This is a genomic window from Pseudomyxococcus flavus, from assembly GCF_050038885.1.
Taxonomy (GTDB): domain Bacteria; phylum Myxococcota; class Myxococcia; order Myxococcales; family Myxococcaceae; genus Myxococcus; species Myxococcus flavus.
Genome location: NZ_CP143624.1, coordinates 6,785,126 through 6,841,127 on the forward strand (window position 1 = coordinate 6,785,126; position 56,002 = coordinate 6,841,127).

The window sequence follows — 56,002 nt, forward strand, 5'->3', positions numbered from 1 at the left end:
GCTGGAGCGGGCCAAGGCGCAGATTGCGAACTCCTTCCTATACGGTGTCCTCACGGGCGCCCAGGCAGCGGAGGTGTCCGAATGGAAGCCGGAGAAGTCCGCTACGAAGTCCAAGGCCCCCAAGCGCTCCTGACCATCGACCGGCCCAAGGCCCGCAACGCCCTGTCTCCGGGCGTGGTGCGCGAGCTGATGGCGTCGCTGGAGCGCGCCGAGTCCGACGCCTCGGTCCGGGTGGTGGTGCTCACCGGCGCGGGCGAGAAGGTCTTCTGCGCGGGCGGGGACCTGGGGACCCTGGCCGGGGACGAGGGCTTCCTGTCCACGCATGAGGGGCGCCGCTCGTACGGGCGGCTGCTGGCCCGCTTCCAGGAGCTGCGCAAGCCCACGGTGGCGCGCGTCAACGGGCACGCACTGGCAGGAGGCCTGGGCCTGGTGCTCGCATGCGACCTGGCCGTCGCCGTGGAGACCGCGGACCTGGGCACGCCCGAAATCGACGTGGGCCTCTTCCCCATGATGATGATGGCGCTGCTGCAGCGGCACCTGGGCCGCAAGCGGGCGCTGGAGCTGGTGCTCACCGGTGACCGGCTGCCCGCGCGCGAGGCGCTCGCGTTGGGGCTGCTCAACCGCGTGGTGCCCGCCGCGGAGCTGGATGCTGCCGTCTCCGCGCTCGCCGGGAAGCTGGCCGGAAAGAGCCAGGCCGTGCTGGCGCTGGGGCGCCGCGCCTTCTTCACCGCGGAGGACCTGCCGCTGCCCGCCGCCCTCGAGTACCTGGCCTCGCAGCTGTCGCTGAACGTGCTGGCGGACGACGCAGGGGAGGGCATCTCCGCCTTCCTGGAGAAGCGCCCGCCGAAGTGGCACGACCGCTGACGGCGGCTACGGCGTGTCCAGCCGGGTGGTGGTACCGCCCCGGGCCACGCTTTCCGGCAGGTGCGGGAAGAAGTCCATCTTCAGCAGGCTCTCTCCGTCCACCCACAGCCCGTCCACCTTCACGCCCCAGTGGAGGTGCGGTCCGGTGACGCGGCCGGTGCTGCCCACCCGGCCCAGCTCCTGGCCCTGCTTCACCGTCTCACCCAGCTTCACGCCGATGCGGGACAGGTGGAAGTACGCCGTGTAGAGGCCCGCGCCGTGGTGCACCAGCACCGTGTTGCCCGCCGCATAGTTGTTGCGCGCCATCACCACCGTGCCGTCATTGGCGGCCTGCACCGGCGTGCCCGGGTCTCCGTCGATGTCCACGCCGAAGTGCTGGCTGGACAGCTTGCCGTTGAAGGTGCGGCGGTCGCCGAAGGGCGCGGTGATGCGGTCCTGCCGGGGCCACGCGAAGTTCTGCGCGAAGTGCGGCGGGGTGAACGGCTGCGCGAAGGCCTCGGCGAAGGCGCGCCGGTCCGCGGCCATGCGCTTGCGCACCGCCGCTGGCGGCTTCACGTACTTGCCGGCCACGCGCAGCTCGCGCGACGGGTAGCCGGGCTCCACGACGTCCAGCGTGCCCGTCAGCTCCACCTGCGGAGCCCCGGGCGTGACGGGGCCCATGGCCGTCACCTGCGCGGCGCCGGGCGTCAGCTCCACCGGCAGGCCCGTCACCGCCAGATAGCCGTCACCCCACGGGAAGAAGCGCAGCGCGCGCCCCGCCAGCGTCCCGGTGGGAGGCGCCGTCACGCCGCGCACTGTCACCAGCACCGGGTCCCCGGGCTTGGCCGTGCTGGGCTGGAGCGTCAGCTGCGGCGAGGTCTCGACGGCGGCCCGCCCGGTCTCCGTGGGGGCGGGGATGGCCGCGTTTTCGGCCGCTCCCGCCTTCGCTCCGAGGACGAGCAGGGCGAGCAGCAGGAAGGAGGACTTGGAATCAATCCGGCCAGGAGCGAGCGAAGGCATGGGCCGTTTTTACACCACGTCTCGCGCAACTCTTCCCGGGGTATGGCGCTGATCCGCCGCACGCTTGCTCCAATGCCCGAAAGCGCTCGTCTCGCCGCCTGGGTGGGATGAGGGTTGCTCGCGACCTGACGGTGGCGCGGAGCCCAGAGTTTGTCGGCACTTGGACGTGGCATCCGGGCTTCACCGTGGCTGCCCGGTCGAAGGGCAGGCGTCCAGGCAGGGCCAATCGCGTCAAGGCGTACCCGAGGGACTGGGGGCTTCCTAGCTTCTGAACGGACTCGATGAATGGGAGATTTGCGGATGCCTCGTCCCTATAGCTTTGACCACTACCAGGTCCCAAAGACGCTGCCGGCGCAAAAACGAAGTCTGCGTCGGCAGGACAAGGCGCGGCTGGCCGGTTCCCGGGCCCATCCCGAGGCCATGGAGAGCCATGAGGGCGTGCACTACGGCAAGCGCTTCGCGGAGACGGAAGAGCTCTACGTCGCGCATCAGATGGAGGCGCAGCTCGAGGAGCTGGCGCGCCCCGAGCCGGATGCCAAGTTCTCGCACGGGCCTGGCTTCACGGGCCCCAAGCCTGGCGCGCGCACGGCGAAGAAGCGGGAGGCGGCGCCCGTTGTCGGGGGCACGACGCCGATTGGCGCGCTGCCGCCCACGCGCGAGCAGCCTCCTCAGCGCGCGCGGATGCCGGAGATTCGCGATGAGGCGCAGCATCAGCTCCAGGCGCTGCGCGGCGGCCTGGGGGACGCCATCAAGGCCGTGTCCCGGCTCATCCGGCTGCCTGTCACCGTCGTCCGCATGGCCGCGGGCCGCATCCTGCCGTTGTCCTGAGGTCCTGAGGTCCTGAAGGGATGGACGACACGCGTGGAGCTGAGGCTCGTTTCGTACAACATCCATAGCGGCATCGGGACGGACGGCCGCTTCGACCTGGGCCGCGTGGGCGAGGTGCTCCGCGAGGTGGACGCGGACATCATCGCCCTTCAGGAGGTGGGGGACTTCCGCGCCGTGACGCCGCGGGAGGACCAGCCCGAGCACCTGGCGGACATGCTCGGGCTGCACATGGCCTTCGGGCCCAACGTCGTGCGCAACGGCCGTCGCTACGGCAACGCCATCCTCTCCCGGCTGCCCATCCTCAAGTCGAAGAACTACGACTTGAGCGTGAGGCGCCGGGAGCCTCGTGGGGCGCTGCGGTGCGACCTGGACCTGGGCGGTGGACTGCAGCTCCACGTCTTCTCGCTCCACCTGGGCCTGTGGTGGGGCGAGCGGCGCAGGCAGGAGGCGCTGCTCCTGTCGTCGGACATCCTCCGCGATGCGGCGCGCAAGGCCCCCTTGGTGGTGTGTGGCGATTTCAACTATTGGGGGAATGGTCCGGTGCCGTCGCTGGTGCGACAGGCCATCCATGACGCGGCGCTGGAGCTCGGCGAGCCCGCGCGGACATACCCGACGCGCCTGCCCATGCTGCGCCTGGACCGTATCTTCGTGGACGCGGGCGTGCGTCCCCTGGCCATCCATCCGCACCGCACGCCCCTGAGCCGGCTGGCATCTGACCACCTGCCGCTCGTGCTGCGCTTCGAGGCGCCCATCGCCGTGGCGCCTCTGGTCTCTCCTCCGGTGCAGCTCATCGGCTAGACTGGACGGATGAGCTGGCGCGCGTTCACTGGCCGACGCTTACGCGTGCCGGACAAAAACACCGTGACGTGGTTGTCGCGGAGCAGGTGCATGCCTAGGTTGGCCCGCACCTGTGAGGCCGTACGCGTCGGCCGGAGAGCGCATGCACGTGGGGAGTGAACAGACCGAGCGCGGTATCTCCGCGCTCGTCGGGCGCATGGCCGATGGCTTCAGCCGGCTGGTGACGCAGCACCTGCAGCTGGCGCGCATGGAGCTGGCCGAGGACGTGAAGGCCACGGGCCTGGACGTGGCGATGATTGCGGCCTTCGTGCCCTTCATCCTCGTGGGCTACGGCTTCGTGTGCGCGGCGCTGGCGGCGTGGTTGTCCACGTGGCTGGGGTGGTCCGGCGCGCTGGCCGGCATCGGCGTGTTGAACCTCGCGGGCGGCGTGGGCGGTGCGCTCTGGGCGGTGAACCGGCTGAAGGCGCGCCGGATGATGGACGACACTTCGCAGCAGCTTTCGCTCAGCGTGGCCGCGCTCACCAGCGCCGCTCCCAGCGCGCCCGTGAATGGGCTGCAGGGCGCGAGCCGTGAACTCTTCAAGGAGCCCCAGAATGGCCGGTAGCAATGGACAGTCCAAGGCCTACAGCCCCCGCAGCAGCGCGGAGCTGCGCGCCGAAATCGAGCGCACGCGCGCCGAGCTGGCCACCTCCGTGAGCGCCCTGCGCGAAGAAGTGGCGGTGGCCACCGACTGGCGCCAGTGGGTGCATCGCCACCCCTACGTGAGCCTGGGCGCCGCGTTCGCCGTGGGCTTGTGGCTGGGCTCGCGCGACTGACGACTTTCGTAGCACCCCCCAATCAGGAGATGGCGTCGATGGAGATGAATCCGCAGCAGATGGCCGACAGGGCTCGTCAGTTCCAGGACCGCGTGGTCCCGCAAATCGGCGAGGCTCGCCAGAACCTCGTGGACCTGAACGAGCGCGTGGTGAGCTTCATCCGCGCCAACCCGGGCACGTGCCTGCTGGGCGCGGTGGCCGTGGGCTTCCTCGTCGGACGCATTGCCTCGCGCCGCTGAGCGGACGCGCTGGAACCACACGAGAGGGTGAACGCATGACGACGTTTCCAGGTGCATCGGGCAACGGCTCGCCGCAGGACCCGCAGGGCGGCGGTTTCGGGCAGCGCGTGGACCACATTGGCAGTGAGGCACAACAGCTCTGGTCCGACGCGCGCGGCGCGGTGGAGGACTTGGGGCAGACCCTGGACCTGCGGGGGCGCGTGCAGCGCAACCCGTATGGGATGATGGCGGCGGCGGTGGGCGTCGGCTATCTGCTGGGGGGCGGACTCTTCACGCCGCTGACGGCGCGTATCCTCCGCCTGGGCGTGCGCCTGGCGGCGCTGCCCCTGGTCAAGGACGAGCTGTTGGGCATGGCGGAAGCGGCCTTCCAGGGATATCAGACAGGTCGTGGCATCGCCGGCGCGGGGTCCGAGGGCGCTGCCTCGGCGAACGCGACCTCCGCAGGCACTCCTCGCCCGCCGACGTACTAGGCCGGGCATTCCTCCACCCCCAAACCCCTGGAGTCGCAAATCGTGAACTTCAACAACCTCAAGAAGCTGGACAAGGACGACCTGCTGCACCTGGTGGGCCTGGAGACGCGCCGGGACGCGGTGGACACGCTGCTGCCCGTCGTGGGCGCCTTCGCCGCCGGCATCCTGGTGGGCGCGGGCCTGGGCCTGCTGCTGGCGCCCAAGCCGGGCAACCAGCTGCGTGACGACCTCCGTCAGCGGCTGCAGAGCGGCCAGGAGTACCTGTCCAACGCCGTGGGCCGCTCCAGCGAGGGCTCCCAGGCGCAGACCGGGCCGCAGGGCACCGTGTCGCGCACCGCCTGATTCGCGGCGCCTGCCGCGCAGGGCAGAGGGCCTCCATTCGCGCCGGTGACGGTCGCGGGTGGGGGCCTTCTCGTTTCCGGGCGGGTAGACTCATGGCCCGTGAGTGACACGACGCAGGGTGGGTTGGTGAAGCGCCCCGGTGAGGCCGGGGGCCCGGACGCGGCGCTGGCGCGGCTGCGCGCGCTGGAGACGCTGGAGTCGGGCTACGAGGCGTGGCTGGAGCTGAAGCTGGAACTGGCCGCGTCGCGCCTGCGCTTCCGGGAGGAGCGCGAGCGGCTGGAGCAGCAGGGCTCCTTCCTGCTGGGCGCGGTGCGCGCCGCGGGGTTGGCGCCGCCGGCGGGCTCGGAGCCGGGGCTGGTGGCCGGGGCGGCTCCCGCGGATGACTTCCTGCGCGACGCGGAAGCGAAGCTCACCCAGGCGCGCGAGGCGCTGGCCCAGCGGGAAGCGGAGAGCGAGGCGCGGCATGCGGAGGCCTTCGCGGAGATTCGCGCCACGCTGAAGGACCGCGTCCAGCGCTACCTGGGCGCGAGCCGGCCGGCGTTGACGCTGATGCTGCGCCGGTTGGGGGCGGAGCGCTCCATCCTGCACCTGTCACGCGTGTCCGGGGACACGCCGGTGCTGCTGTGCTTCCTGCTCACCGGGCGGATTCCGTCGCGGCACGGCTTCCTGCTGGATGACTCCACCGAGGACGTGTCTCTGCCCCCCGCGCCGCTCTATGCGGACGAGGACGTGGCGCCGGAGGCGGTGCGCCCGGACGCGGCGGCGCTGGAGGCGCGGGTGCGCGGGGCAGGGGAGGTGCTGCCGTTGAAGGGCTTCCTGCCCGTGTTCGTGCCGAAGCCGTCCGGGGGCGAGGACTTCTTCCGCCTGCTTCAGCGCGGTGCGGTGCTGGAGGTGGAGGTCGCGGATGGCTCAACCTTCCGCAACATCCTCTCCCGCGACGAGTCGGAGCGCTTCGCGGGCTACCTGCTGCGTCTCAAGCTGGAGGGGCGCATCGGGCTGGACATCGAAGTGGGCTGAGCCGCGCGTCAGCGGCGCCGCGAACGGGAGGGGCGTTGGAAGTGGTGGATTCCGCCCGGCCGCGCCGAGGCCCACCGCGTCGCGGGGGCGCTGCGGTGCGGCGGGTCGGGCTCCGTCATGTCCGGCATCGGAGCGGACCGCTCGGCTCGTGGAGCTGCGGCCGGCCCGTAGGTGGGCGCGCGGCGCATCGCACGGAACACTGAGTCCGTGCCTCAAGCCACGGAGTGGGCGACCCGCGCCTCCGGCGGACGGGGACGGGCCCGCCGGAGCGCGGAGCCTTAGCGCGTGCGCACCACGCCCACTTCGGCGGTGCCCGCGAGCAGCGCGCTTCCCAGGAACAGGTTGTCGGACTCGGCGCCGCCCATGCGCACGGCGTGGAACATGACGAGGTAGGTCTGCTCGCGCTCAGGGAAGGCGTCCCCCGGAATCGTCACCCGTGCCTCGCGGTACGGCCCCGGCAGCCCCACCAACTGGAGGAGCTGGAGCGGCGTCGACGGGAGGTTGGTGTACGTCGGCTCGCCCTGCGCGCCCTCCGCGCTCAGCGGCACCACCGTGACGAAGCCCAGCGTGCGGTCCGCGTTCGCCGGGGGCGCGGGCCGGTCGAAGGACAGGGGCGTGCGCGCGTCGATGCGGAGGAAGCCCTCGGGCGGATGGAGCGCGGCGATGGTCTCCCGCATCGGCGCGTTGTCCACTTGGCCCACGTAGCGCTTGCCTCCCCGGGTGGCGATGAACTGGTACGTGGCGCCGGGCTGGTACTCGAAGTCGGACGCGCCCACGCTGGAGCGGCCATAGTTGCCGGAGCCCTCGTCGGTGAGCGTCGTGGCCTGGCCGCCCACCGGCTGCACCGTGACGGTGGCGCCCGACAGGCCCGAGGGCTGCGAGTTCTCCCCCGTCCGGCTGCCGAAGAAGATGACGGCGGCCGTCTGGGCGGGCAGGGCGAGGACATCACCTCCGTCGGGGAAGGTGCCCGCGTCGAAGCCCGCCAGCGCGGAGGCGGAGACCTCGACCTCCGGCGTCGAGAGCAAGGTGCCCACCATGACGTGGTCGGCGGTGAGCTGCTCCAGGTCGCAGGCCTGGAGGGCGAGAGAGGAGGCGGCGACCGCCGCGGACACCAGGAGGCGTTTCATGGGGCCGCGAGCATAACAGGCATGCGCGGAAGGACGCCCTCGCGCGGGCCTGTCTCGGGGTATCCTCCGGTCCACCCGTGCAAGGTCACCGCGTTCACTCCGCAGGCCGGCGCTTCCTGAAGCGGCTTGGCGTCTCCCTGTTGATGGCCCTCCTCTTCGGCGGAGTGCTGGGGCTGCTCGTGTACCTGCGCCCCTCGGGCATCGTGGTGCCCAGGGACGCGACGGCGGCGTGGGTTCCCTCGGCGGCGGTGGATGCCGTGCAGGGCTGGCTGGAAGGCTGGGAACGCGTCACCTACGACTGGCGCGTGCAGGTGCTCGGGGAGCGCTCCGAGCGTCCGGACGAGGCCGTGGTCATCGCCATCGACGATGAGACGCTCGCCGAGGCGCGGCAGGACGTCCGGCCCGGCGTGGCGACGCAGCCCTGGCCCCGCCAGCTCGTGGGGCGGCTGGTGCACCGGCTGGTGCAGGAGGGCGCGCTGCTGGTCCTCGTGGACCTGCCCTTCACGGACCTCAGCCCCAATGCCTGCGCCGGGGCGTCCCCGTCGCCCCAGGTGCCGTCCTGTGACGACGCCGCCTTCGCCGCGCTGTTGCAGCAGGACCCGGGGCGCGCGCTGCTTGCGTTCACCTGGGAGTCGCATGGCCCGCGCGTTTTGCCGCCAGCCAGCCGGCTCTGGCCCTACCGCGTGCGGCTGGGCGTCTATGACACGCCCGAGGACGCCTATGCCCGGGCGCAGGCCGTGCTCGCGGCGCAGCGTCCCGCCTTCATCCTCCCCGCCGGTAGCCAGGTGGAGGTGTGGGGTGGGGTGTCGGACGACGCGGACGGCAAGGCGCTGGGGGCGCGCCTGGGGGCCACGGCGCCCATCCTCGAGGAGCGCCGCGCCGCGGATGACAGCCACCGCGTGGGGCCCACCGAGCTCTTCGTCGCGCTGGCGGCGGTGGAGGTGGAGGGGCTGGACGCGGCGGAGCTCATCGAGCTGCGCCAGCTCCAGCACCCCGTGGTGCCGCTGCTGGGCGCGGGCAGTGGCTTCGGTGCGTCCACGCTCCTGGCGGACCCGGACGGACAGGTGCGCGCCATTCCCCACCTCGTGAGCTACACCGTGCGCGGCAAGCGCTACATCCTGCCGTCGTTGCCGCTGGCCGCGGCCATGCGGCTGGCCGGGACGCGCACCCTCCGCTATGCGGACGGCAAGTTGCATGTGGGCGACCAGTACGCCTTTCCCATGAGCGCCTCGGGCCTCAGCCTCCTGCGCTGGGACGCGCCCAATGCGGGCCGGGGCTCGCGTGGCTCCCTGGCCCGCTCCATCCGCGCGTGGAACGTGCTCCTCAACGTCTTCGACGTCGCGGATGAGCGCCCCGCGCGCTTCGAGAACGACCTGGAGGGCCGCACCGTCGTCCTCACGCGGACGTCGGGAGAGTCCGGGCACGTGCGCGCCACGCCCATTGGCGCGGAGACGCCGGGGGGCGCAATCCTGGGCCAGGCGCTGGCCAACATCCTCCGCTCGGATGGCATCACCCGCGCCTCGCCGGACCTGGACCTGCTGCTCACCGTGGGCCTGGCCTTCGTGGGTGCCTTCCTCGCGCTGTCGCTCAGCTTCCTGCTGCGCTCGGTGCGCGGGGCCGTGCTCTACGTGGGGTTCCTGGTGGCCGCGGGCACGGCCTACACCTTCGGGGCGGCCTACGTCTTCGTGGAGCAACGCCTCTGGGTCGCCATGGCGGGGCCGCTGCTGGCCATGGTGGGCGCCTTCGTCGTCACCATCCGGTACGCCTATGGCACGGAGCGGCAGATTCGCGACTTCGTCCACAACGCGCTCGGCCGCTACGTCAGCCCGGACGTGGCGCGGCTGGTGGCGCGGGATTTGAGCCTGATGCGCCCCGAGCGCAGGCAGATGTCCGTGTACATCTGCGACATCGAGGGCTTCACGCGCCTGTCGGAGGGCCTGCCGCCCGAGCAGCTCGTGGCCCTCTTCAACGAGTACCTCACGGAAATCTCCGCGGTGGTGCGCGCCACGGCGGGGCAGGTGGACAAGTACATCGGCGACTCGGTGATGGCCTTCTGGGGCGCGCCGGTGCGCACGGACCGCCACGCGCACCTGGCCTGCGAGGCCGCGCTGAAGATGCGCGAGGTGCTGGCCGAGCGTCAGGCCGCCTGGGAGAAGAAGTACGGCCACCGCCTGACCTTCCGCGCCGCGGTGGACACCGGCGAGCTGGTGGTGGGCGACCTGGGCGGCGACATGAAGTCCAACTACACCGTGCTCGGAGACGCGGTGGGGCTGGCGGCGCGCCTGGAGGCCATCAACAAGGTGTACGGCACCTACGTGCTGGCGGGTGACACCACCGCGCAGCTCGCGAGCGGCAGCTACGTCTTCCGCGTGGTGGACCACGTGCGCTTCAAGGGGCGCGCGCAGCCGGTGCGCGTGCATGAGCTGGTGGCGCGCCGCGGAGAGCTCACCCCGCGCATGCAGGAGCAGCTCGCGCTCCACGAGCAGGCCTTCACGGCCTATCACCAGCGGCGCTTCGCGGAGGCGCACGCGCTCTTCGAGCGGGCCTCGCACGAGTTCCAGGACGCCGTCGCGGCGCTCTACGTGGGACGCTGCGCCCGCTTCCTCGTCACGCCGCCGCCGGCGGATTGGGACGGCGCGCACGGCGTGGAGGAGGGCGGGCCCTCGGCCGAGGCGGCGTGAGTCACTCCTCGCCGGCGTCCGAGTCCGGCTGGCCGAAGAGCTCCTTCACGGGGGCGTCCTTCGCGATGTGCTCCGCCACCACGCGGCGCATCTTCTCTGGCGTCATCGCCGAGTAGTACACCTCACCCGGCCACCCCATGAGCTGGTAGTCCTCCGGGGAGAGCGGATCTCTCTTTCGGCCCGTGTCCTCGCGCACGACGACATTGGGCCCCATGTGGCAGAAGCCGTAGCAGCCGCCGCGGTACAGCTCACAGCGAGGCACCAGCCCCTGGCCCGACAGCGCATCCCTGGCCTCGGCGTAGACGGCGTCCGCGCCGCCCGCCTTGCAGCTGGAGCCCTTGCACACCGACAGGCGGTAGCGCTTCAAGGCGGCGTCCCCTGGCCATCAAGCGTATTGAAGAGCTTCATCCTCACCACCAGCCCCCTGAAAAAGCGCCGGCCCGCCTTCCGCGAATCAACGCGGGAGGGCGGGCCGGGAATCCTGGTGGGGCCCCTACGGCCCTCACAGGGAATCTGGATTCACTTGATGAACTTGGTCACCTGGATGGGGCCTTGCTGCGTGACGACCGCCTGGTGGCCGCCGTGGGCGGTCGCGGGAAGGGCCTTGTCATGGCCGTGGTCGCCGTGAGGCAGCTTCAGCTCCACGAGGCCCTCGCCGATGCGCGTGTGGGCCTCCTTGTGGACGTGGTGCGGCTCCGCGGAGCTCTCGCGCTTGTTCCACGGGTCCGACGGGTGGGACACCGGCGCGCCCTTGAGCAGCTTCGGGATGTCGTAGACGAAGTTCTGCCGCGTGTACTCGGGCGGCGTGTGCATGTAGGTGTCCATGCGGATGGCGTCCTTGGGGCACGCGTCCACGCAGAGACCGCACACGATGCACCGCAGCTCGTCGATGACGAACTGGGTGGGGTACTTCTCGATGACGCGGTCCTCGGCGTCACCGCCGTCCTCCCCGTACTCGCCCGCCTCGATGTAGATGCACTGCGCCGGGCAGATGGTGGCGCACATGTAGCAGGCCACGCAGCGCGGCTTGCCGTCCTCGCGCGGAACCAGGCGGTGCAGCCCGCGGTAGCCCTCGGGGTAGATGGGCTTCTCCTCGGGGTACGCCACCGTCGTCATCAGGCTGGTGCCGGTGCGGTCCACCACCTGCGTGTTGGTGTCACGCGTCCCGAAGAGGTTGCGGAGGAAGTGCTTCGCGGTGATGCCCAAGCCGCGCAGCAGGTTGGGCACATAGGTCCGCTCGCGGATGTCCGTGCGAGGGTCCTTGCTTACCTTGTAGGCCATGATGGTTCTCGATTCCCGGATGCTGGGGCCGAAAGGTGCGGCCTAGTGGGTGGAGGCCGGGGCTACGCTGTGGGCGTGCGTCGGCAGGTCATGGGCACCGTGCCCGGCGTGTCCGTGTCCGTGGTCATGACCATGGCCGCCGTGCGCCCCATGCGCCACGACGTCCGCTGAGGCTTTCTGGGTCGTGGTCAGCACCAGGAGCAAGCCAATCTCCAGCAGGCCCAGGACGGCCAGCGCCCGCAGGGAGGGATCCCAGAGGACCAGCGCACCGGTCGCGAACACGTTCACCAGGCCGATGGGGAGGAGAATCTTCCAGCCCAGGGACTGAATCTGGTCGTAGCGGAAGCGGGGGAAGGTCCAGCGGATGAGCAGCTGCACCCAGATGAGGAACAGCACCTTCAGCCAGAACACCGTGCCCAGGATGGTGCCCAGCAGCCAGCCGTGCTCCTGCATGATGGGCAGGTTGGCCAGCCACTCGTTGCCGAAGGGCAGGTGGTAGCCGCCGAAGAACAGCGCCGTCGTCACGCCGGCGAGCACCACGACCTCCACGAACTCGGAGATCATGAAGAGGCCGAACTTCATGCCGGAGTACTCGACGAAGTAGCCGATGATTTCGGACTCGCCTTCCGGAAGGTCGAACGGGGCGCGCTTGGTCTCCGCGAAGGACGCGGCGAAGAAGAGCAGGAAGCCCAGCGGCTGGATGATGATGCCCCACGCGGGCAGGCCCAGGTCGAAGGCGCCGTCGGTGCGCCACAGGTACTGCGCCTGGCCGGTGCCGCCGACCAGCGCGTTGCCGATGTCACCGATGATGGCGGGGAACTGCACCGAGGAGAAGGTCAGGAACAGGCCGACCAGGGACAGGCCGAGCGCGACCTCGTAGGAGATCATCTGCGAGGTGGCGCGCACGCCGCCCAGCAGCGCGAACTTGTTGTTGGAGGCCCAGCCGGCCAGCGCGGTGCCATAGACGGCCAGCGAGGCGATGGCGAGCACGTAGAGGATGCCGAAGTCCGGCGTGGCCACCACCATGTCCACCTTGTGGCCGAACACGCTCACCGACGGGCCCGCGGGCACCACGGCGAACAGCGCGAAGGTCGGCGCGAAGGCGAGGATGGGGCCCAGGTTGAACATGAACCGGTTGGCCGCGGCCGGAATCACGTCCTCCTTGGTCAGCATCTTCAGCACGTCCGTGAGGATGTGCGGGAGGCCGCCCAGCGAGCGGTTCTTCAGGCCAGGAAGGGCGATGCGCGCGCGGTTGGGACCCATGCGGTCCTGGATGAACGCGCTCCACTTGCGCTCCGCCATGGTCAGCAGCGTGGCGATGACCATCACGAAGATGAGCACGAGGAACACCACGTTGGTCAGCCGGCTCGCGCCGGTGAACCAGTGCTCCTCCACCAGCCCACCCACGAGGTAGGCGGACGCCATGCCACCCGCCATCAGGACGACGATGGTGACCATGGCGACGAGAATCGTCAGTACGCGGCTCATGACTAGATACCCCTCACCCGAGGCGTGCCGAACTCACGGTACCCGGCGGGGCGACCGTCGGCACCTGCCGGCAGCGGATTGATGCCCGGCTTCTCCCGGTCCGCCGGAGACGCCTTGTCCCAATTGAACTCCGCGAACTCGGCCACCTTGCCAGCCAGCTCGCGCCACACATCGCGCGCGTACTTCCAGGCAGGGGCCTCGCCGCCCAGCTCACGCGTCAGCTCCCGGATCCACTCCCAGCCGGGGACGACGTCGCCCTTGGGCGGGTACGCCTTGCGGAAGCGCTGGATGATGCCGTCCTGCTGGACGAACGAGCCTTCGTCCTCGACGTGCACGGAGGCCGGCAGCAGCACCGTGGCCTGCGCGGTGACGGCGGACTCGGTGAAGGCCTGCGCCACGAAGACCTCGAGCCGGCCGGCGGCCTCCGCGAAGGCGTCCACGTTGCCCGGCACCTCGGTGCCGATGGCGTAGAGCGCCTTCACCGTGCCCGCCTTCAGCGCGGTGGTGAGCGCGTCGAAGGTCTCCAGCTTCAGGCCCAGCCCCTTCGCGATGAGCTCCAGGCCCTTGCGGTTGGGGTTCTTGTCCGCCGTCATCAGGAAGTGGTCGGCGGCGCCCGGAGCGCGGCCGCCCACGTACACGGTGGACACGCCCAGCGTGGCCTTGGCGAAGCTCAGGCCCGCCAGCAGGTCCTCGTTGGAGGCCAGGGGCGAGGCCAGCACGGCGAGCTGCTTGCTGCCCACCAGCGGGCGGAGCGCCTTGGCGGCGGCCTGCACCGCCTCCTTGCGGGTGGTGACGGGCTCGGCCTCACCGGCGCGGCCCGCGCGGCGGCCCACCTGCGGCAGCAGCACGCGGCCCAGGTTCAGGTACTTGTAGGAGAGCCGGCCCTCGTCGCACATCCAGCTCTTGTTGATGGCCTCGTTCTCCCGCGGGCGGTAGCGGTACGAGTCCTGCGACATCCAGTCCACGTAGGTGGTGCAGCCGCGCGAGCAGCCGGTGCACACCGACGGGGTGGCGGACAGGAACCACGCGCGCGCCTTGAAGCGGAAGTCGCGGCTGAGCAGCGCGCCCACCGGGCACACGTCCACGGTGTTGAGCGAGTAGTTGCTGCTCAGCTCGCTGCCCGGGAACACGTCGATGCGCTCGTGGCTGCCGCGGCCGAACACGCCGAGCTGCGGCTCCTTGGCCACCTCGTTCATCACGCGCACGCAGCGGGTGCACATGATGCAGCGCTCCTGGTCCAGCACGACGCGGGGCCCCAGCACCTTGCGCTTGTTCTTGAGGGCCTTGGTGCCCTCCAGGCGCGAGGGCCGGTAGTCGTACTTCATGTAGTAGTCCTGCAGCTTGCACTCACCGGCCTGGTCGCAGATGGAGCAGTCGACCGGGTGGTTCAGCAGCAGGAACTCCATCACCGCGCGCTGCTGCTCCTTCACCTTCGGCGTGGTGGTCTTGATGGCCACGCCCTCGGCGAGCGGCGTCTGGCACGCGGGCACCAGCTTGGGCGCGTTCGACGCCTCGATGAGGCAGATGCGGCAGTTGGCCGCGATGGAGAGGCGCGGGTGGTAGCAGTAGTACGGAATCTCCGAGCCGACCGTCTTGGCCGCCTCGATCATGTTCGTCCCCGGCTTCACCACGACTTCCTTGCCGTCGATGGTGGCGGTGATGAACCCCGGGTTCTTGGGCGCCGGCTTGGGCGGAGGGCCCGCGGGCGGCTTGGGCGGAGGCGTCCCCGTCGGGCCGCTGGCGGCGGCGGGCGGGTTGTCCAGCTTCGCGCCGGCGGGCGGGTTGGACGGCTCGGGGCCAATCTTGGCCGCGGGCGTGTCCGTGGGCGCCCCCTTCGGAGGCGGCTGCGCATCACCGGTGGGCTTCTTCGTGTCGTTGTCGCTCACTGCTCGACCTCGCCGCCGATCATGTTGATGGTGTCAAACGTAGGGATGAGGTCCGCGAGCATCTTGCCTTCGATGATGTGCGGGACCGCCGCGAGCACCGGGAAGCCCGGCGCGCGCACGTGGACCTTGTAGGGACGGCCGCGGCCGTCGCTCACCAGGTACCAGCCCAGCTCGCCGTTGGAGGCCTCGGTGGCGTCGTACACCTCGCCGGCGGGCACCTGGATGCCCTCCATCACCAGCTTGAAGTGGGACATCACGCCTTCGATGGTGCCGTAGACCTCGGGCTTGGGCGGCAGCGCGATGCGCCAGTCATCCACAATGATGGGGCCCGCGGGGATGGTGTCCATGGCCTGGCGGAGGATGCGGATGGACTGGCGCATCTCCTCGAGCCGGACGAGGTAGCGGTCGTAGTTGTCACCGTGCTCGCCCAGCGGGATGTCGAAGTCGAACCGGTCGTAGACCCAGTACGGCTTCACCTTGCGGATGTCGTAGTCCACGCCGCACGCGCGCAGGGCGGGGCCGGTGTAGCCGAAGTCGATGGCGTCCTCGGCGCTGATGACACCCGTGCCCTTCGTGCGGTCCACGAAGATGCGGTTGTTCGTCAGCAGGCCTTCCATCTCGTCGAGCAGCGCGAGGCCCTGGTCCAGCGTCTTGTGGACGCGCGGAATCCAGCCCTCGGGCAGGTCGCGGTTGCTGCCACCCACGCGGCCGAAGCTGGTGGTGAGGCGCGCGCCCGTCAGCTCGGCGGTGCGGTCATGGATGAGCTCGCGGAACTCCATGGCGAGGAGGAACGGCGCGAAGCCGCCCATCTCCAGGCCGGTGGCGCCCACGCACGTCAGGTGGTCCGTCAGGCGGTGGAGCTCGGAGCCGATGACGCGGATGTACTGGGCGCGCTCGGGAATCTCCAGGCCGATGAGCTTCTCCACGGCGTTGAGGAACCCGAAGTTGTTCATCATCGCGGACAGGTAGTTGAGCCGGTCCGTGTAGGGCAGGCACTGCGTCCACGTGACGTTCTCGCAGCTCTTCTGGAAGCCGCGGTGCAGGAAGCCAATCTCGGGGTCGATCTTGACGATGGTCTCACCCTCGAGCTCCACCTTCAGGCGCACGGTGCCGTGCGTGGCGGGGTGCGAGGGGCCCATGTTGATGACCATCCGCTTGGTCTGGAGGTGGGCCTCCAGCTCCGACTCGTGGGCGTACGCGTCGGTGTCGGGGTTCGGCGCTTCGGGCTTGAGGGTGTCAGCCATGGATGTCCTCGCTCAGGAGAGCCCGCTGGTGCCGGGACCGCGGAAGATGTCCTTGATGGGGCGCTCGGGGATGAGCGGCTGCCGGGCGCGCAGGGCGTAGTCCTTGCGGAGCGGGTGCCCCTCGAACTCCTCGTAGAGGAGGATGCGGCGCAGGTCCGGGTGCCCGTCGAAGCGGATGCCGTAGAAGTCGAAGGTCAGGCGCTCCCACCAGTTGGCGCCCTTGAAGAGCGGCACCAGGCTGGGCACCACGGGATTGGCCTCGCTCACGCGCACCTTCAGCCGCACGTGCTCGTGCCGCTTGAGCGAGTAGAGGAAGTAGACGACCTCGAAGCGAGGGTCGTTCTCCGCCAGGTGCAGTCGATCCACGGCGTCGATGGAGCCGAACAGCTTGAACTCCAGCTCCGGGTCGTTCTTCAGGAACGCGGCGACCTTCGGGAGCGAGTCCGCATGGATGACGGCCCAGGCGCCTCCGGTCCGGTCCACGTAGCGATCCGCCACCGCCTCTGGGAGCTGGGCGGAGACCCTGTCCAACGCGAAAGTGCTCAAGGGGGCCCCAATGACTAAGGGAGAAGAATCCGCGGCTTTATAAGGAGCCCTCGGCGGGTGCGTCAACGTAAACCCTCAACCATGTAGCCCACTTAGGAGGCCCAGAAGCGGGCGTTGCGCCAGGCCCGCCGCAAGGGAGGGCGTTGACCCGGACAGGGGGTGGATCAGCCGGCCGCACGCACGGCCTGGGGCTGTCCCACACCTGGGGCAAAGGTAGCCACCGGCCGCCGCTCACCGGCACCAGGCGGGGTTCACCGGGGCCCCGGCGATGGCCTCGGCGCCGTGGTCGCGGTGGGCCCGGGAGGTGGGCCCGGGAGGTGGGCCCGGGAGGTGGGTATCGTGCGCTGGCTTCGTTCGGGCGTTGATCGAGCCACGAGGGAGCGAGGGCTGCCGTCGCAGTTGGTCTACTACTGATGGCGAGAAGTATCACCGAGGTGGGGGCGCCCATGATGGCCAGCATGGACCGGGTCCAGCAGACGCCGTGGCGCCAGCGGGCAGCCACCGCCATCCGTCCCAGGAGGATGCGGCGCCAGTGTCGGCACCTGCGCCCCAGGGTTGCCTCCCAGTCCGGTGATGCTCCCGGTCAGGCCGCGGATGGAGGTCCATGCCCGGCAGTCGCGTGCCAGTCGCCCCGAGGTCGCGCCAACCCACTTCCGGCCCTGGTGGCAACACCGGGCATCCACCGCTGGGCTCACCATGCGCCTGGGGCGTCGGGGAAGTGTCAGCGCACGCCAAGGGGCATCCCCGGAAGGCGGTGCACGTCCTACGTGCGGGAGCGCCCGCCGATACGCGTCTGTTGCAATCGGGTATAGAAGAACAGGTCATGCCCGTTTTCCCTCCGTCCGGCATCCTCCGCTCGTGGTTGCTGCGCCTGCTTGCCGGCGCCGCGCTGGGTTTGTTGCTGTTCGCGGGCGAGTCGTGGCTGCTGTTGCGCTCGGGCGTGGTGGGCATGGGCATCCCGGTGGACGGGCCCTACGCGGCGCTGATGGCCGCCGTGCGGCCCGTCGTTCCCGGCCTGCTGCTGCGCGTGGCCAGCGTGTACGCAGTGGCGGGCGCGGTGCTCGCGGCGGCGGCGACGCTGCTGGCGCGTGCCTCGGGGCGGGGGGGCGCCCTGGTGACGCTGGGACAGGGACTGGTGCTCTTCGCACTGCTGGCCTGGGACAGGGCCATTGCGCGGCCGGCGCTCTTCGATGACCTGCCCGCGCTGCGGCCGCTGCTGGCGTGGCTGGTGGACCACGGCGAGCCCTGGCATCCGCGTGCCATCGCGGTGGCGTGGCTGGTAGGGCATGCCGCTGTCTGGGTCTGGCGGACGCGCTGCTGGCGCCGGGCCCTCTGGCTGGGCGCCGTGGCGGCGGGACTGGCGGCGGTGCTGGTGGTGGGGCAGGGCACGGCGGGACGGGGCGGGCAGGCCCATCCGCTGGTGGTCGTCATTGGCATCGACGCCTTCCGGCCAGACCGGCTGAAGTCGCAGGGCGGGTCGGGGGTGGTGGCGCCGAACGTGGAGCGTCTGCTGGAGGACGCCACGCTCTTCACCCACGCATACACGCCCATCGCCCAGACGGAGCCCGCGTGGCGTTCGCTGCTCACCGCGCGGTGGCCTCACGCAACGGGGGTCCGCTATTCGCTGACGTCGGACTCGCGGATGCAACTGCAGCGCACCTTCGCCGAGTCCTTCGCCCAGGCGGGATGGCGCACGGTGTTCGCCACCGACTGCTCTCGCTTCCACGCCGAGGGGCCCGCATCCGGTTTCGAGACGCGCCTGCAGCCGCCTCGCGGGGCGGTGAACTTCCTCCTGGAGAAGCTGCGCTACCGCGCGCTCGGATTCTTCGCGGACCATGCCCTGGGCGCTGCCTGGGTGCCCGAGTTCATCGACAACCGCGCGCTGGCCGGCATCCATGACCCGATGGGGTACTCGCGGCGGCTGGCGTCTCGGCTGGTGGACGAGGCGAGCCAGGGGCCCACGCTGTTCGCCTTCCACGCGACGGCGGCGCACTTTCCGGGCGACCCGGTGCATCCCTTCTACCGGCGCTTCGTGTCGCCGTCGGAGCCCCTGGAGCGCCGGCTGCGCATGCACTTCGCGCCGGTGTCGCCGGGCGCGAAGGGGGGATGGCACCGCGCGGGGGCCGAGGCGCTCTACGACGAGCTCATCGCACAGGCAGACGCGCAGGTGGGGACCCTGCTGGACGCGCTCCGCCGGGCCGGGCGCTATGACGACGCGCTCATCGTCCTGCTGTCGGACCATGGCGAGAGCTTCCACGCGGACCGGGAGGACCTCGCGGGGGCCACGCCCGTGCATGGCGCGCGGTTGTCGGAGGAGGAGAACCGCATCCTGCTGGCGGTGAAGCCGCCCCGGGGGCGGGGGACCATGCCCGCGTCCGTGGACGCGCTGGTGCGGCTGGTGGACGTGGGGCCCACGCTGCTGGAGCTGTCCGGCCTGCCGCGCCTGCCTGACGACGTGGACGGCGTGTCCCTGGCGCCGCTGCTCCGTGGCGAGCCGCTGGCCCCGCTGGCGCTGTACGCCGAGACGGGCTTCACGCACGTGCTGCCCGAGGTGTTCGACCCCGGGCACTGGCCGGGCGCGCCCCGGGCCTTCGACGCGTACCGCATCCGTCCCGACGGCGTGGTGGAGATGGGCCCCGAGGCCCACGAGGGCATCCTCCAGGAGAAGGACGTGGGCGCCTTCGACGGGAAGCGCTGGTGGGTGGACCGGCCCCGGGCGGATGGGCGGGTGCTGCGCTCGTGCACGGGTGACTGTGAAGGGCCGGACGCCCTCGCGCTGGAGACGTGGCTGGACGGCGTGCAGGGCCGCACGGAGCGCGGCGGCTGGCGTAAGGTGGCCGGCCATGTCGACGACTCCGGAAGCCCCCAGTCTCCAGGAACGCTACGCCCCCCAGAACAGCTGCTTCGGCTGCGGCCCGGCCAACCTTCAGGGGCTGCGCATCCGCAGCCGCGTGGAGGGTGACCTCGTCGTTGCTGACTGGACGCCGCAGGCGCACCACCACGCCTTCGATGGCGTTCTCAGCGGTGGCATCGTCGGCACGCTGCTGGACTGCCACTGCAACTGGACGGCCGCCTATCACCTGATGCGGGCACAGGGCGCGGACGCGCCGCCCTGCACCGTCACCGCCGAGTACGCCATCACCCTCAAGCGTCCCACGCCCATGGCGGGGCCGCTGCGCCTGGAGGCGAAGCCGGTGGAAATCCAGGGGGACCGCGCCGTCATCGAAGGCACGCTCAGCGCGGGCGGGAAGGTGACGGCCACCTGCCGGGGCACCTTCGTCGCCGTGAAGCCGGGCCACCCCGCGTACCACCGCTGGTAGGCGCCGGAAATACCAAGGCCCCGGCGCTTCCGCCGACGAAGCGGGAAGCGGGCGGGGCCCTGGCGGTACCGCGCGTGGGGCGCGTTACTTGTTCATCGACAGCAGCAGGTCGTGCCGCGCGGCGGTGGGGTTCGCCTGCTCGCGGTCCGCGATGCGGTGGACCTGGTTGCCAATCTTGTCCTGGAGCAGCATCAGGCCGTCGAGCACCTGCTCCGGGCGCGGCGGGCAGCCGGGGATGTACACGTCCACCGGGATGATGCGGTCGATGCCCTGGAGCACCGCGTAGTTGTCGTAGAAGCCGCCCGAGGACGCGCACACGCCGAAGGCCACGACCCACTTGGGCTCGGCCATCTGCTCGTAGACGCGCTTGAGGATGGGGGCCTGCTTCAGGTTGATGGTGCCCACCACCATCAGCAGGTCCGCCTGGCGGGGCGAGAAGCGGGGGAACTCGGCGCCGAAGCGGGAGATGTCGTGCCGGCTGGCGGCCACGGACATGTACTCCATGCCGCAGCAGGCCGTGGCGTACGGATAGGTGAAGAGCGAGTACTTGCGCGCCCAACCCAGGCCCTTGGAGACGATGGACTGGAGCCAGCCCATGGACTCTTCGCGGCGCGTGGTAACGATGTTTCCGAGGTCAGCGTCAGCCATGATGTCTCAGCTCTCCCAGTCCAGGGCGCCCTTCTTCCAGATGTAGATAAGGCCGACCACCAGCGTCGCCGCGAAAACGAGCATCTCCACGTACCCGAACCACGCGAGCGCCTGGAAGTTCACCGCCCAGGGGTACAGGAACACCGCCTCCACGTCGAACACGATGAAGAGCAGGGCCACGACGTAGAACTTCACCGCGAAGCGCTGCCGCGCCGGGCCGCTCGACTCGGAGCCGGCCTCGAAGCTGGTGGCCTTGATGGCGCTCGGACGGCGGGGACCCAGCCGCGTGGTGATCTGGGGAATCAGCATCGCCATGCCACCCGCCAGCAGCAGGACCACGGCCAGCGGCAGGTAGGGCGTGAGGGGAGTCGGAGTCATCGCGCGCGGAACCTAATGACACCGCGCGCGGCATGTCAAAGGGAAAGTCCAGGGGGCGGCGCGCCAACCCCTCAGAATGACGGCGAAAAGCGGCGTTCATGCCACCCTATGCCGCCGCCGCGGTGGATCAGCCGCCCGCCCGCCGCTCCCCCGGGCGGCCAGTTTGACGCTCCGCGAAGGGACGCCTACCGTCCGAGAACGCCCGGCCTCCGTCCGGCGTGGAACTTTCGCACCTGGGAGACGACAAGGCATGTGGGGCCGGCTCGGCTTGCGGACGCAGGTGGCCATCGCGGTGCTCGTGCCCTGCCTGGCGGTGGTGGGCTTCTGCATCGTGTACTTCCCCATGCATCAGCGGGAGGTCACCCTGGAGCTGCTCCAGAAGCGGGTGCGCGTGGTGGGGCGGCTGATGTCCCAGCACCCGGCGTTGCTGGCGGCGGATGGCTCGCCGCAGTCCCTGGCCCGGGTGAAGGACGTGCTGTCGCTGCTCGAGGCCCCGGAGCCGCTGAGCGAGCGCGGCGGCTTCACCCTGAGCTACCAGGGCCTGGTGGAGGCGGACGGCACGGTGCTCCACGCCCGCGGCCATATCCCCGATGCCGCGCGCCAGCCCGGCGCGCTGGACGTGGAGGGCTGCTCCACGTCCGCCCGGCATGACGAGGTGTCGGTGCGCTGCCGCAGCGGGGAGCGCGTCTACGTGGCGGGCTTCAGCGTGCAGGAGGCGCTGACGTCCGTGGACGACCTGCGGGGCGCGGTGGGGGCGGGGCTCGCGGGGGCGCTGGTGCTGGGCCTGGCGCTGTCGCTCTTCATCAGCCGCGCCATCGCGGAGCCGGTCTCCCGGGTGACGGAGGTGGTGCGGGCCGTGGCCCGGGGCGATGTGTCGCGCGGCGAGCTGGACGTGCCGGCCACGGGCGAGGTGCGGCTCATGGCGCAGTCGTTCAACAAGATGCTGGGCACGCTGCGCACGTCGGTGATGGAGATGGTGTCGCGCACGGAGCAGCTCTCCGGCGCGTCGCGCGGCCTGCTCGGGGCGTCCGCGGACCAGGAGCACGTCATCAGCCAGCAGGCGGCCTACGCGCAGCAGATTGCGGCCACGTTCGAGGAGCTGAGCCGCACGGCGGAGCAGATTTCGAGCTCCACGGAGGTGGTGGAGTCGAGCGCGCGGCGCACGCACGAGGCGGTGGCGGAGGCCATGGCCGTGGTGGCGCAGGTGGTGGCCGGCATCAACGACATCCGCACCGAGTCCAAGGGCGTGGCGGACGCGATTGTCGGCCTCAACCAGGACCTCCAGCAGGTGTCGAAGATTGCCCAGGTCATCAACCAGGTGGCGGAGCGCTCGGACCTGCTGGCGCTGAACGCGGCGCTGGAGGGCACCAAGGCGGGCGAGGTGGGACGGGGCTTCTCGCTGGTGGCCGCGGAGATGCGCAAGCTGGCGGAGAACGTGTCGGCCTCCGCGCGCGACATCGCCCGCATCGTGGAGCAGGTGCAGGACTCCGGCGAGGAGGCCGCCGCCAAGGCCCGCGTGGGCATGGCCACCAGCGACCGGGGCGTGGAGGTGGCCGAGCAGGCTTCCGCCGTGTTCCAGCGCATCGTCGAGCTGGCGCGAGGCACCAGCGAGGCCGCGCGGCAGATTGCCATCGCCACGCGGCAGCAGCGCCAGTCCAGCGAGCAGGCGGTGCAGGGCGCGCGCAATGTCGCGGAGCTGGTGAAGCAGGGCGTGGACGCGACGGGCCGCACGACGCGCATCGCCCAGGACCTTCAGGCGGTGGCCGAGGGGCTCACCGCCGTCACCAGCCGCTTCAAGACGACGCGGGGCTGAGCGTCACTCGCGCTGCCAGCGGAGCTGGAACTCGACCTCGTCCACGCCGCCTTCGCGCTCGTGCTCGATGTTGAAGAGCGCGTCGGCGGGGATGCGCAGGCGCTCGCCGGCGACCTGGATGTTGAAGGCCTTGCCGGCCTCGATGGCATCCGCCAGGCGCCGCAGCTTCGCGACGAAGTCCTTGCGTGGGTACGTCTTCTCCAAATCCCGGTCGGCTCGCTTCGTCTTCTTCTGCGCCATCGTCGTGGGCTCGTCTTTCTGTGGGGCGGGGGTGGGCCTCGGCGGTGTCGCCACGGCGCTCAGAGCCTATCGGATTTTCGACGGACCTCGTCGTCGCAGTTCGGGGACGCCCGGCGGCTCAGGCCCGGGCCCGGGCCTTGAGCTTCGCGAACAGCTCGGGCGGCATGGACGCGGAGCCCAGGCGGTGGTCCGGGGAGATGGCCTCGCCGTGGAAGTCGCTGCCCGCGGTGGGGACCAGGTCCAGCTCCTTCGCCAGGGCCAGGTACTTCTGACGCACGCTGGGGTTGTGGTCCTCGTGCAGCACCTCCAGGCCCGCGAGGCCGGCCTGGGCGAGCGCGCGGATTTCGAGCCGCTCCATCCGTGACGCGCCGGGGTGGGCGAGGGTGGCCGTGCCGCCCGCGTTGCGGATGAGGCGGATGGCGTCCTCGCCCGCCAGCTTGAAGCGCTCCACCCAGGCGGCGCCGCGCGTGCCCAGGAAGCGGTCGAAGGCCTCCTTCACGTCCACCACCCAGCCGCGCTCCACCAGCACGCGGGCCAGGTGCGGGCGGCCCAGCTGCGCGTCACCGGCCACCGCCCGGACGTGCTCCATGCGCACCGGGTAGCCGAGCTGCCGCATCCGCTCCAGCAGGGCCTCCATCCGCTGCTCGCGCTCGTGGCGGAGCCGGTCGGCGAAGCGGGCGATGTCCTCGTCGTCGGGCCGGAGGAAGTGCCCCAGGATGTGGCACTCGCGCCCGTGGATGAACGCGGAGATTTCGATGCCGGGCACCAGCTCCACGCCCTGGGCGCGGGCCGCCTCCGCCGCCTCCTCGAGCCCCGCGACGGTGTCGTGGTCCGTCACCGCCAGCACGGTGACGCCCGCGGCGGCCGCCCGCGTCAGGAGCTCGGTGGGGGCGTATTGACCGTCGCTGGCGGTGGTGTGCGAGTGCAGGTCAATCACGGCGGGCTCCGAGGTGAGAGGTGCGTCATGTCCCTTACGCGACCTGTGCCGGGTTTCACACCAACTTGCGGCATCCAGGGTGCCATGGCCACCCGGGGGGCCTACTCTCACGGGCCTATGGGCAAGAAGACCGATACGACCATCGAGAACCGGGTGTACCTCTTCGAATCGCTGGCGAGCAGCTACGTCGCGTCCGCCACCGACGTCCTGTCCTCGGAGGACCCCGCGGTGCGTCAGCGCGCGCGCCGGGCCCTGGCGGAGCTGGCCTTCGTGTCCTGTGTCATGGCGGACACTTCCCATCTGCCGGCCGAGCAGGTGCGGGCCCAGGTGCTCGGCGCGCCCGAGCGTGTCCCGGAGGCTCCCTCCAAGGTGTCCGGCGCGGCCCGGAAGCGCAACAAGTAGAGCCGCGGGCCGGTCGGGTGGTATGTCGCCGCGCCATGGCCAAGCCTTCCTCGAACCCGAAGAAGTCCCTGCGCGCCGCGTACTCCGGGGCGCGCAAGGCGGATCCTCGTCCCATCACCGGCAAGGAGAAGCCGGCGGAGCTGCTCGCGCACGCCTTCAGCGCCTACGTGGGACGCCAGGAGCGCACCGCGTTCGAGCTGATGTCGAAGTCCATGGAGCAGGACGCGTCCGTCTTCCTCACGCTGTCCGGCGCGATGACGCCCGCGGGCCTGCACCAGAGCTGCATCATCCCGCTCATCGAGAAGGGCGTCATCTCCGCCATCACCACCACGGGCGCCAACCTCTACCACGACGCCCACCGCATCATCGGCCACGCCATCCGCGAGGTGAACCCGAACGCGGGCGACCTCCAGTACCGGCTGGCGCGCATCATCCGCATCTACGACCTGGGCTTCTGGGAGGAGGCGCTGCTGGACACCGACCGGCTCTTCTCCGCCATCATCCGCGGCCCGGAGTTCCAGCGGAAGATGACCACGCCGGAGTTCCACTACCTGCTGGGCAAGGCCATCTACCAGATTGAGAAGAAGCTCGGCGTGAAGCAGCCGTCGCTCCTGTCCACGGCCTACAAGCACGCGGTGCCCATCTGGGTGGGCGCGGTGCAGGACGGCTCCATCTTCCTCAACGTCGTCAAGCTCAAGCGCCTTCTGGGCGCGGACTTCAAGTTCGAGCTCGACATCAACGACGACGTCTACTCCATGGCCGCCATGCAGCACTTCTGCCGCCACCACGGCAGCAAGCAGCTGGCCATCTGGATTCTGGGCGGCGGCGTGCCCAAGAACTACACGCTCCAGGGCGAGCCGCTGCTGGACCAGATTCTCAACGTCCCCACGCAGGGCTTCGACATCGACGTGCAGTTCTGCGTGGACCCGGTGGACAACGGCGCGCTCTCCAGCTGCCCGGCCGGTGAGGGCCACACCTGGGGCAAGGTCTCCGTGGAGGCGGTGGAGACGGGCTCGGTGTACGTGCACTGCGACGTGACGGCGGTGTTCCCCTGGCTGACGCACGCGCTGCTGAACGAGCCGAAGAACAAGCGCAAGCCGATGCGGCTGATGGACAGGATGGCGGACGCCATCGCCTTCCTCGACGCGGACGTGCAGAAGCGCCGCAAGTCGCTGATGAAGACGCTGGACTGGAGCGTGGAGGACGCGGAGCCTTCCACCGTGGACGACGCGAAGAAGCACGAGGCGTACGTCCGCTAGAGCCACCCGAGTCCACTTCAGGAGTGCCGACATGAGCCAGCCGCAGACCCCCGCCACGGGCGTGGTGATGACCGTGGTCAGCCAGCCCCAGTTCAAGACGCAGCTCACCCATGGCCCGTCCGGCACGGTGAGCCAGACGGAGGCGCCGCGCGACAACGGCGGCACCGGTGGCAGCTTCTCGCCCACGGACCTGGTGGGCGCGGCGCTGATGTCGTGCGCGGTGACGACGATGCACCTGTTCGCCTCGCGCGAGGGAATTCCCCTGGGCGAGGTGCGCGCCCGGGTGGAGAAGCGCATGACGCCGCCGCCGCGCCGCATTGGCGAGCTGGTGCTGGACATCCAGATGCCAGCGGGCCTGTCCGCCGAGCAGCGGGCGAGGCTGGAGACGGTGGGCCGCGAGTGCCCGGTGGCCCGGAGCCTCCACCCCGACGTGAAGCTGCCCATCTCGTTCAGCTATCCGGATTGAGGACGGCAGGCCGTCTGCTGTCCGACAGGGCCTGCCCGCTCCCGCTGCGGACGGGCTTCACCGTGTCCATCCTCCCCGGCTGCGGGGTTCCCCTCGGGAGGATTGGGCATGCACACGAAGCGGCTGGGCATCTACTTCAATGACCACCTGGCGGGCTCGGTGGGCGGGCTGGAGCTGGCGCGCCGCACCGAGGCGGAGAACCGAGGCAACCTGCTGGGCCGCTACCTGGCGACGCTCATCCCCGAGCTGACGGAGGACCAGCAGACGCTCCTGTCGGTGATGGATGCCCTGGAGCTGAAGCGGGACCCCCTGAAGACGCGTGCCGCATGGGCCGCGGAGAAGGTGTCCCGGTTGAAGCTCAACGGTTCGCTGGTGCGCTACTCGCCACTGAGTCGCCTCCTGGAGCTGGAAGCGCTGTGCTCGGCCACGGAGGGCCGGCTGTCCCTGTGGCGCACCCTGGCGCGCATCTCGGTGAAGGACGCGCGGCTGGCGCGCTTCCCGTTCGAGGCGCTCGTCCAGCGTGGCGAGGCCCAGCACTCGGTGCTCCAGCGCCTGCGGGCCCAGGCGGCGGACGTGGCCTTCGCGGACGAGCCGCAGCCCTTCGGCTCGGGCGAGCCGCTGGTCGCTGGCCCCTGAGCGCGGGCATGAAGAAGCCCCCTGTCGCCGCGGGGCGCGCCAGGGGGCCGTGACTTCCTTCGAGCGGGGAGGGGCTCAGGAGCCCGACGTCCCCGACGCCCCCGGCTGCGTGGACGCGGGCCGGCTGCCCGAGGCGTCCGGCGTGGGCACCAGCCGCAGCTGGCTGGCGCTGGCGGCGAAGCTCGCGTCCACCTCGCGCTCCAGGTACGTGTAGCCGGACAGGCCATCCTCGTACATGCGGAGCAGGTTGCGCGACTCGTCCAGGGTGATGCGGCCCTGGCGCAGCGCGGCCTCGGTGAACTTGCGCAGCTTCGCCACCAGGTCGTCCTTGGTGTAGCTGACGTAGTTGAGCACCTCCGTCACCGTGTCGCCGGCCACCACGTTGTCGATGAGGTAGCCGCCGTTGGGCCCCAGGGACACCTGCACCGCGTGGGTGTCACCGAAGAGGTTGTGGAGGTCGCCCAGGATCTCCTGGTAGGCGCCCACCATGAAGATGCCCAGGTAGTAGTCGTCGTCGTTGAGGGCGTGCAGCTCGAGCGCGTCCTTCACCTCGCGCTTGTCGATGAAGTGCTCGATCTTCCCGTCCGAGTCGCAGGTGATGTCCGCCAGCGTCGCGCGGCGCGTCGGCTTCTCCGCGAGCCGGTGGATGGGCATCATCGGGAAGAGCTGGTCGATGGCCCACGAGTCCGGCAGCGACTGGAACACGGAGAAGTTGCAGAAGTACGTGTCGCTCAGCGCCTTCTCCAGGGACTCCAGTTCCTCGGGAATCTCGCCCTGCTCGCGCGCGATGCGCATGATCTTGTGGCAGGTCGCCCAGTAGATGTTCTCGGCGGCCACGCGCTGCTCCAGCGACAGGTGGCCCAGCGAGAAGAGGGTGAGGCTCTCCTCCTTGGCGTCCTGCGCGTCGTGCCACGCCTCCAGCAGGTTCTTGTTGGTGACCTCGCGGTAGGTGGACCAGAGGTTGCGCACCACGGAGGGCGCCTTGTCGTCCACCGTCTCCGGGACCTGGGCCGGGTCGAACTCGCTGGTGCCCAGCACGTCCACCACCAGCACCGCGTGGTGCGCCACCACGGCGCGGCCGGACTCGGAGACGATGGTGGGGTGGGCCACGCCGGCCCGATCGCAGGCCTCCATGACGCCGAACACCACGTCGTTGGCGTACTCCTCCGTGGTGTAGTTCATGGAGGAGGCGAAGTTCGTCTGGGAGCCGTCGTAGTCCACGCCCAGGCCGCCGCCCACGTCCAGGTACTTCAGCGGCGCGCCCTGGCGGGCCACCTCGACGTAGAAGCAGCCCACCTCGCGCAGCGCGTTCTTGACGTTGCGGATGTTCGAAATCTGGCTGCCCAGGTGGAAGTGCAGCAGCTCGAAGGAGGGCAGCAGGCCCGTGTCCTTCATGAAGCTGATGCAGTTCATGAGCTCGGAGGAGGACAGGCCGAACTTGGACCGATCACCGCCGCTGGCCTCCCACTTGCCGGCGCCGCGCGTGGACAGCTTCACGCGCATGCCCAGCCGCGGGGTGATGCCCGTGCGGCGGGCGACCTCGGCGATGAGCGGCAGTTCGCTGGGCTTCTCCACCACCAGGATGACGTTGCGGCCCAGGCGCGAGTAGAAGAGCGCCGTCTCGATGTACTCCTCGTCCTTGTAGCCGTTGCAGATGACGAGCGCGTTCTCGTTCTCCAGCAGCGCCATCACCGCGAGCAGCTCGGGCTTGCTGCCGGCCTCCAGGCCGTAGTTGTAGCCCTTGCCCGCCTCGATGAGCGTCTCCACCACGTAGCGGTGCTGGTTCACCTTGATGGGGTAGACGCCGCGGTAGCCACCCTTGAAGCCCTGGTCCGTCATGGCCTTGCGGAAGGCCTCGTTCAGGTGGACGACGCGGTGGCGCAGCACGTCCGTGAAGCGGATGAGCAGCGGCAGGCCGATGCCTCGGCGGCGCACCTCGTCCACCAGCTCCTTCAGGTCCATATTGGGGGCCTGGGGACCGTCCGGGTGGACGATGACATGGCCCTTCTCATTGATGCCGAAGTAGGGGTTGCCCCAGTTGCGGATTCCGTACAGCTCGTGCGCGTCGGCAAGGGTCCAGCGGTGGGGAGGGGCGTTTGCGGGCATCGGCGTCTCGAGGCTCCCTGGGTAGAGGGGGTGACTCCCATGAACTGCGGAAGCGGGCACGGGAAATCCGCGCGGGAACTATCGGAAACCCCCCCGGTATTCAACAGCCGCCTGTGCGGAGGGCAGGCGGGCTGGCGGGACGGCCGCCCGGTGCTTCTCTCCCTCGGGCCGCTCATCCATTCAATTCCTACCCTTTCCACGTGAGGTCCGAAGGACGCGTGGAAACAAGGGGAGGGTACATGGAGTCGTCCGCACGCAGGGAAGAAGCGGTGCTGACCCCGCGGGAAATCTACGAGCGGCTGGACCGCTTCGTCATCGGCCAGGATGGCGCCAAGCGCGCCGTGGCCATCGCCGCCCACAATCACCTCAAGCGCTTGCTGGCGCGAAGGCTGCGCAGGACGTCGCTCATCAAGAAATCCAACATCTTGCTGATTGGCCCCACCGGGAGCGGCAAGACGCACATCGCCCGCAACCTGGCGGACATCCTCCACGTCCCGTTCACCACCGTGGACGCCACCGAGTACACGGAGGCCGGCTACTACGGGAAGGACGTGGAGGTGATGATCTCCGACCTCCTCTTCAAGGCGAACCACTCCGTGGAGGACACCCAGCGGGGCATCATCTTCATCGACGAGGTGGACAAGATTGCCCGGCGCTCCCAGGGGGCGCGCAACGGTGCGGGCAGTCGGGACATCGGCGGTGAGGGGGTGCAGCAGTCGCTGCTGAAGCTGCTGGAGGGCCGCGAGGTGTACGTGCCCCTCAACGTCACCCAGGCCTGGAACAAGAGCGACTTCGTGCAGGTGGACACGCGCGACATCCTCTTCATCTGTGCCGGCACCTTCAGCGACCTGCACGACTATGGCGACGAGGGTGGCCGCACCATGGGCTTTGGCGCGGACGACGCGGCGAAGCGCCGACAGCGACGCATCAGCACGCGGCAGCTCACGGAGTTCGGCATGCTGGCGGAGTTCCTCGGCCGCCTGCCGGTGGTGGTGCAGCTGGACCGGCTGGGCGAGGACGACCTGTTGCGGGTGCTCACCGAGCCGCCGGACGCCATCGTCCGCGAGTTCCGGGAGCTGCTGGCCATGGACGACCTGGAGGTGGACTTCGCCGAGGGCGGGCTGCGCGAGGTGGTGCGCTACTCCGTGGAGCGGGGGCTGGGCGCCCGCGGGCTGCGCTCCATCCTGGAGCATGTCATGGCGGACGTCATGTTCGAGGCGCCCGAGCGGCGGCGGCACCACGTGAAGGTGGACGCCGACTTCGTCCGGGAGCGGCTGCGGGGGCTGGACTCGGCGCAGCTCGACGTGTGAGTCAGGGCTCGCGCTCGGACGCGCGCGCCGCCGCGCCCAGGCGCGCCGCCACGTCCGGGTCCTGGATGAGCTGGAGCACGCGGTCGTTGCGCAGCAGCGCGGCGGTGTCGCCTCGCGCCAGGGCCTGCTTCAGCTTCGGGTCCTGGAGCAGGCGCTGGAAGCGCGGGTCCTTGCGCAGGGCCTTGTAGGCCGGGTCGTCCTGGAGCCGGCTGGCGCGCTTCGGGTCGCTGGCGGCCTTCGACACCTCCACGAGGTTCCGCACGGGGGCGAACTGGGTCATCTCGAAGAGGTTGTAGCGGCGGGCCACCTCGATGGAGAGCGACTCCTTCGGGGAGATGCCCACGCGGCGCCCGGCGATGACGACGTGCTGCTCGAAGAAGGCGATGGCGCTGAGGATGACCCAGGCGATGAGGGCCATCTTCGCGCCGCCCAGGACGAAGCCGAGGAAGCGGTCCAGGCCCCGATTCTCGTTGTGCTGGCCGGTGGAGAGGATGCGCAGGAGCAGGGCGCCCAGCGCGTAGCGCACCGCGAGCCACGTGCAGATGAACAGGAGCACCGTGCCCACGATGACGCCCAGGAAGAGCGGGCTGCCCAGGGCCTCCGCCAGGTGCGGCCCCGCGACGGGGCCCAGGCGGCGCGAGGCGAAGTAGCCCACCGCGAGCCCCACCAGGTTGGCGACCTGGCGCGACACCCCGGTGACGGCGCCGATGAGGGCGAAGAACAGCACCAGGCCGAGGATGATGAGGTCGATGACCATGGTCCCCCCGCGCGCCGCCGTCAGCGAATCTTGAACGAGCCGCCCTTGTCGCGGGCCTCGTCCTGGGACTGCTTCTGGACCTCCGCCAGGCGCTCCTTGTAGCGGGCGTTGGCGGGCTCGTACGTGAGCGCCATCTTGAGGTTGCGCTCGGCGGCGGCCCAGTTGCCGGCATCCGCGTCCCGCTGCGCCTGCTGGAAGAACTGGCGGCCCTTGGGGTGGGTGCCGATCTGCTCTTCCTGCTCCTTCTTGGCGGCGGCCTTCGTCTCCGCCTCGGAGGCCTCGGTGAAGCGCAGCTTCTGGGCGCGCTCGGGGCCCGACACGTCGGCGACGTACTTCTTGCGCTTCGTGTCGTCGCGCAGGACGTAGTAGGCCTCGGTGACGCGCTTGTAGAGCTCGTTGACGCGTTCCTTCAGCTCCTTCGACTCCACGTGGAAGAAGCGGTCCGGATGGTAGGTGCGGCTCTCCCGGTAGAAGGCGCGCTTGATGTCAGCCGGCGTGGCCGTCCGCTCCAGCATGAGCAGCTCGAAGTAGTCGAGCTGGTCGAGCTTCGCGCAGCGGGCCTCCAGGTCCGCGAGCTGCTGGACGTCGAGCCCCAGGCCTTTCGTCGCGGAAGGCGGCGGGGGCGGCGTGACGGCGGTGGCCGCTGGCGGGATGGCGGGGGCCACCGAGGGAATCGCCGGCACGGCCGTGGAGGACGCACGTGGCGGTGTGCCAACGGGCGCGATGGGCGGCACCCCCGGGATGGCGGGGACCGCCGGCGGGACGGCGGGAGGCGGGCGCGGCGGTGTGGAGCCCGCGGGCGCCAGCGCGGGCAGCGACATGGTGGGCCGGGCCCCGGGCCGCTGGGGCGGTGTCGTGGAGGGCGCAATCGGCGGGGCGACCTGGCCGAGCGCGAGCACCGGTGGGGGCTTCGGCGGTGTGGCCGCTCCGGGCGGACGGACCACGGGGGCGACGGAAGGCACGGACCCCGCAGCCACGGGCGACACGGGGGGCACGCCTCCCGTCAGCGCCGGTACGGCCGGAACCGGAGGCACTCCTGGCCCGGCGGTGGGGGCCACCTGAGGGGGGCTCCCGAGCGGTGCGATGGCGGGGACGGCGCCTGTGGTTGGGCGGGGCGTCGGAGCCGACGCACCGGCTGGACGCGGTGCCGGCGTCATCCCTCCAGCGGCGTTCGGCGAAGCGGCCGGGCGGGGGAGGGGCGTCGGCGCGCTGGAGGGATGGGCGCCTGCCGGTGCGACGCGTGGGACGGGGGTGGCGCCGCCAGCCACGGGGCCAGGACGCGGAGCCGCGGTATTGGCGCCAGCCGGTGTCGGACTGGCCGCTGACGGGGGGGCGGGGGCGCCAGTTGCCTGTTTCGGCGCCGGGGTCGCCGCACCCGCCGCTCCCGCGACGGGGCGAGGGACGGGCGTCGTTGCACCCGCGACTGCGGCGGTGGGACGCGAGGCGGCCGCCCGCGCATCCGCTGGATTCGCGATGGCGGCTGGCTGTGGCGCTGGGGCACTGCCCTCGGGGCTGTGCGTTCCCGCGACCGGACGAGGCGCCGGCGTCCTCGCATCGGCACCTGCGCGGGGCGCAGGGGGCTGGCCTCCTGCTGCGTGCGTCGCCCCTGCTGGACGCGGCATGGGCGTGGCGGCCGAGGCCGTCGAAGGCGTGCCGCTCACGGGCGTCCGCTGCGCCGCAGGTGCGCTGGGAACCATCGTGCCGGGAGACGAGGCACCGGCCCCGGTGTTCGGAGGCGCCGAAGCTCCGGCAACGGCAGGGATGCCGGAAAGCGTGGCGGGCGTGCCACGCGGAGCGGGGCCCGAATGAGCGGGTGCCACGGACGGAATGCTGGGCAGCGTCGCGGGCGTGCCACGCGGAGCCGGGCCCGAGCCTGCCGGCGCCACGGACGGGATGTTGGGCAGCGTCGCGGGCGCGGGGCCAGGCTTTGAGGTGCTCGCTGGTGCCACGGACGGGAGGCTGGGCAATGCCGCGGGCGTGCCACGCGGAGCCGGACCTGAGCCCGCGGGCGCCACGGACGGGAGGCTGGGCAGCGTCGTCGGCGCACCGCTCGGCACCGTGCCCACGTTCGCCGGTGCCACGGAAGGGATGTTGGGCAGCGTCGTCGGCGCACTGCTCGGCACCGTGCCCGAAGCGGCCGTCATGTCACGCGCCACGGAAGGGATGTCAGGCAGGGTCGCCGGTGCTCCTGTGCCAGCGGAGCCCGAGTCCACGGGAGCGATGTTCGGCAGCGTCGCGGGAGCGCCGCGCACTGCCGCGCCCGCGGACGTCGCGGGGGCGCCACGCGGCGTGGACGTCGGGGCAACGCCTGTCGCAGGCGCCACGGACGGAATGTTCGGCAGCGTGGTGGGCGTACCGCGCGGCGTGGGTCCAGAGGCCACCGCCGGAAGGTCGGGCAGCGTGGCGGGCGCAGCACCCGAGTCCTGGGCGCCAGCGGGCGGAACGGCGGCTGCTCCGCGCGAGGCCGAGGCAGCTCCCGCCGCCGTGCGCGTCGCCGGACCCGGTTGCGCAGGCGTCCCCACCGCTGGAGCCGCCGCGCGTCCGGTGGCCGCGCCTCCCGCGCCAGGCCCCGCGCCCGTGCGCACCGCGGGAATCCCCGTCATCGTGGCTCGAGGCGGCGGCGTTGGTGCCGTCGCGGGGGAGCGGGCGGGGGCCTGCGGTCGAGGCGCCGGTGTCGGCGCGCTGGTGGCGGGCGCCGCCGGAAGTGTCCCGGGCGTGACGGGACCGGGGACGGCGGCCGTCACCCGGGGGACCGCGGGCCGAGCGGGCGTGGCCGGTGTCCCGGGCGGCGCTCCCGGCGGTTTTCCGGCGCTGGGGTCTGAAGGCTGGGACATCGGCGTGTTCGGGGCGCGGCCCTACTGGGCCACGGCGGGCAGGTCGTTGCTGTTGTGGCCGGCGAGCCGGGTGTTCCGGTTGGCCTGGATGGACTGCTGGATGTCGGCCTCGCTCATGCCGGAGGACAAGGTGATGGAGGTCGACGTCTTCTGGCCCGTCTCCGTGTCGCAGGCGGAGACATGCACCAGGCCATCGGTGTTGATCTCGAAGGTGACCTCGATCTTCACCTCACCGCGATAGCCGATGCGGAAGCCCGCGAACTCGAACTCGCCGAGCATCTCGCACTCGTCGGCGCGGTTGGACTCGCCCTGGTACACGCGAATCTTCACCTTCTCCTGGCCATCGCGGCTGGTGGTGAACGTCTTCGAGCGGTCGATGGGCACCGGCGTGTTCTTGTCGATGATCTTCTCGGTGTACCCGCCCACCGTGCCGATCCGCAGCGACAGCGGCGTGACGTCCACCAGGAACGTCTCCGTCTTGCTGTCGAGCAGCGCGTGCGACTGGAGCGCCGCGCCCATGGCCACGACCTGGTCCGGGTTGATGCCCTCCAGCGGAGCCTTCTGGAAGTAGTGCTTCACCGAGTTGTGGATGATGGGCAGCCGCGTCGGCCCGCCGACGAGGATGACCGCGTCGATGTCCGCCGCCGTCAGGCGCGCGCTCTGCAGGGCCTCGTCGCAGACCTTGAACGTGCGCTGCACCAGGTCCATCACCATGCGGTTGAACTGGTCCTGGTTGAGCTGCCCGCGCAGGTCCATGATGTTGCCGTCCGCGTCCTGGCAGATGCCCTGGCAGAGGATCTCGGCGGAGCCCGTCTGGCCCACGTCGATCTTCGCCTTCTCCGCCGCATCCTTGAGCATCTGCAGGCAGAACTTGTTCTGCCGCAGGTCCAGGCGCGTGCGGGCCAGGAAGTCGTCCGCCAGCCACGTCATGATGCGGTCGTCGAAGTCGTCGCCGCCCAGGTAGGTGTCGCCCGCGGTGGCCAGGACCTCGAACACGTCCTTGCCAATCTCGAGGATGGACACGTCGAAGGTGCCGCCGCCCAGGTCGTAGACCACCACGCGCTGGTTGACGTCGCGGCCGAAGCCGTACGCGAGCGCCGCCGCCGTGGGCTCGTTGAGGATGCGCAGCACCTCCATGCCCGCGATGCGGCCGGCGTCCTTGGTGGCCTGGCGCTGGTTGTCGTTGAAGTACGCGGGCACGGTGATGACGGCCTTGGTCACCTCCTGGCCGAGGTACGTCTCCGCCACCGCCTTCATCTCCTTGAGGACCAGCGCGCTGATCTCCGGGAGCGAATACGAGTGGCCGTTCACGGCGATGCGCACCGAGTTGTTCTCGCCCTCGACGATGCGGTACGGCATCACCGCCTGCGCCTTCTTCACCTCGTCGGAGAAGTAGTAGCGCCCGATGAGGCGCTTGGCGGAGTACACGGTCTGCTCGGGGCTGGTGATGATGTTCTTCTTGGCCGCGTTGCCCACCAGCACCGAGCCGTCCTCGAGGAACGAGACGCAGGAGGCATGAGTCGTCTCACCCCACTCGTTGGGGATGACGATGGGCTGGCCGTCCTGGACCACCGACACGCACGAGTACGAAGTGCCCAGGTCGATGCCAATTGCGATGTCGTCCGCCATTCCGTCTCCGGTGAAGACCTCCAGGGGAGGTCCGTCGGTGAAGGGCACGGAGGTTAGGCACCCCCAGGAGCGGGTGTCAACGTTCCCGTGTCAATAAAGTCCAGCCATTTCAAGGGCTTAGCGAGGGTGCAGGGGAGCAGGCCCGCTGGCTTGAGGGGGCGTGTCCAGGCCATTATCTCTCAAGGGGAAGGGGGTTTGCTCATCCATGTCCGTCATCCTCGCTGCCTTGACGTCCGACCCGAACCTGCTGCGCTGCGAGCTGCACCGCCTGGAAGGCCAGGTCCTGCTCCACGGAGAGCCGAGGGCGAATGCCGTGGGGGTGGGGGCCTACGCCCAGGAGGAGGTCCTCCTGCGGCGCTTCTCGAGCAGCGCCGCCTTGACGGTGGATTCGCTCGCTCCGCCGCATGAGTCCGAGGCGCTGTTGTTCCACGCAGGCCAGCTCCCGGTCGGCCTGTCGCTGGAGGAGAACACCCAGCCCTTCCGGTCGCGACGATGGCTGTTCGCCCATCAGGGAGGCGGACAGGGGCTCGAGCCCGTGCGCGCGTCGCTGCTGGAGTCGCTGCCCGACCACCTGCGGCGCCAGGTGCGCGGAGGCACGGCGGGAGAGCTGCTGTTCGCCGTCTTCCTCAAGAACCTGCGTGAGCTGGGCCGCACGGATGATCCGCGCCTGGAGCCCGAGGTGGCCGGACGCGTCCTGGCGGAGACGGCCCGAGAGGTGGCCCGCGCCGCGGCCCAGGCGGGAGCGGCGCGCGCGCCCACCCTCAACCTGGTGGCCACCAACGGCACCCTCCTGGCCGCGACCCGCTTCGGCGAGCTGCCCTTGTCCTGCACGCGCCTGGAGGGGACCGCGGAGTGCGAGCTGTGCGAGGTGACGCCGACGACGCCGGAAACGCAGCCCGCCGTGAGCGCGCACCGCCGCCGTCGTACCGTCGTGGTGGCCAGCCATCTCAAGCGCTCCGCGGGGTGGGTGGAGCTGGCGCATGGCCACACCCTGGCGGTGGGACCGGACCTTCAGTTGAACGAGCTGTCCGGCCCGTGAGCGGCATGATGGCCCGAGCCGCCTCAGGGCCGCGCGGGCACCTGGCGCAGAGGTCAGCGTCGGCTCCGGAAACTCCAGGCTGCCCCGGCGCGAAGCGCTGAACCCTGTATTGACTTCGGGGAAATCCATCATTCAAGTCCGGCCTTTCCGGAAATGGAAGCCGACGGGCGGAGATGACCGTTCGTTGCTTTACATCTCTGATGCGCTGGTGCTTCGATTCAGCACGTTGCGACGCAATATTGCAGCTCAGTTGAATTTAAGCGCTTCTGTTTCCATGCTCTCAGAAGTTGAGCCGATGTTCAGCATCGAGGTCTCGTCGAGGTCCGATGCGGCGGTCGCCGCCGCGCTGGGTCGCCGCTACGCCCGGGAGCACGGGCTGTCGGCTCGAGCCAGCGCGGAGGTGGCCGTGGTGGTGAGTGAGCTCGCCACCAACCTGGTGCGGCACGCGGGCGGGCGGGGTTGGGTCGAGGTGTGGCGCGAGCCGGAGTGGCTCTGCATCCGATCGCTGGACCGTGGACCCGGCATGGTGGATCCGTCGCGGCTCTTCGCGGGCCGGGAGGAGGGGCAGCCGGGCCCGTTGCCAGGGGAAAGCCTGGGCGAGGGTGGCGCCGCCGTCCGTCGGCTCAGCGACTCCGTGCACGTGGCCAACCGCGAGGGTGGGGGCCTGGAGGTGGTGGCGCGCAAGCGGGTGGTTCACGAGAAGCGGAGGCATGCGTGAGCGGCGGTTCTGTGTGCGCGGGGGTGCTGCGCGTTCTTCAGCAGTTCATGTCGGAAACGGCGGCGCGGCTGGTGCTGCGTGGCACCCTGGAGCCCCTGCGGCTGTCGCTGGACACGGTGACGCCCGCGGAGCTGCCCCGCATCATCGAGGCGCTGGAGCCGGCCACGCGTCACTTCGTGGACCCATCGCGCAAGGCGCAGATGATGGCGCAGCTCAAGCTGTTGCTCGTGTCCCATCCGGCGGCGAATGCGCCGGCGGCTGTCTCCGCGCCGGAGGTCCGGCCCACGACGTATCTGGTGCGCACGGAGGCGGACGCGAGCCACGCGAGGCTCGCCGCCCGCATCATGTGCGAGACGATGGGTGGCCGAGGCTTCGAGTGCCAGAAGGTGGCCACGGCCGTGAGTGAGCTGGCGCGCAACCAGATCTCCTACGCGGGCGGCGGCACCATCCACCTGGCCCCGCAACTCTCACCCAAGCGCGTGCTCCGGGTCAGCGCCGAGGACTCGGGGCAGGGCATCGCGGACCTGCAGCAGGTACTGTCGGGCACGTACAAGAGCAAGACGGGCATGGGGCTCGGGCTGCTGGGCGTCAAGCGGCTGGCGGATCGCTTCGATGTCCGCACCGGGCCCAAAGGCACCCTGGTGGACTTCGAGGTGTGGCTGTGAGGCTCGCCGTGGCCCACCGCTCCCGGCCCAAGGTCGGCGAGCAGGAGAACGGCGACGGGGTGATGGTCCGGCAGGAGGGCCCGCGGAGCCTGGTCGCGGTGGTGGACGCGCTCGGCCACGGGCCGGTGGCGGCCCAGGTCTCCGCCGACGCGGTGGGGTGTCTGGCCCAGGTCCCCATGGACCAGGACGTGGAGTCCATCGTGGCCGCGGTGCACGCGGCGCTGCGGCACGGGCGCGGCGCGGCGGTGATGCTCGCGCTCTTCGACGGGTGCACGCTTCACTGCGGTGGCGTGGGCAACGTGGAGCTGCGCGCGCGAGGCACCCGCGTGCCGGTGATTCCCACGCCGGGCATCCTGGGGCAGTCCTACCGCGCGCTGCGCGTGGTCTCCGTGCCCCTGTGCGCCGGCGACCGGCTGACCCTCTTCAGTGACGGCTTGAGCTCCCGGCTGGAGCTGGAGGACGCCCGTCATCTTCCTCCCGGAGCGGCCTGCGACCTGCTAATGGCGCGCTATGGCCGAACCACTGACGACGCCACCGTGCTGGTGGCGGACGTGGAGACCGCATGAGCTTCACCGATTCCTCCGGAGCCTCACGGCTCGAGCGTGACACCGCCCGCATCCCCATCATTCCGCTCTGGGGCAATCTCATCGTCCCCTTGCAGGGCGACATCACCGACGCGCAGGCCGCGCAGTTGTGCTCGGACGTGCTCCTGGACATCCAGCGCACCGGCGCGCGCGGCATGGTGGTGGACATCTCCGGACTCTGGATGGTGGACAGCCACCTGTGCGCGGTGCTGGCGCGGCTGGCGGCCTCCGCGCGGTTGATGGGCACGCGCACCGTGCTCTGCGGCATGGGCGCGGACGTGGCGCTCACGCTGCAGAGCATGGGCATCGAGCTCGACGGCGTGGAGACGGCGCTGGGGCTCGAGGAGGGCCTGGCGGTGCTCGGCATCCAGGTGACGGGCGCTCGGACGGCCCAGGCGGAGCGGGAGGCCGCTCAGCGCCTCGCGGATGAGATGCTCGGACTGGTGGCGCCTGCTGCTGCTTCGGAGAAGTCGCCGGTGTGAGCGCCGTCGCACCCCAGCACGGGGCGCGACAAGGTCAGGACGCCCACCCGTGGGGCCGCGGTGCCGCGAAGTGCGACGTCTCCGCTGATGCGCCTACGTGTTGGGTACGCGAAGCGGATGATGTTGCATCGTGTGCTGTGCGCTCATGCCACACAGTCTGATGAGTGTACGCGGGTGGGTCCGGGGAATTACGCTAGGGGTCCGTCCCACGTGGGGGCAGTGTCCACCTCCACGCAGACGCTCGCCGTTGACGAATCGCCGTGGTGGCATTCCATTGGGTGAGGTCTGATGGTGCGGTTTAACCGGGACCGGATGGAATCAAGGAGCGGTTCGATGGCCGGTAACTCAGGGGAAGACAGCGCCAACCCGGGCAGCCGCCGGGAGGCAGCCCCGGAGCCCGCAGACACGGGCAGCTCACCCGTGCTGGACGGCGTGTCGGATGCGGAGCTGGATGCCATCGTGGGCCAGCTGCGCACGGACAAGAGCCTCCGTGTTCGTCCTTCCGCCCAGCCACGCTCGCGCGAGGCCATGCAGTCCGAGCGCTTGCATCGTGGCGCAGGCCGCACGCGCGCGTCCTCCCTGGGCGAGGAGCCGCCTCCCCCGGAGGCTCCGGCGCCCGTGAAGCACGCCTGGTATGTCGTCATGGGCGGCGCGGCCTACGGCCCCCACGACGTCGCGGAGCTGAAGGCCCATGTCGAGCGGGGCGCGCTGGGGCCGGACTCCCTCTGCTGGCGCGAGGGCTTCGGCGAGTGGATGCCCCTGGGGCATGTTCCGGAGCTCGCCTCGGCGCTGCTGCCACCGTCCGTTCCTCCGGGGGCGCCGCCCTTGCCCGTGGCTGTCGCGGGTGCGCTCTCGCCGCGGGCAGCGGTGGACCTCTCCGAGGCCACCACGGAGCGGGTGATTCTGGAGGCGCACGCCGCCTCCGCTTCGCCGGCGTCCTCCGCTGCATTCGGCGGGGCGGTGTCCCAGCCTGGAATGGCACACCCGGGCGGAGGCTCTGTCCCGAGCACGCCCGAAGCGAGTGGCTTCGGCGCGGCCGGGCGGAGCGCGCACGGTGGTGACTGGGGCGGTGCAGCGACGCAAGCGGCGGGTGCGCCCGTGGCCCATGGCGGCGCCGTGGCGCAGGCGTCTGCCGCCGGTGCCTTCCCGGCGCATGAAGGCACCGTGCCGGGGGCAGCCACTGACAGCCCCTTCACGGCGCAGGGGGGCACGGCGCCGCAGATCCAGCCTGCGGGCGCGGCCGTGGCTCACGGTGACGCCCTGGGTGGCGCGGGGCCGCAGGCGGCCGAGGGCGAGCCGCTGCAGGGAGCGTCCCGTGTGCCCGCTTCCGCGTTGGCGCCGCAGGCGGAAGCCGTGCCGCCTCCGGTGGGAACACACGCTGTGCTGACGTCCGCTTCGCTCGAAGCGCGAGCGCGCCGCAAGCGCCGGCTGGGCATCCTCCTGGCGGGAGGTGCGGTGGGCGGCATGTCGGTGGCGCTGGCCCTGGGCGTGTTCGGTGTGGGCGGGGGGCGGGGAGCAGGGAGCGCCACCGATGCGGTGGAGGCCCCCCCGAAGGCTTCGCCCTCCACGGCGGCCGTCGAGGCCCCCGCATCGGAAGCCGTCGCGCAGCCGAGCCCCGACACCGCGGCGCCCACGACGTCGACGGGGAGCGGAGGCCGCGCGAACCCAGGCGCCAGCGGTGGCGGGAGCCTTGGCTCGGACGTGGCGGAGACCGCGCGAAGCCCTCAGCAGGCGCAGCCTCAGGACGGGGCCAGGGCGAGCACGCCGGCCCTCGCCGCCGTCTCGGTCGACCGCGGTGGCCGCGTTCCGGAGCTGACGGGTACCGAGAGCACGTCACGCGCGGCGACCGGCGGCACGAGGTCCTCGCCCGCGGAGCAGGTCTTCGAGCGGCCTACCGGAAGCCTCTCGTCGCGGGACGTCGCCGTCGCGTTCGTCATCGGCAAGCACTCCGTGGCGCCCGCGCTGGAGCCCGAGCCTGCCCCCCGGCAGGCCACGACGGTGGCCGAGGCCGCCGTGTCCCCCCGCTCGGAGGACGACCTGGGCCCGGACGAGGACTTCGACCGGATGCTCTCGGGACCGGGGCCCAATGCCACCAAGCCCCAGAAGCGGACCGTCTGGGTGCCGCCGGATCCGACCGCGCCCAGGGAGACGCTCGACCTGGCCACCGTCTTCGCGGTGGTGCACTCACGTCGTTCGGAGCTCGCGGCGTGTGGCCGGGAGCAGGCCGTACCGCCTCAGGAGGGCGACCGGGCAGTGCTGCGCCTGAGCGTCCTGCCCAGCGGCAAGGTGGAGTCCATCACGACCGAGACGCCGTGGCTGCGGGGCACGCCGCTCGTGCGTTGCATGCAGCAGAAGATTGGCGCCTGGACATTCCCCAGGCATCGCACACAGGGAGCGCCTGTCGTCTTCCGGTACGAGTTCTGAGCCGCCGCAAGGAGCGTCCATGCCTGCCTACGTCGTGGTCGAGGTCTCGGTGCACGATGCCCAGACCTACGAGCGGTACAAGCAGCTCGCTCCTCCGTCGCTCGAGCCCTACGGTGGCCGCTACCTCGTCCGGGGCGGCCCGACCCAGGCACTGGAAGGCACCTGGCAGCCGCCGCGCTTCGTCATCCTGGAGTTCCCCAGCATGGAGCAGGCCCGGGCCTGGTGGGCCTCTCCGGAGTACGCCGCCGCCAAGGCGCTGCGCCACGAGAGCGCGCACTCCATCATGCTCCTCGTGGAAGGTGTGCCCGCGACGACGCCCGTCACCGAGACGGCGGAGCCCTCTGTCTGAAGCCTCTCGCTTCAAAAGCCGGAGCCCGGCGCCAGCCCGCGGGGTGTCGCGGGCCGGGCCGGGCTCAGGTGTCTTCCGTGAAGCCGGGCGCTACTTCACGCCGACGGCGGTCCAGCTCTCCTTGACCTTCGCCACCTCCGGCGAGTCCGCGCCGAAGAGGTCGGTGGCCGCGTTGATGGTCGCGGTACGGGCCTGCGCGAAGGTGGTGCTCGGCGTCATGTAGTGGGCCAGGGCGCGGTAGTAGATCTTCAGGCTCTTCTCCATGCCGATGCCGTCCTTCACCTCGATGCCCGACGTGCGGTTGGTGCCGCCGCTGGTCAGCAGGTAGAAGGCGTTGTTGGCGATGCCGCTGGAGCCGTGCACCTCGGTCTGCTTCGGGTAGTTGCTGTAGTGGTCGATCGAGTAGTTGTCCTTCGTCGGATCGTCCATGTAGCGCAGGCCGTCGGTGGGATCGCCGTCGTTCGGCGTCCAGGCCGTCTCGCCCACCGTCCAGTTGAACTTCACGTCGGGGTTCTTCTGGGACACGTACCACTCGAGGCCAGCGCCCATGATGTCGCTCATCGCCTCGTTCAGGCCACCGGACTCGCCGCGGTAGATGAGGCCGGCGGTGCGCTCGGTGAGGCCGTGGGCAATCTCGTGGCCCGCGATGTCCAGCGCGGTGAGCGGTCCGGAGTTGCGGCCATCGCCGTCGCCGTAGCTCATCTTCTCGCCGTCCCAGTACGCGTTCACGTAGTTGTTGCTGACGTGGACGTAGGACACCAGCTTCTCGCCCGCGCCGTCGATGGAGTCACGGCCGAGCATGTCCTTCATGAAGTCGTACATCATCTGCCCGCCGTAGTGCGCGTCGACGGCGGCCTTGTTGCGCTCGGGGTCCGTGGGCTCGCCCCAGACGTCGTTGTCGTCCTTGATCTGCGTCTGGCCGCTGGCGCGCTCGCGGTTCAGCGCGTCGTAGGTCGCCACGCCCTTGCCGCGCGTGTTGTCCTCCAGCGTGTAGGTGCCGTCCGCCTGCTTCTTCGTGTCCAGCGCGACCTTGCCGCTGTACATCGACGTGTCGTCCGCGACCTTGCCGGCCGGAGGCGGCTCGCCGGGCTCCTGCGCGCCCTTCGGGGTGATGCTCAGGCCCCAGCTGTTCAGCGTGCCCGTGTCGCGGCGCGCGTTGTCCTTCACCGTCAGCGTCCACTCGCCCTTCGCGGACTCACCGGCGAAGGCGCTCAGGTCGAAGCCCTCCTTGATGTTGTCCGCGCTGCCACCCTTGCGGTTGTGCACCACCTCCGACTTGCCGGAGGGGCTGGTGAGCGTCACCGACAGGTCGCCCTTGAACGTGTGGTCGATGTCCAGGTCCAGCTTCAGCTGATCCACGGTGACGTCGTCGGCCACGGTGATCTTCGACGTGACGGTGGCCAGGTCGGCGATCGCCGCCTTCGGCGTGGCCGTGGCCTTGATCTCCGCGGGCGTCGCGGCGGCGCCGTGCGCGTGGTCGGCGTGGTCCGCGCCGTGGGCGTGCGCGTGGTCGGCGTGGTCCGCGCCGTGGGCGTGGCTGTGGCCGTGCGCGGCGCCGTGCTGACGGGCGTAGCCGTCAATGGCGTTGAACTGCTCGAAGACCTTCCCGGTGTTGGCGTCCACCAGGTAGTTCATCTTCCGGGGATTGTCGGTGCCATCCACGTTGGTGACTTCCACGCGGTAGGCGGAGTGGTACTCGCCGGAGATGTCCTTGTAGATGACGCGCTCGGAGTGCGGCTGGCGGTCCGGCTTGCCGTCGAACTCCTTCAGCGCGATCTCCAGCGCCTGGCTGTGCGACACCGCCGGCTTCTCCTTGCCGAGCCCGGCGGGGATGTCGGACTGGTCACCGGTGACGCTCTTGACCTTGCCCTGCTGATCCAGGTGCGTGACGACCTGCTCGCCGAAGACCTTCACGCCCTCGTGCTGGCGGTCCAGGCGCACGTGCGTCATGCCCAGCGAGTCACGCTCCACGCTCTTCGGCGTGTACGCGGGGAACTGCACGCCGCCGATGACGCCCGGGTTGCGGATGGAGGCCTGGGTGGTGGGGGCCAGGTGCGCCAGCGACGTCTGGATGGCCGTCTGGGCCTCGCGGCTCTCCAGAGAAAGGCGACCCACCGGCGGCGGCAGCGGCTTCAGCGTCTGCTCGGCGCGGGCCAGGTCCGTCGTCTTCGCCGCCGGGCCGAACCCATCCTTGATGACGTTGGGCGCGATGGTCGCGGCCTTGGCCGCCGTCTTCGGCTGCGCCTCGGAAGCAGGGGTGGTGCGAATCGTTGGCTTCGGACCTTCGGTGCGGCGGATCGTCATGGGGGTCTCGAACTCAGTGCAAGGGGGTTGAAAGGTTATCGCCGCGCTGTGCCAGGGAGTTTCCTGTGACAATTTCGACACAGGGCGCCCACCGGGTAAAGCAGGTAAAGCCTGGTCGCAGTTCCGTTGAAATCAGGTTACGGGCAGGTGAAACACGCCCGCGTTTCACGGCCAGTCACCTCGGCACTGTCGCACGGAGTGTGGTCGCGGCGAAATCCGGCGGAAATCAGCCGAAAAAAGAAACCTCAAGAAACCGCACGTAGAGGTTGCAGGCCGCGTGAAACAGGGCGGCGCCGATGACGGTGCCGGTGCGCTCACGCATCCAGCCGAAGATCAGCGCCGGGAAGAACACCGACAGTCGCCAGGCCTGGAAGATGGCCAGGTGGCCCAGGGCGAACAGCACCGCGGTGAGCCAGAACGCGGGCCCCAGCCGGCCCCCGAGGAACTTCCGTCCCTGAGGCCAGGCGTCCCGCAGGCGCGTCTGGAGGTAGCCCCGGTAGAAGAACTCCTCCGGCAGGGCGACGACGAAGAGCTGGTCGATCATCCACTCGCCGAAGCGCGGAGGCAGCCGGGGCTGGAAGCGGGCCTCGCCCATCAGCGGCGTGAGGTGCTTCGCGAGCGCCGGGGGCAGGTGGGGCAGCACCTCCACGAACCCGGCGAAGCCCAGGAAGAACAGGGGGCCCACCACCGCGGACAGAATGAGGAACAGCTTCACGTCCTCGCGCCAGGCGCGGAGCGACAGGCCGTAGTCCCGGTAGTCCTCGTCCCGCCAGCGCATGGGGATGAGCGGCAGATAGAGGAAGCCCACGGTGGCGACCAGCTTGGGGAAGCTGGAGCCGCCAAAGAGGAGGAAGGCGGCGACGATGGCCAGGAAGCCCACGGCCCACAGGCCCATCGCTTCCTGCACGGCGCTCGGGCGCCAGGGAGTCGTGGTGGCCTGGGTCATGGTGTATCCATGGCGGCGAGCTGGACCTTCACCGCGCCCAGCGGCAGCACGCGGCAGCCGCGGCGATGCTGCTTCACGACCACGGCCACCAGGCGCCCCTCCGCGTCGAAGACGGGGCTGCCGGCGGGGAGGGCCAGCGGGACGTCATAGAAGGGAGGCGGGGCGGCGCGGGCCTGCGCTGGCACGGGCGTCGCGGGCTGGCGCCGGGTCGCGGGGAGGACGCCCACCAGCCACTGTCCCTCGAGGCTGGCGCCTTCCTTCAGGACCTTCACGGGCGCGGCGGGGTAGGTGCCGTCCGGCGCGGCGAGCACCGCCACCTGGAGGTCCTCGCTGGCCATCACCACCCGGGCTGGCAGGGACTTCCCGTCGTGCTCCACCGTGGTGGCGTTCAGGCCCGTGAAGCGCGTGCCCACCGGGGCCACCGAGGTGAGCACCTGGCCCTCGGCGCCCACGAAGACACCCGGGCCCGCCCGGCGGGGGCCCTTGACGTGCACCACCGAGCGCCCATGTCGCTCCAGCACCCGCTGGAGGTCGGCGCGAGAAGGGCGGTCTCCATCCGCGGCGGTGGCGGAGGAGGAGACGAGACAGAGGACGAGCGGCAACAGGCGGGCCATCGGCGGAGGCCGCAGCCTATCACCGGCGCTCGCGCAGTGCGGTGACGAAGCGGTCGGCCGGGAGCGTGTTGAGCACGTCCCGCTTGCGGGCCCAGCCCCGGCGCGCGGTGGCTACCGCGAAGGCCAGGTTTCGCAGGTCCTCCTTCTGGTGGGCGTCGCAGCTCACCACCAGTCGAACGCCTCGCTTCACCGCTTGCCGGACGTACTCGGCCTTGATGTCCAGCCGCGCGGGCTTGCCGTTCACCTCCACCGCCACGCCGCGCTCGGCCGCCCGCTCCAGGATTTCGTCCATGCGGACGGGGTAGGGCTCCCGGCTGTTGATGAGCCGGCCCGTGGGGTGTCCCAGAATCTGGAGGCAGGGGTTGTCCAGGGCGGCCAGCAGCCGGCGCGTCATCTGGTCCTCGTCCATGCCGTGCCGGACGTGGATGGAGCCGATGACGACCTCGAGCTGCTCCAGCACGCTGTCCGCGTAGTCGAGCGCGCCGGACTCCAGGATGTCGACCTCGATGCCCTTGAGCAGGCGCACCCCGGGGACGGCCTCGTTGATGCGGTCGATCTCCTCCCACTGGCGCTTGAGGTCGTCCACCTTCAAGCCGCCGGCGTAGATGGCCGCCTCGCTGTGCTCGGTGACGGTGAGGTACTTGAGGCCCAGTGCCCGGGCCGCGTGCGCCATCTCCTCGAGGCTGTTTCGCCCGTCGGACCAGGTGCTGTGCGCGTGGACCGCGCCCAGGACGTCCTCCAGCGTGACGAGGTCCGTCGGGAGATGGCCCTCTCGCGCGGCCTCGAACTCGCCGGTGTCCTCGCGCAGCTCGGGCGGCACGTACTGCATGTCCAGCAGGGCGTAGAGGTCGGCCTCCTCCTTCACCGGCACCTTGCTGCCGTCCTCCCGGTGGATGCCCCACTCGGAGATCTTGAGCCCGCGCTCGTGGCCGAGGTTGCGGAGGCGGATGTGGTGCGCCTTGGAGCCCGTGAAGTGATGCAGCGCGGTGGCGAAGTCCTCGTCGGGCAGCACGCGCAGGTCCACCTGGAGGTCGCCGTTTTCCAGGCGCACCGAGCACTTGCTGTCACCCTTGCCGAGCACCCGCGCCACGCCCGGAGCGTTCGCCAGGGCGTCGAGCACCGGGCCCGCGTCCGCCGCGGAAGCGATGATGTCCACGTCCGCCACCGTCTCCGCCTGCCGGCGCACACTGCCGCCCAGGCTGGCGCGCACCACGCCCGGCGCGGCCTTCACGCGCTCCAGCAGGGCCGTGGCGACGGGGAGCACATCGCCCAGCAGCTTGCGCTCGCCGCGCGCGCGCCGGTACAGGGCGATGCCTTCCAGCATCTTCGCCTCGCTCTTCGCGCCGAAGCCGCGGAGCTTCTGCACGCGGCCTTCGCGGCAGGCCCGCTCCAGCTCGTCGAGGCCGCTGATCTGCAGCTCGCGCCAGAGTGTGGCCACCTTCTTGGGGCCGATGTCGGGTAACTGCGTGAGCTCCAGCAGGCCGGGCGGGAACTGGGCCTTGAGTTCCTCCAGGTAGCCGAGCCGGCCGGTGGTCACCAGCTCGGTGATCTTCTCCGCGAGCGCGGGCCCGATTCCCGGCAGGCTCTCCAGGCGGCCTTCCGCGACCACGCTCCCCAGCTCCTGGGGGAGGCCGGCGATGCGGTCCGCGGCCATGTCGTAAGCGCGGACGCGGAACCCGCTCTCTCCCTGGAGCTGGAGCAGGAGGGAGATGTCGCGGAGGACCTGGGCGACGGTAGCCTTGTCGACGGCAGTGGGGATGGTCACGTCGGGGTTCACTGGCTGAAGGTAATGCCCGGGCATCGGGAGTGCAGCCCGTCCGGCGTTGTGGGAAAAGGGGGCCGCGATGACGAAGATCAAGCTGGGACCGGCGGACTTCGCCGAGAGGGAAATGCGGGGCTACGAGGTCGGAAAGCGCAACGTGTGTATCGCGAAGATCCACGGGCGCTACAAGGGCCTGGATGATTGGTGCAACCACGCCGGGTGCCTGCTGTCCGGCGGCCGCATCGAGAACAATATGGTCGTCTGCCCGTGTCATGAGGTCGGCTTCGACATGGATACCGGGCGCAACGAGACCTCACCCGGGGTCTGTGACGACCAGCCGACAGTGTCGGTGTCGGTCGAGGACGGTGCGCTCGTCGTCGAGCTGCCCGACCATTCCTGAGGGAACTCTCGCACTCCGGAGCACCTGTCATGGCACACGACCCCTTGCATCCGCGCCGCGGTGATGCGCACGCAGATGAGCCTCACGAGCCGGGGGATGACCCCTGTCATCCGCGCCGCGACACCGCGCACAGCCATGGGGATGACCCCGGTCACGTGCATGAGCACGGCCACCCTCACCACGGCCATGCCCATCATCATGGGGACGACCCTGCCCACGGCCACGAGCATGTCGACCACGGGCACCACCACCATGCCCACGAGCATGTCGACCACGGGCACCACCACCACGGGCACGAGCACGGCCACCATCACCATGGCCACGCGCATTCTGACCATGGGCACGAGCACGGCCACCATCACCATGGCCACGCGCATTCCGACCATGGCCACGAGCACGCTCACTCCCACGGCCACGCCCCTCACGCCGCGCACCGTCACGAGCATGGGCACGCGCACCGCCATGAACACGGCCACGGCCATGTGCATGCTCACGGCCATGACCACGCGCATGATCACGGCCACGAGCATCACCACCATGCGCCCCATACACACGACGCGGGGCCGGTAGCGGAGCACAAGGCTCGCGCTCCGGCGCATGTCAGCGCCTTCGTCGTGACGTGTTCGGACAGTCGGGACGCGAAGCGCGACGAGAGCGGCCAGGTCTTGCGTGACGGACTGGAAGCCGCCGGCCATGTCGTCACCGGGTCCGTGGTGGTGAAGGACGACCCGGACGCGATTCGGGGTGCGCTGGAATCGGCCCGCGAGACGGGGGCCCGCGCCGTGCTGTTCACAGGCGGCACGGGCATTGGCCGGCGCGACTGCACCGTGGAGACGCTGCGCCCGCTGTTCGAGAAGGAGCTCCCCGGCTTCGGGGAGCTCTTCCGGATGCTGTCCTACCGCCAGGTGGGAAGCGCGGCGATGATGTCCCGTGCAACCGCGGGTACGTATCAGGGGATGATTGTCTTCGCACTGCCGGGCTCGCCCAAGGCGGTGCGGCTCGCGCTCGAGGCGCTCATCCTTCCGGAGCTGGGGCACGCCGTGCGCGAGCTGTCTCGCTGACGCCGCATCGCGTGGCTCTCACGCCATGAGAATGCCGTCCAGGGCGATTGGCTCGGCCTGAGCAATATCCCCTGCCTTTGCCGGGCGTGTAGATTCCCGGCGAACGCGGGGGACGCAGGTCCTGCAGCCCCGGCCGCAACGTCCCTCATGGCAGTGGAGAAACGCATGAACATGAAGCGCCTGGCCTCCGTCCTCCTGGTGCTCTGGAGCGCCTCGGCGTTCGCGAAGGCCCCCCCCGCGAGGACACCGCTCGTGAAGGCGCCGGACCGTGTGGTGTGGATCACCCTCGGCTCGGATGCCCTCGAGCACGTCAACGCTGCCTTGAAGGGCGCGGGGCACGAGGCCGCGGTCCTGTCCGGTCAGAAGGACGAGGTCACCGCGCTGCGCGTGCGCGAATCCCAGCTCAACCTCATCTCGCGAATGATGCATGAGAAGCTGAACCGCTGCGGCGGCTTCATCTACCATGACACCGAGGCGGCGGCGCTCGCGGCGCTGGACGTCTCCGCCGCTCGGAAGGCGGTTCCCGCCACCGCCGTCACGTACAGCATCGACAATGCGGAGACGGTGAACGCCCTGGTGAAGGAGCTCCAGGAGTTCCGCATCCGCGACACCATCGACCACCTGTCCAGCTATGCGACCCGTTACTACTCGTCAGAGACGGGCGTTTCCGCCGCCCACTCGCTGAAGCAGCGCTGGGAGGCGCTGGTTCCCGCGGAGCGCACCGACATCACCGTCGAGCACTTCGCCCATTCGTGGGCGCAGCCATCCGTCATCCTGACCATCCCTGGTTCCTCGCTGAAGGAGGAGGTCGTCGTGCTGGGCGGCCACCTGGACTCGACCAGCTCGGGCCGCACCGCCCCGGGTGCGGATGACGACGCGTCGGGCATCGCCACCCTCACCGAGGTGATTCGCGTGGCCCTGCTTCGGGGCTACCGCCCGGCGCGAACCGTGAAGTTCATGGCCTACGCGGCCGAGGAAGTGGGCCTGCGCGGCTCGACCGCCATCGCCAACGACTACCGCTCGAAGGGTGTAGACGTGGTGGGCGTCCTGCAGCTCGACATGACGAACTACAAGGGATCGGCGAGCCATGACGTGGCCCTGGTGTCCGACCGCACCAGCGCGGCGCAGAACACGTTCATCACCAGCCTCATCGGCACGTACTTCAACGACGAGATCAAGTGGACGACCACGTGGTGCGGATACGCCTGTTCCGACCATGCATCGTGGACGTCCGCCGGATTCGTGGCCTCGATGCCCTTCGAGGCGCCGCTGAGCGAGTCCAATCCCCACATCCACACGGCCAACGACACGCTCCAGAACAGCGGCGGCGATGCCCGCCACTCGGTCAAGTTCGCGAAGATTGCCACCGCGTACCTGGTCGAGCTGGCCAAGGGCTTCCTGGACGACGGGAAGGCGCCGCAGGTGGCCATCACCTCGCCCGCGGCGGGGAGCATGGTGTCGGGGGTGACGACCGTCACCGCCTCGGCTTCGGATGCGTCGGGCGTGAATCGCGTGGAGTTCCTCGTGGACGGCGTGGTGAAGGCGACGGTCGCCACGGCGCCCTACACGTTCGCGTGGAACACGGCCGCGGAGCCCAATGGCAGTCATAGGCTGGAAGCCCGGGCGCACGACGGTGGGGGCCAGTCGGCGCTCAGCCCCGGCGTTTCGGTGACGGTGCGCAATGTCCCCAGCGTGGCGGGCTTCGACCCGGTGCTGAGGGCGCCGCGGTGCTTCTCGGAGTCCCATGCGTGTGAGTCCGGCACGCTGCTCAACGGACGGGGCGGCATGGGGCCCGAGGCGAACGCGCCGAACACCATCAACAACTCCTGTGCGGACGGCGTGGCGGGCACCTACCTCCGGGAACAGTCGAACGAGCACATCCAGGTGTACACGCTGGATGGGGCGCACTTCACGGCGGGCAAGCAGGTACAGGTCGATGCGACGGTCTGGGTCTTCAACCCCCGCAGCGACCGGCTCGACCTGTTCTATGCGGCCAACGCCAATGCCCCCGAGTGGCAGCTCATCGGCACATTGTCGGCGCCGTCCAGGGGCCGGCACGTACTGTCCGCCACGTATGAGCTGCCGGCGGGGACGGGTGCCCAGGCGGTGCGCGCCGTCTTCCGGCTCAGTGGCAGCGCCAATCCGTGCAACCCGGCGAGCTACACCGACCACGACGACCTCATCTTCACCGTGGGACGTGACCCCACCACGTATTGACCTCGAGGAAGCCTCCGTCGCTCGCAAGGGGACGGGGGCTTCGTCACCGCGACCCGGTGCTCCGCAATCCGCCGTGATGGCGACCAGGACTCCGAGCTCGCTCCGTAGTCGGGAAGACGGGAGGGCGGCCCGCCGTTCCAGGAACATTTGGGAGCCCCTGACGTGACACCGAGGTCCAACAGGCGCACCCCGGCTGCGGCCGGACTTTCGCCCCAGGCCGTCGAGCATCTGCGCCCGCGACTGGAGGCGGTGCTGACGTCCACCGACGCGCGGACCCGCATCGGCTTCGACCCGGTGGAGTTCCCGCACCGCTATGGGGACCCTCGGGACATCGAGGTCAGCGCGCTCCTGGCCGCCGGGTTGGCCTACGGCCGCGCGGACCTGTTCCGCCCCAAAGTCGATGCACTGCTTCGACAGATGGGGGATTCACCCGCCGCCTTCGTCCGTGCGCTCGACGTACGCGGCACGCGGAAGCTGCTCACCGGCTTCGTGTATCGCTTCAACGTGGGAACGGACGTCGCCGTGCTCCTGATGGGAATGGGGCGCGTGCTGCGGGAGCAGGGCAGCCTGGAGGCCCTGTTCGTCCAGGGGCTCCAGTCGCGCGGCACCCTGCACGGCGCGCTGGACCATTTCACGACGGCCTTGCGCGCGGTGCCCATGGAGGCCCTGCGCGCGGCGCTCGGGCCCGAACGGGGCCTGCATCACCTGCTGCCCTCACCCCTGGGCGGGGGCGCGGCCAAGCGCCTCAACCTCTTCCTCCGGTGGATGGTTCGGGGGCCGGACACCGTGGACTTCGGCATCTGGACGCGGGTGCCGGCCGCCGCGCTCCTGGTTCCATTGGACACCCACATTGGTCGCATCTCCCGGCACCTGGGGCTGACACGTCGCAGCGACCTGACGTGGCGCACGGCAGAGGAGGTGACGGCCGCCCTGCGGGCGTTGGACGCGGACGACCCTGTCCGTTACGACTTCGCGTTGTGTCATTACGGCATGAGTGGGGCGTGCCCCGCGCAGCCCGTGCCGGAGAACTGTGCTCGCTGTCCACTGTTGCAGGCGTGTGAGGTAGGGCCAGGCGTGGTGGCCATGGCGACCCGGCGGGTCGGTGGAACCACCGGCCGAAAGGGTAATGGACTGTCCGAGACGCGACGCCGTTGACCGGGGCTCGCGCGGGCGCTGCAATGGGCACGTGGCTCCGGCTCATGCGCGCGGAACCCGGGGCCTCATGGGGCCGGAGGATTGACGCCGTGTTTGCAACGCTGGTGGCACTGCCTCCCGAGGTGTCGGAGGAGGTCGAGCAAGGGATTCTCCACTCCGCGGCGGGCCGGAACTGCCAGCTCCTTCATGTGCCCCCAGCGGGCACCTTGCCCGATGCCATCTCCGAAGGGCTCATCGTCCTGTGGGACGAGGGCGGTCCGCTCGCGGAGACGCTCGAGCGCTGTCATCAGCTCCATGCGCGCCGGACGGTGGCCCGCACGCACTTCGTCGTGCTCACCGGGCGCGCCCCGGCGGAGGCCGAGCGCCTGGCCGAAGCGGGCGCGGACGAGTGCCTGTCCGCGCCGGGAATGCACTGGGGCGCCCGGCTCGTGGGGCTCCGCAGGCGCCTGGAGGCGAGGCCCGACGGAAGTGAGGGGCCCTCGCCAGTCCACCCGGACGCGACGGACCGCGCGCGGGTGGAGTCGCAGTGGGTGCTCGCGGACCGGATGGCTTCGATTGGCACGCTGGCCGCGGGCGTCGCGCACGAAATCAACAACCCCTTGTCCTACGTCAGCTCCAACCTGTCGTACATGCGCGAGCTGCTCTCCCAGCCGGCGTTGCCACCCGAGCAGATGATGGAGCTGCGAGAGGTGGTGGCCGAGGCGCAGGAGGGCGCTGGCCGCGTCAGCGCGATTGTCCGGGACCTGCGCACCTTCTCCCGCGCGGATGAAGAGCTCCACGGGCCCGTGGACATGGGCCACGTGGTGGACGGTGCGCTCCGGCTGCTCCGCAACCAGATTGCGCTGCGCGCCCGGCTGACGTGCACGTTGGAGCCGGTGCTGCCCGTCCATGGCAACGAGGCGCGCCTGAGCCAGATTGTCGTGAACCTGCTCCTGAACGCGCTCCAGGCCCTGCCGGACCGGGCGCCGGAAGAGAACCGGGTGCGGGTATCGCTGCGCGCCAGCAGCACCCGCCACGTGGAGCTGGAGGTCTCCGACAACGGGCATGGCATGGCGCCGGACGTCCAGCGCCGCATCTTCGACCCGTTCTTCTCGACGCGCCCGGTGGGCGAGGGGACCGGGCTGGGGCTGTCCATCTGCCTCACGCTGGTGCAGGCGATGGGCGGCCGCATCGAGGTCTCCAGCGCGCCGGGCTGGGGGAGCACCTTCCGCATCGTGCTGCCCGCGCAGGCCGCGGGCTGGACGGCGGGCGCGAGCGCGGCCCACGCGCCGGAGCCCGCGCTGCCCCGGCAGCGCCGCCGCCTGCTGCTCATCGACGACGAGCCTTCGGTGGGCAACTCGGTCAGCCGGCTGGTGCGTGACGTGTATGAGATTCACGTCGTCCAGGATGCGCGCGAGGCCCTCCGGCTCCTCTCCATGGGCGAGCGCTTCGACGCCATCCTCTGCGATGTGATGATGCCCGGCATGAGCGGGATGGATTTCGTGGTGGAGCTGGAGCGCCTGGCCCCGGAGCTGGCGCTGCGCACCGGGTTGATGACGGGCGGCGCCTTCACCGCGCAGGCGCGTGAGTTCGTGGGCCGTCGCACGCGCGGGCTGCTGGAGAAGCCCTTCGAGCGCGAGCGCCTGTGCACCTTCGTGGAGCACCTCATCCAATGAGTCGTGCGGTCCGGCGCACGCTGGCCGCGCTGGTCGTGGCGCTCCTGGCCGTCGCCCTGCTGCTGGTTCCGGACTACCTGCGGGGCCTGTCCCTGGTCGTTCGGGCGGCGGGGATGCAAGGCACGGTGGAGGCGGCGCTCGCGAACTGGCGCGTCGGCGCCTACGACGTGAAGGACTTGCAGGTGCCCACGCGGCACGGCCCGGTGCGTGCCCGGCTGTACCGGCCCGTGACGCCTCGGGGCCGCACGGTGGTGCTCACCTCGGGTGTCCATGCGGACGGCATCGACGAGCCGCGGCTGGTGAAGCTGGCGGAGGACCTCGCGATGGGCGGCCAGCCGGTGCTCACGCCCGAGCCGACGGACCTGCTGCGCTACGAAATCACCCCGCGCCTGCCGGACATCATCGAGGACGCCGCTGTCTGGGCCGCTTCGCAGCAGGACCTGGCGCCCGATGGGAAGGTGGCGCTGTACGGCATCAGCTTCTCTGGCGGGCTGTCGGTGGTGGCGGCGGGGCGGCCCGCGCTGAAGGACCGGGTGGCGGCCACGCTCTCTTTCGGTGGGCATGGCGACCTGCCTCGCGTGCTGGCGTTCCTCTGCACCGGGGAGTTGCCGGAGGGCGGCCACCTGGCCCCGCATGACTATGGCGTGGTCATCATCCTGCTCAACGTGGCGGAGAAGCTGGTGCCGCCCGAGCAGGTCGAGCCCCTGCGCGCCGGCATCCGGACCTTCCTGCGCGCTTCGCACCAGGCCATGGTGGACGGGCGCCTCGCGGAGCAGACCTTCGCCAGGGCGCGCGACATGCAGGCCGCGATGCCAGAGCCGGCGGCCACGTTGATGGGGTTCGTGAACACGCGCAACGTGGCGGAGCTGGGCCCGCGGCTGCTGCCATTCGTGAAGTCGTTCTCCGCGGACCCGGCCCTGTCGCCGGAGCGCTCGCCGCCTCCCGCCGCGCCGGTGTTCCTGCTCCATGGCGAAGGAGACACGGTGATTCCCGCCATGGAGTCCCAGCGGCTGGCCCAGGCGCTGCGGCCCCACACCCAGGTCCACGCCCTGGCCACGCCGCTCATCACCCATGCGGAGATGGACGGCCCTCAGGGGCTGATGGACGTGTGGCGGCTGGTGCGCTTCTGGGCGGACCTGCTCGACGCTTGAGGGGCGCCGTGCTCAGCGCTGTGCCGCGATGCTCGCCGCCGTGCGCACGCCGCCCACGGCGGTGGCCAGGGTGCTCTGGCCCGGGAACACCGAGTCGCCCACCAGCCACAGGCCCTTCCGGACCTGCCGCGGTCCCAGCTGCCGGTAGTTCGCCAGGCCCGCGCGGCGGGGAACGCCGCCCACCGCGCCGCCGTCGCGCTGCGTGAAGCGTTGAAACGTGCGAGGAGAGGCCGGAAGCGCGTGCACGAGGCCCGCGAGCCACTCGGGCGCGAGCCGCCGCAGCCCCGCGTCCATCCGGGCCTGGACGCGCTCGATGTAGCTGCGCTGCTCGGCCGCTGGCAGCTGCGACAGCGCCTTCAGCGGCACATGGGTGGACACCGTCACCGTGCGGTGCCCCGGCGGCGCGCGGTCCGCGTCCGCCTCGCCGCTGATGGACATGAACAGGTGGTTGCCTTCGATGAAGGGCGCGGCCACGTCCTCCACCAGCTCCAGGTGATGCGCGCTTCTGTCCGCCGCTTCCGGTGGGCGCACCACCAGGTACCGCATGGCGGCGCCCCAGCCCGCTTCGACGGTGCGGGACAGCGGCTCCATCCCGGGCAAGGCTTCCAGTGGGACGCCTGTCAGCCTGCTCAGTCCGCGCGGCAGCACGTTCGCGACGACGTGGCGTGCCTTCAGCTCATCCCGGCGCGCATCCACCCGCCAGCCACCTGCAACCGGTGTCACGCCCTTCACCCGGTTGGCCAGCAGCACGGCGCCGCCCTGCGCCTCCACCGCGCCTGCCAGCGCCCTGGCGAGCTGCCCGATGCCGCCCCGCACGTGGCCGGTGCCGCGCCAGTAGTAGTCCATGGCGGCGAGGGCGAACGGGGCCTCCGCCTCGGCGGCACTGCACTGGACGGTAATCTGGCAGAGCGCGTCCAGGTAGGTGCGCAGCGGCGCGAAACCCGAGAGTCCGAGCTGCTCCAGCACCGCGCCCAGCGGCCGTCCCAGCCACCGCAGCAGCGGCGGATACAGGTGCGCCCGCCCCGCGTGTCTCAGCAGCGCCTTCATGTCCAGCGGCGGCAGCAGCGTCGGGTCGTCGAAGAGAGGCCACAGCGCGCCTGCCACCTGGGCCTGGAG

Annotated in this window: 54 protein-coding genes (2 of these 54 cut by a window edge); 33 read left to right on the forward strand and 21 right to left on the reverse strand. The window is 70.6% G+C overall.

All coding sequences use genetic code 11. The features are described 5' to 3' along the window. A protein-coding gene (locus tag VZL07_RS28505; protein ID WP_426751013.1) for a TetR/AcrR family transcriptional regulator crosses the window boundary here: on the forward strand, nt 1-133 show its final stretch. It extends 569 nt beyond the left edge of the window; only the last 133 of its 702 coding nucleotides appear in the window; its start codon lies off the left edge, out of view; it ends in the stop codon at nt 131-133. Further along, nucleotides 82-864, forward strand: a complete 783-nt coding sequence (locus VZL07_RS28510) for an enoyl-CoA hydratase/isomerase family protein (RefSeq protein WP_426751015.1) — start codon at nt 82-84, stop codon at nt 862-864. Before VZL07_RS28505 ends, VZL07_RS28510 begins: the two co-directional genes overlap by 52 nt. A 6-nt stretch (nt 865-870) precedes the next feature. Here the strand turns inward: VZL07_RS28510 and VZL07_RS28515 are convergent, their stop codons facing one another. Then, nucleotides 871-1,863, reverse strand: a complete 993-nt coding sequence (locus tag VZL07_RS28515; RefSeq protein ID WP_426751016.1) for a M23 family metallopeptidase — start codon at nt 1,861-1,863, stop codon at nt 871-873. A 300-nt stretch (nt 1,864-2,163) separates the two neighbouring features. Between VZL07_RS28515 and VZL07_RS28520 the strand changes: the two genes are divergently transcribed. From VZL07_RS28520 to VZL07_RS28555, 8 genes are all read left to right on the forward strand, one after another. Continuing rightward, nucleotides 2,164-2,691: a hypothetical protein gene (locus VZL07_RS28520; protein ID WP_426751017.1), complete on the forward strand. Its 528-nt coding sequence runs from the start codon at nt 2,164-2,166 to the stop codon at nt 2,689-2,691. 33 nt (nt 2,692-2,724) lie between these two features. Further along, nucleotides 2,725-3,489: an endonuclease/exonuclease/phosphatase family protein gene (locus VZL07_RS28525; protein WP_426751018.1), complete on the forward strand. Its 765-nt coding sequence runs from the start codon at nt 2,725-2,727 to the stop codon at nt 3,487-3,489. A 142-nt stretch (nt 3,490-3,631) separates the two neighbouring features. Continuing rightward, nucleotides 3,632-4,093 carry a phage holin family protein gene (locus tag VZL07_RS28530; protein WP_426751020.1) on the forward strand — a complete coding sequence of 154 codons (462 nt, stop codon included), beginning with the start codon at nt 3,632-3,634 and terminating at the stop codon, nt 4,091-4,093. Continuing rightward, complete coding sequence (locus VZL07_RS28535; RefSeq protein ID WP_426751021.1) at nt 4,083-4,304, forward strand: DUF3618 domain-containing protein; 222 nt, start codon at nt 4,083-4,085, stop codon at nt 4,302-4,304. Before VZL07_RS28530 ends, VZL07_RS28535 begins: the two co-directional genes overlap by 11 nt. 38 nt (nt 4,305-4,342) lie before the next feature. Beyond that, on the forward strand, nt 4,343-4,543 hold the full coding sequence (locus VZL07_RS28540) for a hypothetical protein (protein ID WP_426751022.1): 201 nt from the start codon (nt 4,343-4,345) through the stop codon (nt 4,541-4,543). Nucleotides 4,544-4,578: 35 nt separating this feature from the next. Then, entirely contained in the window at nt 4,579-5,013 is a 435-nt protein-coding gene (locus tag VZL07_RS28545; protein WP_426751023.1) for a hypothetical protein, read from the forward strand. 39 nt (nt 5,014-5,052) lie between these two features. After that, nucleotides 5,053-5,355: a YtxH domain-containing protein gene (locus tag VZL07_RS28550; protein ID WP_426757393.1), complete on the forward strand. Its 303-nt coding sequence runs from the start codon at nt 5,053-5,055 to the stop codon at nt 5,353-5,355. A gap of 99 nt (nt 5,356-5,454) precedes the next feature. Next, entirely contained in the window at nt 5,455-6,372 is a 918-nt protein-coding gene (locus VZL07_RS28555; RefSeq protein ID WP_426751024.1) for a hypothetical protein, read from the forward strand. Between the two features lie 278 nt (nt 6,373-6,650). On the opposite strand, the gene VZL07_RS28560 is transcribed toward VZL07_RS28555, so the two are convergent. Then, complete coding sequence (locus VZL07_RS28560) at nt 6,651-7,499, reverse strand: hypothetical protein (RefSeq protein WP_426751025.1); 849 nt, start codon at nt 7,497-7,499, stop codon at nt 6,651-6,653. Nucleotides 7,500-7,642: 143 nt separating this feature from the next. On the opposite strand from VZL07_RS28560, the gene VZL07_RS28565 reads away from it, so the two are divergent. After that, nucleotides 7,643-10,180, forward strand: coding sequence for a CHASE2 domain-containing protein (locus VZL07_RS28565; RefSeq protein WP_426751026.1), 2,538 nt, complete (start codon nt 7,643-7,645; stop codon nt 10,178-10,180). A gap of 1 nt (nt 10,181) precedes the next feature. Here the strand turns inward: VZL07_RS28565 and VZL07_RS28570 are convergent, their stop codons facing one another. The 6 genes from VZL07_RS28570 to VZL07_RS28595 form a co-directional block, all read right to left on the reverse strand. Next, complete coding sequence (locus VZL07_RS28570; protein WP_426751027.1) at nt 10,182-10,547, reverse strand: (2Fe-2S) ferredoxin domain-containing protein; 366 nt, start codon at nt 10,545-10,547, stop codon at nt 10,182-10,184. Between the two features lie 152 nt (nt 10,548-10,699). Beyond that, on the reverse strand, nt 10,700-11,461 hold the full coding sequence (locus VZL07_RS28575; RefSeq protein WP_426751028.1) for a NuoI/complex I 23 kDa subunit family protein: 762 nt from the start codon (nt 11,459-11,461) through the stop codon (nt 10,700-10,702). Between the two features lie 42 nt (nt 11,462-11,503). Then, nucleotides 11,504-12,949, reverse strand: a complete 1,446-nt coding sequence (locus VZL07_RS28580; protein ID WP_426751029.1) for a complex I subunit 1/NuoH family protein — start codon at nt 12,947-12,949, stop codon at nt 11,504-11,506. A 2-nt stretch (nt 12,950-12,951) separates the two neighbouring features. Next, nucleotides 12,952-14,835, reverse strand: coding sequence for a 2Fe-2S iron-sulfur cluster-binding protein (locus VZL07_RS28585; RefSeq protein WP_426751030.1), 1,884 nt, complete (start codon nt 14,833-14,835; stop codon nt 12,952-12,954). After that, on the reverse strand, nt 14,832-16,079 hold the full coding sequence (gene nuoD / locus VZL07_RS28590; protein WP_426751031.1) for an NADH dehydrogenase (quinone) subunit D: 1,248 nt from the start codon (nt 16,077-16,079) through the stop codon (nt 14,832-14,834). Before nuoD ends, VZL07_RS28585 begins: the two co-directional genes overlap by 4 nt. 12 nt (nt 16,080-16,091) lie before the next feature. Then, on the reverse strand, nt 16,092-16,610 hold the full coding sequence (locus tag VZL07_RS28595) for an NADH-quinone oxidoreductase subunit C (RefSeq protein ID WP_426757394.1): 519 nt from the start codon (nt 16,608-16,610) through the stop codon (nt 16,092-16,094). 838 nt (nt 16,611-17,448) lie between these two features. On the opposite strand from VZL07_RS28595, the gene VZL07_RS28600 reads away from it, so the two are divergent. Continuing rightward, nucleotides 17,449-19,587, forward strand: a complete 2,139-nt coding sequence (locus tag VZL07_RS28600; RefSeq protein WP_426751032.1) for a sulfatase-like hydrolase/transferase — start codon at nt 17,449-17,451, stop codon at nt 19,585-19,587. Next, complete coding sequence (locus VZL07_RS28605) at nt 19,577-19,945, forward strand: PaaI family thioesterase (protein WP_426751033.1); 369 nt, start codon at nt 19,577-19,579, stop codon at nt 19,943-19,945. Before VZL07_RS28600 ends, VZL07_RS28605 begins: the two co-directional genes overlap by 11 nt. 84 nt (nt 19,946-20,029) lie before the next feature. Here the strand turns inward: VZL07_RS28605 and VZL07_RS28610 are convergent, their stop codons facing one another. After that, nucleotides 20,030-20,593, reverse strand: a complete 564-nt coding sequence (locus VZL07_RS28610) for an NADH-quinone oxidoreductase subunit B (RefSeq protein ID WP_426751034.1) — start codon at nt 20,591-20,593, stop codon at nt 20,030-20,032. A 6-nt stretch (nt 20,594-20,599) separates the two neighbouring features. After that, nucleotides 20,600-20,971 (reverse strand): NADH-quinone oxidoreductase subunit A, encoded by a 372-nt coding sequence (locus tag VZL07_RS28615; RefSeq protein WP_176417303.1) that lies wholly within the window; start codon nt 20,969-20,971, stop codon nt 20,600-20,602. Nucleotides 20,972-21,221: 250 nt separating this feature from the next. Here VZL07_RS28615 and VZL07_RS28620 point away from each other — a divergent pair, with 250 nt between their 5' ends. Continuing rightward, nucleotides 21,222-22,784 carry a methyl-accepting chemotaxis protein gene (locus VZL07_RS28620; RefSeq protein WP_426751035.1) on the forward strand — a complete coding sequence of 521 codons (1,563 nt, stop codon included), beginning with the start codon at nt 21,222-21,224 and terminating at the stop codon, nt 22,782-22,784. A 3-nt stretch (nt 22,785-22,787) separates the two neighbouring features. On the opposite strand, the gene VZL07_RS28625 is transcribed toward VZL07_RS28620, so the two are convergent. Both VZL07_RS28625 and VZL07_RS28630 read right to left on the reverse strand, forming a co-directional pair. Then, entirely contained in the window at nt 22,788-23,024 is a 237-nt protein-coding gene (locus VZL07_RS28625) for an amphi-Trp domain-containing protein (protein ID WP_426751036.1), read from the reverse strand. Between the two features lie 118 nt (nt 23,025-23,142). Then, the gene (locus tag VZL07_RS28630) at nt 23,143-23,961 is read right to left on the reverse strand and encodes a PHP domain-containing protein (protein WP_426751037.1); all 819 of its coding nucleotides are present in this window, start codon (nt 23,959-23,961) and stop codon (nt 23,143-23,145) included. Nucleotides 23,962-24,078: 117 nt separating this feature from the next. Here VZL07_RS28630 and VZL07_RS28635 point away from each other — a divergent pair, with 117 nt between their 5' ends. From VZL07_RS28635 to VZL07_RS28650, 4 genes are all read left to right on the forward strand, one after another. After that, nucleotides 24,079-24,363: a hypothetical protein gene (locus tag VZL07_RS28635; RefSeq protein WP_426751038.1), complete on the forward strand. Its 285-nt coding sequence runs from the start codon at nt 24,079-24,081 to the stop codon at nt 24,361-24,363. A 35-nt stretch (nt 24,364-24,398) separates the two neighbouring features. After that, a complete protein-coding gene (locus VZL07_RS28640) occupies nt 24,399-25,622 on the forward strand; it encodes a deoxyhypusine synthase family protein (RefSeq protein ID WP_426751039.1) in 1,224 nt (407 codons plus the stop codon). Nucleotides 25,623-25,653: 31 nt separating this feature from the next. Beyond that, entirely contained in the window at nt 25,654-26,088 is a 435-nt protein-coding gene (locus VZL07_RS28645) for an OsmC family protein (RefSeq protein WP_426751040.1), read from the forward strand. 108 nt (nt 26,089-26,196) lie between these two features. Continuing rightward, complete coding sequence (locus tag VZL07_RS28650; RefSeq protein ID WP_426751041.1) at nt 26,197-26,724, forward strand: hypothetical protein; 528 nt, start codon at nt 26,197-26,199, stop codon at nt 26,722-26,724. 75 nt (nt 26,725-26,799) lie between these two features. On the opposite strand, the gene speA is transcribed toward VZL07_RS28650, so the two are convergent. Next, nucleotides 26,800-28,830, reverse strand: coding sequence for a biosynthetic arginine decarboxylase (gene speA, locus VZL07_RS28655; protein WP_426751042.1), 2,031 nt, complete (start codon nt 28,828-28,830; stop codon nt 26,800-26,802). Between the two features lie 239 nt (nt 28,831-29,069). On the opposite strand from speA, the gene clpX reads away from it, so the two are divergent. Next, entirely contained in the window at nt 29,070-30,140 is a 1,071-nt protein-coding gene (gene clpX, locus VZL07_RS28660; protein WP_426751043.1) for an ATP-dependent Clp protease ATP-binding subunit ClpX, read from the forward strand. Between the two features lies 1 nt (nt 30,141). Here the strand turns inward: clpX and VZL07_RS28665 are convergent, their stop codons facing one another. The 3 genes from VZL07_RS28665 to dnaK all read right to left on the reverse strand — a co-directional run bounded on the left by VZL07_RS28665 (nt 30,142) and on the right by dnaK (nt 35,360). Then, nucleotides 30,142-30,897 (reverse strand): CvpA family protein, encoded by a 756-nt coding sequence (locus VZL07_RS28665; RefSeq protein WP_426751044.1) that lies wholly within the window; start codon nt 30,895-30,897, stop codon nt 30,142-30,144. A 20-nt stretch (nt 30,898-30,917) separates the two neighbouring features. Next, on the reverse strand, nt 30,918-31,859 hold the full coding sequence (locus VZL07_RS28670; RefSeq protein WP_426751045.1) for a DnaJ domain-containing protein: 942 nt from the start codon (nt 31,857-31,859) through the stop codon (nt 30,918-30,920). 1,893 nt (nt 31,860-33,752) lie between these two features. Continuing rightward, nucleotides 33,753-35,360, reverse strand: a complete 1,608-nt coding sequence (gene dnaK / locus VZL07_RS28675; RefSeq protein WP_426757395.1) for a molecular chaperone DnaK — start codon at nt 35,358-35,360, stop codon at nt 33,753-33,755. Nucleotides 35,361-35,565: 205 nt separating this feature from the next. Here dnaK and VZL07_RS28680 point away from each other — a divergent pair, with 205 nt between their 5' ends. From VZL07_RS28680 to VZL07_RS28710, 7 genes are all read left to right on the forward strand, one after another. Further along, entirely contained in the window at nt 35,566-36,399 is an 834-nt protein-coding gene (locus VZL07_RS28680) for a class II glutamine amidotransferase (RefSeq protein ID WP_426751046.1), read from the forward strand. Nucleotides 36,400-36,694: 295 nt separating this feature from the next. After that, the gene (locus VZL07_RS28685) at nt 36,695-37,117 is read left to right on the forward strand and encodes an ATP-binding protein (protein ID WP_426751047.1); all 423 of its coding nucleotides are present in this window, start codon (nt 36,695-36,697) and stop codon (nt 37,115-37,117) included. After that, nucleotides 37,114-37,782: an ATP-binding protein gene (locus VZL07_RS28690; RefSeq protein WP_426751048.1), complete on the forward strand. Its 669-nt coding sequence runs from the start codon at nt 37,114-37,116 to the stop codon at nt 37,780-37,782. The genes VZL07_RS28685 and VZL07_RS28690 overlap by 4 nt, the downstream gene beginning before the upstream one ends. Nucleotides 37,783-37,790: 8 nt before the next feature. After that, complete coding sequence (locus VZL07_RS28695; RefSeq protein WP_426751049.1) at nt 37,791-38,348, forward strand: SpoIIE family protein phosphatase; 558 nt, start codon at nt 37,791-37,793, stop codon at nt 38,346-38,348. After that, nucleotides 38,345-38,848 (forward strand): STAS domain-containing protein, encoded by a 504-nt coding sequence (locus VZL07_RS28700; RefSeq protein ID WP_426751050.1) that lies wholly within the window; start codon nt 38,345-38,347, stop codon nt 38,846-38,848. Before VZL07_RS28695 ends, VZL07_RS28700 begins: the two co-directional genes overlap by 4 nt. A gap of 333 nt (nt 38,849-39,181) precedes the next feature. Further along, nucleotides 39,182-41,272, forward strand: a complete 2,091-nt coding sequence (locus tag VZL07_RS28705; protein WP_426751051.1) for a GYF domain-containing protein — start codon at nt 39,182-39,184, stop codon at nt 41,270-41,272. A 19-nt stretch (nt 41,273-41,291) separates the two neighbouring features. After that, complete coding sequence (locus tag VZL07_RS28710) at nt 41,292-41,621, forward strand: DUF1330 domain-containing protein (protein WP_426751052.1); 330 nt, start codon at nt 41,292-41,294, stop codon at nt 41,619-41,621. 90 nt (nt 41,622-41,711) lie between these two features. Here VZL07_RS28710 and VZL07_RS28715 read toward each other — a convergent pair whose 3' ends face one another. The 4 genes from VZL07_RS28715 to polX form a co-directional block, all read right to left on the reverse strand. Continuing rightward, nucleotides 41,712-43,925 (reverse strand): M4 family metallopeptidase, encoded by a 2,214-nt coding sequence (locus VZL07_RS28715; protein ID WP_426751053.1) that lies wholly within the window; start codon nt 43,923-43,925, stop codon nt 41,712-41,714. Between the two features lie 226 nt (nt 43,926-44,151). Beyond that, the gene (mrtX, locus tag VZL07_RS28720) at nt 44,152-44,871 is read right to left on the reverse strand and encodes a myxosortase MrtX (RefSeq protein ID WP_426751054.1); all 720 of its coding nucleotides are present in this window, start codon (nt 44,869-44,871) and stop codon (nt 44,152-44,154) included. Continuing rightward, nucleotides 44,868-45,485, reverse strand: a complete 618-nt coding sequence (locus tag VZL07_RS28725; protein WP_426751055.1) for a serine protease — start codon at nt 45,483-45,485, stop codon at nt 44,868-44,870. The genes mrtX and VZL07_RS28725 overlap by 4 nt, the downstream gene beginning before the upstream one ends. Before the next feature lie 19 nt (nt 45,486-45,504). After that, nucleotides 45,505-47,250, reverse strand: a complete 1,746-nt coding sequence (gene polX, locus VZL07_RS28730; RefSeq protein ID WP_426751056.1) for a DNA polymerase/3'-5' exonuclease PolX — start codon at nt 47,248-47,250, stop codon at nt 45,505-45,507. Between the two features lie 79 nt (nt 47,251-47,329). Between polX and VZL07_RS28735 the strand changes: the two genes are divergently transcribed. From VZL07_RS28735 to VZL07_RS28765, 7 genes are all read left to right on the forward strand, one after another. Continuing rightward, complete coding sequence (locus tag VZL07_RS28735) at nt 47,330-47,647, forward strand: Rieske (2Fe-2S) protein (RefSeq protein WP_426751057.1); 318 nt, start codon at nt 47,330-47,332, stop codon at nt 47,645-47,647. Nucleotides 47,648-47,806: 159 nt separating this feature from the next. Then, nucleotides 47,807-48,217 (forward strand): hypothetical protein, encoded by a 411-nt coding sequence (locus VZL07_RS28740; protein WP_426751058.1) that lies wholly within the window; start codon nt 47,807-47,809, stop codon nt 48,215-48,217. Between the two features lie 44 nt (nt 48,218-48,261). Further along, a complete protein-coding gene (locus VZL07_RS28745; protein WP_426751059.1) occupies nt 48,262-48,708 on the forward strand; it encodes a MogA/MoaB family molybdenum cofactor biosynthesis protein in 447 nt (148 codons plus the stop codon). 165 nt (nt 48,709-48,873) lie between these two features. Further along, on the forward strand, nt 48,874-50,925 hold the full coding sequence (locus tag VZL07_RS28750; RefSeq protein ID WP_426751060.1) for a M20/M25/M40 family metallo-hydrolase: 2,052 nt from the start codon (nt 48,874-48,876) through the stop codon (nt 50,923-50,925). A 249-nt stretch (nt 50,926-51,174) separates the two neighbouring features. Further along, complete coding sequence (locus VZL07_RS28755; protein ID WP_426757396.1) at nt 51,175-52,080, forward strand: TIGR02757 family protein; 906 nt, start codon at nt 51,175-51,177, stop codon at nt 52,078-52,080. An 89-nt stretch (nt 52,081-52,169) separates the two neighbouring features. Beyond that, a complete protein-coding gene (locus VZL07_RS28760; protein WP_426751061.1) occupies nt 52,170-53,735 on the forward strand; it encodes an ATP-binding protein in 1,566 nt (521 codons plus the stop codon). After that, a complete protein-coding gene (locus VZL07_RS28765; protein ID WP_426751062.1) occupies nt 53,732-54,886 on the forward strand; it encodes a hypothetical protein in 1,155 nt (384 codons plus the stop codon). The genes VZL07_RS28760 and VZL07_RS28765 overlap by 4 nt, the downstream gene beginning before the upstream one ends. 12 nt (nt 54,887-54,898) lie before the next feature. Here the strand turns inward: VZL07_RS28765 and VZL07_RS28770 are convergent, their stop codons facing one another. After that, nucleotides 54,899-56,002 carry the 3' portion of a phytoene desaturase family protein gene (locus VZL07_RS28770; protein ID WP_426751063.1) on the reverse strand. Its footprint extends 384 nt past the window's final position, so 1,104 of the gene's 1,488 nt are visible here — the last part of the coding sequence; the start codon falls outside the window, past its right edge; it ends in the stop codon at nt 54,899-54,901.

Coding starts and splice junctions, on each gene's coding strand:
- VZL07_RS28650 (WP_426751041.1), top strand. CDS start 26,197: ATGCACACGAAGCGGCTGGGCATCTACTTCAATGACCACCTGGCGGGC.
- VZL07_RS28715 (WP_426751053.1), bottom strand. CDS start 43,925: ATGACGATCCGCCGCACCGAAGGTCCGAAGCCAACGATTCGCACCACC.
- VZL07_RS28540 (WP_426751022.1), top strand. CDS start 4,343: ATGGAGATGAATCCGCAGCAGATGGCCGACAGGGCTCGTCAGTTCCAG.
- VZL07_RS28610 (WP_426751034.1), bottom strand. CDS start 20,593: ATGGCTGACGCTGACCTCGGAAACATCGTTACCACGCGCCGCGAAGAG.
- VZL07_RS28620 (WP_426751035.1), top strand. CDS start 21,222: ATGTGGGGCCGGCTCGGCTTGCGGACGCAGGTGGCCATCGCGGTGCTC.
- VZL07_RS28725 (WP_426751055.1), bottom strand. CDS start 45,485: ATGGCCCGCCTGTTGCCGCTCGTCCTCTGTCTCGTCTCCTCCTCCGCC.
- VZL07_RS28705 (WP_426751051.1), top strand. CDS start 39,182: ATGGCCGGTAACTCAGGGGAAGACAGCGCCAACCCGGGCAGCCGCCGG.
- VZL07_RS28530 (WP_426751020.1), top strand. CDS start 3,632: ATGCACGTGGGGAGTGAACAGACCGAGCGCGGTATCTCCGCGCTCGTC.
- VZL07_RS28515 (WP_426751016.1), bottom strand. CDS start 1,863: ATGCCTTCGCTCGCTCCTGGCCGGATTGATTCCAAGTCCTCCTTCCTG.
- VZL07_RS28615 (WP_176417303.1), bottom strand. CDS start 20,971: ATGACTCCGACTCCCCTCACGCCCTACCTGCCGCTGGCCGTGGTCCTG.
- VZL07_RS28625 (WP_426751036.1), bottom strand. CDS start 23,024: ATGGCGCAGAAGAAGACGAAGCGAGCCGACCGGGATTTGGAGAAGACG.
- dnaK (WP_426757395.1), bottom strand. CDS start 35,360: ATGGCGGACGACATCGCAATTGGCATCGACCTGGGCACTTCGTACTCG.
- VZL07_RS28575 (WP_426751028.1), bottom strand. CDS start 11,461: ATGGCCTACAAGGTAAGCAAGGACCCTCGCACGGACATCCGCGAGCGG.
- VZL07_RS28640 (WP_426751039.1), top strand. CDS start 24,399: ATGGCCAAGCCTTCCTCGAACCCGAAGAAGTCCCTGCGCGCCGCGTAC.
- VZL07_RS28520 (WP_426751017.1), top strand. CDS start 2,164: ATGCCTCGTCCCTATAGCTTTGACCACTACCAGGTCCCAAAGACGCTG.
- VZL07_RS28635 (WP_426751038.1), top strand. CDS start 24,079: ATGGGCAAGAAGACCGATACGACCATCGAGAACCGGGTGTACCTCTTC.
- VZL07_RS28665 (WP_426751044.1), bottom strand. CDS start 30,897: ATGGTCATCGACCTCATCATCCTCGGCCTGGTGCTGTTCTTCGCCCTC.
- VZL07_RS28680 (WP_426751046.1), top strand. CDS start 35,566: ATGTCCGTCATCCTCGCTGCCTTGACGTCCGACCCGAACCTGCTGCGC.
- VZL07_RS28510 (WP_426751015.1), top strand. CDS start 82: ATGGAAGCCGGAGAAGTCCGCTACGAAGTCCAAGGCCCCCAAGCGCTC.
- VZL07_RS28565 (WP_426751026.1), top strand. CDS start 7,643: ATGGCCCTCCTCTTCGGCGGAGTGCTGGGGCTGCTCGTGTACCTGCGC.
- VZL07_RS28710 (WP_426751052.1), top strand. CDS start 41,292: ATGCCTGCCTACGTCGTGGTCGAGGTCTCGGTGCACGATGCCCAGACC.
- VZL07_RS28765 (WP_426751062.1), top strand. CDS start 53,732: ATGAGTCGTGCGGTCCGGCGCACGCTGGCCGCGCTGGTCGTGGCGCTC.
- VZL07_RS28545 (WP_426751023.1), top strand. CDS start 4,579: ATGACGACGTTTCCAGGTGCATCGGGCAACGGCTCGCCGCAGGACCCG.
- speA (WP_426751042.1), bottom strand. CDS start 28,830: ATGCCCGCAAACGCCCCTCCCCACCGCTGGACCCTTGCCGACGCGCAC.
- VZL07_RS28645 (WP_426751040.1), top strand. CDS start 25,654: ATGAGCCAGCCGCAGACCCCCGCCACGGGCGTGGTGATGACCGTGGTC.
- mrtX (WP_426751054.1), bottom strand. CDS start 44,871: ATGACCCAGGCCACCACGACTCCCTGGCGCCCGAGCGCCGTGCAGGAA.
- VZL07_RS28685 (WP_426751047.1), top strand. CDS start 36,695: ATGTTCAGCATCGAGGTCTCGTCGAGGTCCGATGCGGCGGTCGCCGCC.
- VZL07_RS28600 (WP_426751032.1), top strand. CDS start 17,449: ATGCCCGTTTTCCCTCCGTCCGGCATCCTCCGCTCGTGGTTGCTGCGC.
- nuoD (WP_426751031.1), bottom strand. CDS start 16,079: ATGGCTGACACCCTCAAGCCCGAAGCGCCGAACCCCGACACCGACGCG.
- VZL07_RS28535 (WP_426751021.1), top strand. CDS start 4,083: ATGGCCGGTAGCAATGGACAGTCCAAGGCCTACAGCCCCCGCAGCAGC.
- VZL07_RS28735 (WP_426751057.1), top strand. CDS start 47,330: ATGACGAAGATCAAGCTGGGACCGGCGGACTTCGCCGAGAGGGAAATG.
- clpX (WP_426751043.1), top strand. CDS start 29,070: ATGGAGTCGTCCGCACGCAGGGAAGAAGCGGTGCTGACCCCGCGGGAA.
- VZL07_RS28700 (WP_426751050.1), top strand. CDS start 38,345: ATGAGCTTCACCGATTCCTCCGGAGCCTCACGGCTCGAGCGTGACACC.
- VZL07_RS28740 (WP_426751058.1), top strand. CDS start 47,807: ATGAGCACGGCCACCCTCACCACGGCCATGCCCATCATCATGGGGACG.
- VZL07_RS28750 (WP_426751060.1), top strand. CDS start 48,874: ATGAACATGAAGCGCCTGGCCTCCGTCCTCCTGGTGCTCTGGAGCGCC.
- VZL07_RS28560 (WP_426751025.1), bottom strand. CDS start 7,499: ATGAAACGCCTCCTGGTGTCCGCGGCGGTCGCCGCCTCCTCTCTCGCC.
- VZL07_RS28580 (WP_426751029.1), bottom strand. CDS start 12,949: ATGAGCCGCGTACTGACGATTCTCGTCGCCATGGTCACCATCGTCGTC.